The following is a 57671-nucleotide window of genomic DNA, read 5'->3' as shown; positions in this document are numbered from 1 at the left end:
CCCTTACCAGCTATTCGTCAGATCAGGCGACGCCGCAATGCAGCTTCTCCGAAGCGGTCATTGACCGATCTCGCAGCATTTTCGCGGGGCCGACGACTGCAAAGCGGACGAAGCCGCCGGATTAGATCGCATGCCAGGTTTTGCTTTCTCAGATTGGGAGGCCTGCTTTCAGCCATCCATCCCGCCACTGCCCCGAGCATGCGGGAACGCTGAATATGGGGAGTCTCGTTTGCTCCTTGATGTCGAGATCCGGACGAAGTTCCTTCAGTTCAGCTACCGCAGCCCTTGCTGACTCCAGGTCTCCGTTTTGAGCCAAGGATGCGATGAGCATGAGATGCGTAATCACGAATTTCGCCCTAATGGCCAAGGCGTTTCGGTTGGCTTGTACGGCTTCACCATAGCGGCCAAGTTGGAAAAATGAGGAGGCTTGCCCGACATATGCTGCGTGTCGTAATGGATCTTTCGGACTGAGATTGATCGAGTGTGTCGCGTGTTCCAGAGCTTCTTCGGGTCTGTCGAGAAAATTCAGATTGATGCCAGCAAGCATGTGAACGATCGCAGCGTTCGGATTTTCAGCTAGTGCTTGTTTGAAAACTGCGCGCGCGCGCGGCAGGTCTTGTGCAAGCATCGAGATCGAGTGTGCGGCGTAAGCCAACGCAATTCCATCCGCGCGATCACTTAACAATACACATTCCGCTGCGGCGACGGCAGCCTTTGGCCCTTCGTCAATCGGTTTCAGCCCCTGCACCATCCTTTGGATATGCAACCACGCAAGCAATCCAGCTGCCGACGAATAATCAGGATCGCGCTCCAACGCCAAACGTGTAAGGCGAATGGCCTCACGGTTGTCTTCGTCCGTCAACAGGTGAAAATGTGACTGGGCCTGGAGATAAAGTTCATACGCATCGAGGTTTTCTGTCGGTTTTTCCCGAGCGCGGACCGTCTCGGCATGGCGAACGGACGGTTCGATCGCCGCGACAACTTCCTGTGTGACCTGATCTTGAAGGTCAAAAACATCGTCCAGCAACCCATCGAAACGATCGGCCCAAAGATGACTGCCATTCTCGGCATCAATTAACTGTCCTGTTATCCGAAGACGCTGGCCTGCGCGCCTCACCGACCCCTCCAGCACATATCTCACGCCGAGCGCCTGCCCGACTTCGCGAATGTCGGTGCTCTTACCTTTAAACGTAAAAGATGAGTTTCGCGCCACGACCATCAACCAACGAAACCGAGACAACTCTGTTATGATGTCCTCGGTTATTCCGTCAGCGAAAAACTCTTGCTCCGGGTCGCCCGACATATTGTCAAACGGCAGCACAGCAATACCGGGTTTCTCAGAATTGACAGTTGGACTTGTAACCGCCGAACCGATAGGCCAATGCCACACACCAACTGGGCGTGCAATGTTCTTCAACTCAGTCTGCTGGCCGCCAGAGAACGAGGCGGCGGCGTTCCTGTCCAGGCTGTTATGTGCTGTATCAGAAAGCAATATCTGCCCCGGTTCCGCTATTGCCTCGAGACGGGCAGCTATGTTGATACCGTCACCGAATATGTCATCACCTTCCGAAACGACTTCGCCGGTATGTATGCCGATGCGGATTTGGATTTCCTGTGGTCGGTCAGCGATCTGAACAGCAATCGCGCATTCTGTTGCGGCTGATGCAGAGCGAAACTCAACAATCCATCCGTCGCCCATGCTTTTGATCAGTCGCCCATCATGGGCTGCCAAAGCGGGTATTAGATGATCCTCTCGGAAAGCCTTGAGCGCTTTGAGTGTTCCGTCCCTATCCTGATCCATCAACGCCGAGTATCCGGCAACATCAGCCGCTAGCACCGCAGCAAGCCTCTTTTCCATAGTTCTCTCCCCGCTTGTTGGAAGCTAGCCTGCAAAGAGAGCACTGTCAGCCAGATAATCAGAGCAAGGAGGTCCTATCAGGAAAGCGCAACCGCTTTGGGCTCCTTGTCGCCATTTTATCGTTCGCAGCATGTTCGCCCGACAGGTCGCTCATCCCGACACGAATGGCCCTTAGCTGCTGTATTTGGGGCCGATTTTTCTACGACGCGACTTTCCGAAAGCGAACTTCTGAGAAGCGTTGCGGAAAATGTCGGTTAGGGCGACGCAACCGTCACGGAAATTACCAAGATTGGATAGGGACCTTTGAATATCCAGAAGACCAGATCTCCTAGCAAATCGGAGCATTAGCAGACCGATATGCCATATCTCAACACGACACCCGTACAAACTTCACTGGTGTGTCAAACCCAGACAAGCTTGCTTCGTCCCATATCAACTCGCGCTGCCGGACCGAATCCAGCAATTCTGTTTGTGCCAATTCCTGTGACAAAACTACCTCTCCACCTTCCGCTTTCGATTGAAGACGCGCGGCCAGATTTACTGTGCTTCCAAAGAAATCCAGTCCCTGGTCTGAGCGCATGGCGACACAAGTCCCCTCGTGGATGCCAATCTTGAGTTTCAGATCAGGGTGGTTATTCAGTGCATTGAACTCGGAGATCTCGCGCTGGACGTCAATTGCAGCCTGAAGCGCTGCTTCACCGTCAGAGAACGCGGCCATAACTGCATCACCGATAGTTTTCACCACGATGCCACCGTGTTTTCGCACGCACTTTTCCATGACCTCGAAATGCGAAACCACAAGCGCATATGCTGACGCATCGCCAATGGATTCATAAAGCGCAGTAGACTTCTCAAGATCAGAAAACAGGATAGCAACCTGACCAATCCCCGCCGTCTGTTTAGCCCCGAGTAATTGATCGGGACAGAAATCGCGGAAAGCTGGCAAAGTGGCAAGCCTGCCGATCGTCAGCCTGTTCTTGCTGAACTTGGCGTTTTCCACCACGATTGTCCGTAGCTCTGACCCATCATTGCGAACTGAAATTGTGCGACCAGACCGTGTCGGATCACTTTGAACAGTATCGCCCGTTAGCGTCACACCAACCCAGGACGTACCATCGTAATCCGCAACAATTTCACCACCTGCCTCAACCGTCCGAATGCGGTATTGCCCCGCTGGCACAGCCAGTTCTTTTTCAAGGGCCTGGTTCGACGCAACTGCTTCCTGCCACTTGATGTGTGGCACATTGGCAGGGGCCATCATGCAAAAGCTTCCGCGTGGCAATGTCCGGAGCCATGCAGACGGGCTAAACACCAATTCGACATTGTTCACGAAATCCCGGTCAAAATCGACATTGCACGACGAACAGTGCGCCGCGTCCGGAACATCGGCGAGGTTTTCTGCATCGGCTTTTCCATCGCGGCAACGCGGGCAAAGGATGACCCACCGCATGCTGAGGACGCCTGCCTTATGGGCAGCAATGCAAGTTTCGATAATTTGTTGTTCTGGCACGCCCCAGGCACTTGCCAGTTTCAATGGACGAATGCGGCGCAAAGAATGCGGATCAGCTTTCAACAGGAAGTTGCTTAGCGCACCGGTCAATCCGTGACCAAACGGGCCTTGGTCGATCTCCTCCATCGCCTCCGCCAAACGTTGCTTGGCCCGTCCGGATACTTTATGCAACTCGCCCCGCGGGACCGGCAGACGCAGGTTCTCGTACTCGGCCATGGTCTGGCGCATGGCTTTAACCGGCTGCTGCGTCATCCAGTGAAGGACACCGAGGCGAATAAGAGCGGTCCCGAGCAAACTACTCCATCGCGCAAGAAAAATACCTTTGACGGTGGTTTTCCCATCGTTTTCATCGAAATGGACATGGACCGTCAGCTCATTAAAGGGACCAGTTTCAAACAGGCGGGTTTGGCTGAAATACTTTTGGACAGCCCATTCCCCCATTCTCTCTCGCCATCTAAGCTTAATCAGACCAATTTTCTTGTACGCTGCGCGTTCGATTGATCCATCTGCCGTAACCACATCTTCAGCTTCATATGGAGAGAACCCGGCGCTGCTGATGGCGTGCATACGCTGTGAGTCGGACAACAAGGTCCAGACCTCATCAACTGGTCTGTCGAATGTCAGTATGTGCTCGATCTCGAGTGTTTTTTCCATTCCCGCGCCTATGAGCGACATGCCAAAACATTTTGGTCAACGGATCCGCAGATACAAATGGCTTCCCCAGAGAAAGTGCCAACCATGGCGCTTTCAAGCAAGCATGAACTACGCGCCAGTTGAGTTTGCGTTCTAACCGGAGACTACGTTTATGAGGTTAATCGAGAGACGCATGAAGTGCTGAATCTGATCGGAGCAATTGCCGATATTCCGAATTGAGCGCTTTCGCTGCCCGCTAATCCAAAACTAGGTTTATGATCATTCGCGCATCTCGTGGAGTTGGAAGACGATCTTCGCATCCAGTTTGAAATGCTTGTGGCACAAACTCGGGCGAGCTTCTATTCGGGCAGCCCCAACGAGCGAAGCCCATCCAGGATAGCGTCCCAACGTGTTGGGTCCTGAAAATGGAACCTGCGCACGCCGCTAACTCGGAAGTCCGGATCTGACGCAATTAGGGCATCCCGCGCCCTTTCTCCTTGATCAGGTAGACCAGCCTGACCAGCCGCGCTGGCAAGATACAATTGTGCGACCGGTAGTCCCGGCGAATTTTGCAGCGCTCGGTTGGCGTTGGCGATAGCTTTCTCGAAGTCGCCCATAACCAGATAAGTCTGGGCCAACGCTTGTGGGACGCGGTGATAAATCCGGTTCTTGGCCAGAGAAAACGAGCCCTTTTTGATGGACTTCAGCGCCAGCTCTGGTTGGCCCATCAAGTTCTGGATCCAGCCCAGTACCATATGCCCCTGGGCGAACTGCGGACTGATTTCGAACCCGCGTTCAACACACCGCACCGCCGCATCCAAATCGCCGGTGATACCGTAGTGAAAAATCCCCCGGATCAGGTGCACGTAGTCGCTTTGATCATTCAACGACACCGCCTTGCTCAGCCCGGCGTCAGCGGCTTCGATATCCTCCGGGCTTATCGGACGGTAGCCCCAAACCAATTCGCCAATCAACGTGTTCGCCTTCATCCCAACGGCCATGAAATTGCGTGGCTGGACCGTCAGGATCCTGTCCAACAGATGGCCGGCCGCCTCCCATTCTTCGGGCTGCGATCCCATCATGTAATGCCCCGCAAGGTTCAGCATTGCCTCGGGGTCGTTTGTCTCCGTTTCCGCTGCGCGCTCAGCAATTCGCTGCAGAATTCCGTATCGGATCGTTGTTGCGATTTCCCCAGACAACAGATCTTCTGCCGCGAAAGGGTCGGAAAGATCACCGTTCATCCGCTGGGTCAGGTAGGTTGCTGACGTGCTCGTCTCACGCAGCTTAAGTGTTGCGCGGACCTGGTTGCCGGAGGCCTGAAACACCGCCGTGGCGATATGATCCGGGTCCGCGTCGGGGGCGATCAGATCCAATCCCGTCAGATTGGCAAGCGCCGCCTCCACAGTATGATTGCAGGCTTCGGCCAGCATCTTTGCATCGTCATTGCTGCCGAGAGCTTCGAACGCAGCGAGGGCTATCGTTGGTTTTTTGGACGTAACCCCGATGGACGGTGTGGTGGCACTGTTCAGTGCACCACGTTGGTCGGGAGGCCAGACAAAGGCGCGGATCGGGCGCGAGATGTTTTTCAGTGTCAACTCACCGACATCAGCGAACAGCTCGTCCATTACGCCAACAATCTGGTCACGGACAGCAGCAGAGATGCAGATCCCGCCCGTCGGGGCTGCGCCTTCTAACCGAGCCGCAAGATTCACACCATCGCCATAGATATCACCATCATCAACAACCACATCGCCCATGTGAAGGCCCATGCGGTAACTGATCTGCCGATCTTGAGGCACGGACTCTTCCTCTGCGCGAACGGCTTCTTGTGCAGATATCGCGAAGCGAACCGCTTCCACAACGCTTGAAAATTCGGCCAGAAATCCATCGCCTGTCGACTTGATGATCTTACCCCCAGCCTGCTCGATGCCGGGGTCGAACACGGACAGGCGCAGTTCTTTCTGACGCGCCAGCGTGGCTTCCTCGGCAGCTTCCACAAGCCGCGAGAAGCCGACAATGTCGGCAGCCAAGATCGAGGTAAGTTTGCGCTTCACCCTTGGGCTCGCCTGTTCAAGGAAATCCAACCGGTTTTGTCCGGTTCGGGCATAGCGACACCATCCCCTCCGAACGATGTCGGAACCGTCTTCCACTTTGGCAGGCCATCGGCCATGTCGAAAACACGCTCGCCGTAGAAGATGTGAAAGGCCGGCTCGAAGCTCATCCCAGATTCATCCAGCGACATTGCGTAGACCGCGACGATGTCCTTTCCGGGTTTGATATTTACCAACGCCCCCCCGCATTTGCCGCAGGAAACACGATGGCTTTCATCATTCTTGTCCGATTGAACCGTCGGTCCTGACAATGAGACATTGTCTGCCGACCAGAGGCACCAAGCATTGACAGGCGCCGAATGCCATTTTCTGCAAGAGTGGCAATGACAATATGCCATGACCATCGGCTTACCGGCAGCAGAAACACTACATGCGCCACAATAGCAGATTCCTTGGTAGGTTTCAGAATCGCCACTCATCATCTTCTTCCCAAATCGGTCAAGGGCGCTCTTTGTAACACACTAGGGACACCCGGCTTCCTCAATACACTTCTACACATACATCCCAATTGTGCTGCCCCAAAGTAGCTTCTTCGTCTCCGCTGCTGAACTTCGAACAATGTCCTGAAAAAGCCTCTGTCCGGTGTCCATCGCAATCACTCGATTTCGGGGTTTCAGCCAGATTAATATGTCACCATGCCAAAGGTAACGACAACAACGGAAGCTCTTGCAACACAGATCATTGCTGCGTTTGATGGCCTTGAGCCACCTGCTGATGATGAACTTCTTCACCCCGAATGATTGGATGACGTGGATATTCTTGCATTCTATGGCGGGGTCAAATGGCATGAGTTGACCGATCAAATGATCGTACACGGTTACGCTGCCCCCACGGCTTTCAGTACTACTTGCCCGCGTATCTGATTTGGAATCCACAAAACTCAGACAGCCCGGAATATGCCGGTGAAAGCATTCTGCTGGCACTCAACCTAGGCACATCGAATGAAATGCTGCACGAGTTCAGGAAGTCCAAGTTCAACCAGTTAACGCCTGCACAGAACGAGGCCGTGTTGAGGTTTCTGTATCATTTCAGCGACCATCCTGCTCTCGGTGAGCTTGCGGATGCAGCCTTGGTCAATTACTGGATTGACCAAGGCGTGCGGTCATCGGGTCGATGATTTTTATGTATTTGATGTGGCTCTTCGCAGCGCTATTTGTCCTAACCGGGTTACTGCTGTCAGTGGCTGAGAGTGAGTAATGGAAACGGCTATAGGGCGGGTCCAGTGCGCTGGCACTCGACTTTTTTGCAATATCGATGGCAGCAGTTGGTTTGCTTAGAGGCCAGATAAGAGTTCATTTTTCGATTATCCGCCGCTCCAGCCAGCCGCGTTTGTTCTTCAGCGCAATCGCATTGGTATTCGCCGCTGGCATCAGTGTCATCATTGCTGCTATCTGGGAAATTTTCTTTAAGTATTAGAAAGGTTTAACCGGCACGGTGTGCCTCAGAGCAACCGGACTAGTTTTGGCTAAGCTGACACGACCGCTGTGATTTCGTGGTTCGTCAGTTTTCCAAACCTTCGAACCAGTCGAGCGCCATCGTGCCCCAATCTTTTGGGTAGCCGTGTCCGCCGTCGTGCAAAAAGAGTTCAAGACTACCGTGTTCGCATTCCCACCGTTTGCGCCAGAGATTGGCTCTCACTTCGTTTTCCGCCGCGTTGTGTTGGCATTCGTTAGTTTGGCGCCACAACGCAAGACCTTCCCAGATATCGGCCTGGGTAATGGTGACATCGAATTCTTCATTGTGTATTGATCTGCCCTCAAGCGGCACAACTTTGTCAGTGAAACCGTGTGTGTGAAGCATGTGAACTGGCCCGAGGCACTCTTGCGTCATTGGGAGCCAGAAGCCACCGGAAGCAGGGGCATAGCCACGCGCCAGATCTGGTGCGAGGCACGCAACTTCCCACACCATGGAACCACCTCGTGAGAACCCTGTAAGCAACACCTGGTTCGGATTCACTTTTGCGCGGGTCGCGACATCCGCCAGCACGTCACGGAGAAACCTGACATCAGAGCGGGGATAGGTGATCCACCCATCCCGAACCGACCAGTCAGCGGGTTTGCTTTCCTGCCATGGCAGTGCGGTCGGCGCCACAAACGCATAGCCCCGCGCGGTGAATGCTTCGACGAACTGCTTGTTTTTGAGCACCTTTGCTCCGGACCCGCCATAGCCATGCAAATGTATCACGACTGGCCCGCCCCGCCATTCATCTGGAAGGGTGATATGGTACTCACCAGTGTCTATTCTGCAGGGTTTGGTTACTTCGCCGCAATCAAGCGCAATGGCCTGTCCCGAAATCAGAAACATGGACAATGCAGTTGTTACTTTTTCGAGCATATCTGGTCCTCACCTAATGTCTGACCGTACCATATTACGAAAAGGATTCTTTCGAGACGGCGTTGGTGCAGAATTCAAGTTTGCGGAGCAGCCTCACCTGACTGGTTCAAGTTGATTGTTAGTGCTTCAACGGCTTTTGATCCTTCAGGATGATGGTTTGAGTTGCCGGAGGGCGAAACACGAACTCACATTTCGCGGGGACCAAGCGGACGTACGCCGCAATAATGCAAGTGATCCCGAAAGGATTTAGACCAAGCCGCGATAGCCACTTAAGACCGACAAAGTTCGAGACCAATCGAAACTGTGCAGATACTGAAGCGCAGCCGTCTTAGTCAGGGATTTCCACTGTTCCGACAATGTGAGTTCGCCTCAGGGGCAGCGCTTGGTATGCTGAGGCGATGTCTGTTGTCGCGATACCGCTGCCAGTCATTCCTTCGTAGCGCCCTGTCCCGGAGACGATTTCCCAAGTGTTTGCCTCGCCTTTTTCCCCGGCCTTCCATCGCATGATAAAAGTATCATCACCTTCACCGAATACGCATGTACCATTGATCGAGTTGGTGCCGTCTTCGAACCCAAATCCCGAACCCAAACATCTGGCGGGCCCGTCATCCATTGGACCTTCAATTACTTCGAAACCACCCGTGTTGTCCGTCAGGTGAAAAATGTGATCACCAAGATCAAAGTTCTCTTGGTTCAGAGGGTAGACATTGTTGATCTCGATACGTTGCTCGTCAGCACTGGCGGGAACACCGAGTATCGCCAAAAGCTGGATGATCCATAAGATTCTCATTTGGCTCTCTAAAAAATGTCACTCATCTTAAGGGCCTTCAAAGCATTTACAATCAGCAAAAATGCTGATGACCGTCCACTTATAGTGTGTGGGGAAAGCGCTAATACAATCTCGAGATTGGGCCTTCACGGTCGTTAGATCGGACACAGAAAGTTAAGCTGACGGGTAAATCTGCCCGACGAGGTGGCCCAAATCGGCCATTGGCAATGGCTTGATGTATCCGCGGTTCAGCCCGCCGAAGGGGGCGTTCGCTGCGGTTGCGAGTTGCCCGGGAAGATGAGGTCATTCTCACGGCAGACACCCTGTCGCCGCCCTAAGGTTCACAGGAGGCCCAAGACAATGTAGGTTTCTTGTGAAAGCATAACGGCAATAGGCGTAGATCAGAATGGCCCGACAGCTCTCACTCGAAGGTGATAAGACCTTTCTGGTTTACGCCGGCACTGGCACCGACCTGATATTCAATCATGGAGTTGAGTTACCCGGTTTCGCGTCGTTTCCATTGCTGGAAGAACCTAGCACTAGGGCAATACTGGCCGGTCAAATGCAGGCACTTGTCGATCTCGCCCGTGAAATGAATGTCGGATGCATCCTTGATGCGCCCACATGGATGGCGAACGCCGACCGGGCAGCGCCCTTGGGGTACGATGCAGAACGGCTCGCCGAAGTAAACAAAGATGCGGTCAGTCTAATGGAAGAACTGCGCCAAGCTTCCGCACGCAATGATGTACTGGTGTCGGCCTGCATCGGTCCACGTTATGATCCTTACGCCGACATCCCGCCGGTATCCGTCGAAGATGCACGTCAATACCACGCCGCTCAAATGCAAAGCCTGAAAGACACAAGCGTCGATCTGGTCACCGCTTATACATTCAACCGTCTCAGCGAGGCAGCGGGATGCATCCTCGCCGCCCGAGACGCTGATCTGCCAATCATAATGTCTCTGGTTGTTGAGACAGACGGGCGCCTGGCAGACGGAACCAAACTTGTGGACGTAATTGATCAGATCGACGGGGCAACCGACTCCGCGGCGCTGTTTTTCATGGTCAACTGCGCTCATCCGACCCATTTCGGCAGAGCGCTTGGCAACCACCCCCGACTTAGAGGCCTGGTGGCTAACGCTTCGAGTTGCTCGCATGCGGAACTTGACGAAGCGGATGAGCTGGACGAAGGCGATCCAATTGAACTTGGCAAACAGATTGCCTCGATTGCCCGGCAGAATCCGTCGATTCAAGTATTTGGAGGGTGCTGCGGTACGGACATGCGCCACCTGAAATCGATGGTCGGCGAATTGGCTTAGCCAACTTGGTTCAATCTACACGTCGACGTTGAAAGCTCTGGGGATACCGAGATTTCTTTCCGCAACTTGTTAGGAGCGGCCGAATGCAATCATTGATCGCGTTCAATTGCTCATCGGTATTTTTCTCGTTCAAAGCGGACTTTCACGCATGTTGCAGCCCTTCGGGCTCTATAGGGCAGATCCAGCCGTCGCGTAGAAAGCTCTGACCGGTCGATTTAAACGCCTTGGTTCACACTATTGCTTGTGTATCATGTCGGGAAACGGTGCCGCCTTACAGATATACACCTTCCTTGGCCGCACTTCTGCGGAGTGACGTTAATGCCCGCCATCGATGATCTCTCATGGCCTGAAGCATATTTCGAGCTTCTGCCACTGATAACTGACAAGTGGTCAGTAGAGAATGAAGTTTACTTTCACCGTCAGGTAAGCGCCGGTAAGTCCGGTGCCCTTGTCTATATTGTCGACATTACATGCGATGGATTCAGTGGTCAGGCCATTCTCAAATTTGACGCCCTTCCCGATCCGGAATGGAAAGAAAAAGCCGAAAACCAAAGGCATCTGGAGGCGTTCGAGGCGGTTCCTGCGTTTGGATCAAAGCATCTGGCACGCATCGTCCATTCTTTGGAACACGACCGTAAGATCGCGATCCTTTCCACGGTCGTGGCGCAAGGACTTGAGTATTCGCTTCCCTGGAACGATTGTGGCTACGAGCTCGCCTTGAACGTTCTTCAGCGGCTGTCGAGAAGTCTCCTTGACGACTGGAACGTCGATTATGAAATGGCACCCGGATTGCACTCGCCCCGGGATCTTCTTTCCGGATGGCTCGGCTACAGACTGGATCCCGATCTAGGTCGTCTACACCAGTTCCTTTCGGATGTTTGCGGTCATGATCCGAACGAACGTTGCCTAATGTTTGAAGGTCATTGGTACCCGAATCCGTTGGCTTTTGCCTGCGACGAGAAACTGCCAGGCCGATTGAGCCTCAGAGCGGCGCAAGGTCGCGTGCATGGGGATCTCCATGGGTACAATGTACTGGTTCGAGCGCACCAAAGCCGCGATCCTGATTATTTTCTGATCGATTTGGCGCTATACGAAGACAACCAGTTTTTGTTTTACGATCATGCGTATTTTGAGTTGGCATACCTGCTGGCACGACGCGGAAACTGTAGTCCTGCTCAATGGGATGCCATCCTTGATGACCTTGGCCTCTTTCATTCAAAACACCACACATTGGGGCTTTGGCAAGATGACGTCGGCATCGTCGAGTTCGTCAGAACTCTCCGACGAGGGGCTATGAGTTGGGTTGAGCGCCACGAAAGCCATCGGCTCAGCTTTATGGAAAGCCAATACTTGCTGGCCCGTGTAGCAGTGGGCCTGAATTTCGCGCACAAGAACCTCAGCGTCGGTGCACGCAGCCACGCATTCTTGTACGCAGCTCACAATCTCAAAGACTACATGACACTCAACAATGTCGAATGGCCCAGGCACGGACCTGTGTTTCGATTTCCGACAACACTGGAACCTTTGTCAGGCTCTCAACCTGAGGCCGAAACCCTTGCACCAATGACCGAGCCTCCAGCCGAAAAAGACCGTCTGTTAGATCAGATGGTCACTCAGCTTCCAACGCCGCAAAAGCCGGTAATCGCAGTGTTGCCATTCGACTGTATCAGTGGGCAAAGTGACGACAATGGATTTGTGGCGGGCATCAACCATGAACTTGTGACCGAACTTGCAAAGGTGGATTGGCTGTCGGTGGTCTCACCCACTTCCACCAAGCTCCTCAAGGATGCTTCACTAGCCGGCGAGGAAATCGCGCAACGTCTCGGGGCGCATTATTTGGTGGAAGGCAGCGTGCGCTATGACGATCAACGCGTTCGCGTAACGGCCCATCTGGTAGATACATCGAATGGGCATGATCTTTGGGCCGATCGCCTGGACCACAAAACGGATGATGTTTTTTCCCTGCAGGAGGAAATCGCTTCGGCCGTTGTTGGGCATATAGATTGGGAGTTGCGGTTCGACTTGCGTGAACAAGCCCGACTAAAACGTGGTGAGGTCAACGTTTGGGACAAAGTTCAAAAAGCACTGTGGCATCTATTCAAATTCACAGATGAAGATACTCAAAAGGCAAAGGATATATTAGCCAGAACCATCGACATGACGCCGGACTATTCGCTTGCGCATGCAGTGATGGCAAATGCCGAGCTTCGGAAACTGTTCTTTGACCAGGTCGATGATCGGGAAGGGGCGAAGGAACGTGCACTCTATCACGCAGAGCGCGCTGTGGCACTGGATGAACAAAGTAGTTTCGCGCATGCCAGCCTCGCCCGTGCATACACCCAGTTTGACAGACACGACACCGCGATAGCAGAGGCAGAACTCGCAGTCAGCCTCAACCCAAGCGCAGCAAACGCACATTTGGTCCTTGGATATGCGCATCTCGCAAATGGGCAGGCGACGCTTGCGTTACCGCATTTTGAGACCGCAACCCGATTTGGCCCATCCGGTCCATATTTCAAGATCAAGTTGTTGGCTAAAGCATTTTGTCTTTATTTTCTCGACAGATTTGACCAGGCCGAGGCTTGTGCGAGAACAGCATTAGAGGGGAAATCGGTTGATCCATTCGGCCGCTATGTGTTGGCGGCAATATTGATACGGGGAAAAGCCACAGACGAGGCGAGACGAATAATTCGCCAGAGCCAGGAAAAACGCCCCGACATGTCTTGTTCGCGCGTCCGTCTGGCGTTCGAAAACCTTCAACAACGCGATCTTGACAAATTTGTCGGTGACCTCATGAAAGCTGGTTTACCGGATTGAGCTTCGCGCCTTGTTGGCTGGGCAGTGCGGTAAAATATTCCATTCAAATCGCGGCACCCAAAAACGATGCCAGATACCGTTCCACTGGCAGCGCACCTATCAATGAGGCGGATGGTCCGTAGCAGCTGGTCGACTGTGCAATCGGGTTGCGATTAGAACACCACCGATAATCAGCACACCGCCGACGCCTTGATAAATCTGAAAGTCCATACCCTTTAGAGCAACGGCTTCGACCGCAACGAGTATCGGTACGAGATATGCAAATAGGGAAGCAGTTGATGCGCCAACTTCGTTTGTCCCGAAATTGAGCAAATGGAGATAGATAGCACCCATGCCAACTCCAATGAACAAGATCGAGCCCCAGACCTGCCAGGAATAGTCTAACGGTTGAACCGTGCCAGCTTCGTGAATCACGACAAACGGCAGCAGAACGACAATTCCAACAATGAAAATCACGAACAAGCCTTCGTCAGGCCTGGGGTGCATGTTCCATTTTTTGAGAAGAACCAAATATAGCCCGCGGCAAGCATTGGACGTTATCATCAACAGGAAGGCGAGATGCGGGTTGAAATTGAATAGGTTTTCTAGATCACCACGAAACGCAAAAACCAGCGCCCCAATGAGTGCAATTATTACGCCCAAATACTGGACAGAACGCAAGCGTTCGTTAAGCAGGAATGCAGAAAACAAGATCGTCAACAAAGGCACACTGGTGTACCCCGCGCCAAGATCTATTAGGTCATTGGATCGGAGCGCTGAATATACAAACCAAGGCGTCGCCACCACACCAATGCAAGCAAGGATTGTAAAGCGGAGCCAACTTCTTTTGAAGTGTTGGAGCGGTTTGCTCCGCCCTCTCATAACAAGAGGAAAAACAAACATTGCCGCAATCAAGCAGCGCCAAAATGTCAGTACAACCGGGTGCACTTCACTAACTGCCAGATTGCCGAACAAGAAGTTCCCAGCGCTGATCAGCATTGCGAGCAACAATGCCCCATAGGCTAGCGCGGTTCTATTCATTTTCATGATTACATCAGAGCATGACCAGCTTTTGAAACAAAGTATCAAACGATGCAGCGTTTGCGTGAATGTTGTATTAGAAAACTTGTACTGCTTCGACCTTGAAAATCGAAAACCGGCCCGTTCCTGCCGTTAGCGAACGGGTCAAGATGCTGCGGTCGCAGCCCGCGTAGCCGCCATTCGCTGTAGTTGCGAAAGCCAGCCGAGGTGAATTCTCACTCTGCGGTTGAAAGTGGCATCGCGACTTAGACTTGCTTCATTCATCGCTTGATTTCTAGAGTGAGAACAAACTCCAACCAGCTATCGATGCTGGGGTTCAAGAACTGGTGCCAGACACGAAGACAAATCTGAGGACACAGCGAATATGATTCTCTAGAACTTTCTGCAGTCTACTCGCGCCAATCAAACGATGTTCGTAACATCACAACCCAGTCTCGAGTTCACCAATAAAGAATTCTAGAAACGATAAGTCGCGCCTAACACTGGCCCTGACTGATCAAATGTAAAATCGCTACCGTCGATCTCATGGTCAAACGAGATATAGCGATAGCCGCCGCGGATCAGCCATCTGTTGTTGATGGCATATTCGGCGGTCAACAGAACCTGCCATGTTTCACTGCCGCTGCGGAAACCTCCGTAGTCGACGAAACCGGTGCCGGACCATTTGTCCGAGAACCGGACGCGTGCTCTGGCGGCGATGACAGGGTCGGTCCAGCTGTCGTCGGCGGTTGTTGTCCTCCCCGGTGTCGCGCCAGGGAGAAGGGTGAACTCTGTATCAGTGCTGAACCACCGGAACCCTCCGGCGACATCCACCGGATAGTTGGTGCTTCATACACTCGGTAGCCGACATAACCGCTTAGGTATTGCGTGGTAAATGATGTCTCGAGGCCCGAACTGGCGGGGCCGGGAGTGCTGTTGCTGAACGACAAATCTGTGTAGTTGTAATCTGCAAGTATAAGCCATCGTCCGTCGGTGGCCGAGAACGCTCCCATAAAGGCGAAATCTAGGTTTTCCAATGCATCAGAAAAACTGAGTGTACCGTCCAGTGTCCCCATGGGGGTGCTTAAGGATGTTTCTGTTTCCGGCATGAACAGATAAATCGTGGCCTCGTAGGACCAATCGGATTGTTGTGCCGCAGCCGTTGTGGCTGCCGATGCCGATAGCGTTGCCGCGCATAAGCAACTTTTCACCCATAGTGACGAAAACATTCTGTTCCTCCCGACAAACATACAAGTTTCAATAAATTGTCGTTGGTTTGAAATTGTGTGGTCCTGATTTTCATTCCGCAGCTTCTTCCGTCGCCATCGAACTGTTGCCGACGCGATTGATATCTGTGTTCGGGAAAAACTCGGACCAAACGTGCCAGAATACGCCTGCGCGCAGGGTTTCTACACGTTTTAGCTGACCCTGATCCGAGTGACCCCAGAAATCGCATTTGGCCACCGGTTGACCCGAGTCGTTATACCAAACGCCCAGGCTTTCATATTTCGGATCTAGGCTGACCACGACATCCCGTCCTCCGACTTTGGCGGTCACGATCCAGTTGTTCTCGATGATGAAATCGTCGGTCCAGCAAGCGACATCTTGACCAATCGTAATTCCCCAGACGTAGGTTTTGTTCGGCAACCGGTGGTCTGAACGATCCATGTTGTCCATCACAGGAGCGTCTTCCTGATGTTGGCGTCCGATGCCCCAGCCAAAGGTGATCTCGGTCATCATGTCCAGCAGACGCAGCAAAGGGTTCGTGGATGGTTTGTTCAGAAACACCTCACCTTCTGGATAGGCTTTCTGAAACCCGCGGAATGTCATTCGAAAGGTGGGCCAAGGCCTCATTTGCGCTTCGGGCCGGAGAGGGCAAGCAGGACCCTCGGAGTTGGGGTCGCGATCCGCCTCGCGAAAACCGTAGATATGCTGGATCGGATCGCCCGTGTCGTTGTCACGCAGTATCAAGTTGTTGCCATGCTGGGCCAGAACCTCAAGGTTCAGGCGCCGTCCTTCTATTCGCGGTGTGTACCCCTGACCCAGATTGGCCATCGCGCAGTAAGTCATTACCACATCCTCGCCCCCCAGCCCATCTACATCGCCCGCCAAATGAGGGCGCATGATCTGCGCATCCGGGTGCGCGCGCGCGTGACCATTGTGTTCGATGACGATGACTGGCGCTGTTGGACCGACATATTTTCGCGCTTCCTCGATAGAAAAATACTGGGCGTCGTTGAGCTGGTTTCTCAGGCCCAAATGCACCCACACATAGGGAAACCCATAAAGAAGCAAGGTCAGCGCAGCCGTTACGAGCCAAAGCCAGAAAGGGCCGCCCCCCAAAAGGAAATGTGCAAGGGTTGCCACTACAAATCCGCCCAGGCCAATGCCAATCAGGCGGTATTCATGCCGGATAAAGCGCACCATATTCTCGCGCTTTACTTTCAGCAGCATTTGCGAGACATCGCCAAGGTCGCGGAAATAGACAAACCCGATTCCGAGAGACACGATCAATCCCAGTGCGAAAATTATGCTACCAACCATGCTGAGATCCTCGATTTTGGTGATTACAGTCCTTCGCGGTTCATTACGAAAGAACAGGCCTACTTCTGGGGCGACGCGCGCTTGATCATGAAAGCTTCAACGGCTTGCTGTGTCTCGGGACGAATGTTCTCAATCCCCTCATAAGGCATGCCGTAGGCGGGCGGAGTATCGGGGTATTTCTCTTTCCGCGCCTTGTGGCGGCCCAGTATACGTACGAATTCCTGCCCACCCCAAGACCCGACTTCGGTTGAGACCGAGTATTCTTCGCGGGTGTCGCGGTAAAGATCGAAGAATTTTGCTAAAATTGCGCTCTCGCCGGGTCCCGGCAGTTTGAGCTTAAGCTGATCCTTAACGATCGCCTCGGGTTTCGCGACCGAATAGATGATCACGTGATCGCGTCGCGCTTTCGATTCATCCGCGAACAGTAGCGCCGCCGACTGATCGACACCATCGACCAGACGATCCCTTGGGATGAATCCATCCGCCCCGGCAAAGCGCGAGATCGTGGTATAGAGGTCCGAAACATGAATGATGCTGTTTAACAACCCGTCAGCTTCAATCATGCCCGGCCAGCGGATGAAGGCGTCCACGCGCACGCCACCTTCAGTCGTGTCGCCTTTACCGCCCGCGTAAATCAGTGGGGTAAACCCGGATTGCGGCGCGTATTTGGTAAAATGCCCATTGTCGCCCATAACCACAACGATGGTGTTTTCGCTGAGCCCTAGATCATCCATGCGCGCGAACAGATCACCCAGCCACTGATCCAGTAGCTGCATCTTGTCGACATACAAGCCGCCATTCGCGCTTTCCGGCCCGTCACGGCCGGCGCGGGTATTGTCCAGCGGGATCATCGGCCAATATTGCAGGAAGAAGGGCGCGTCCCCAGTTGCAAGGCGTTCCAGTTCCTGAAGTGTTTTATCCTGAAACGCCTGGTTCATTTCGTCGTATTTTTCGGCGTTCCAGCGTTCTCCGGCTTCCATGCGGATTTCGCGAATGGCGCCGCCGGTCTCGCCCTCGATGACGGTCATCATCGCCGAGGCATCCGGTCGGAACCAGCCGTCCAGTGTGTATTTATCCTCATAGTCCCGGATCGCGACCGAGACCTGTTCTTTGATCGCATCATCATTAAAGATTGTCAGCTGGCCCTGCTGGTGGATGGCGTGCTGGGCATAGTCAAAACCCTGATTCATCGCCCAGCTTTCGGCAATATCGCCCATATGCCACTTGCCGACGTGGCTGGTTGCATATCCTGCCTGTTTCAAGACTTCGGCCAGCGTCACTTCATTATCGGGCAATCCAAAGCCAGCGATATCGACGGTCGTATCACCCATTCCCATACGCACGGGCAAGCGGCCGGTCATTTGTGCCACGCGAGTCGGGGTGCAGGACGGTTCAGTATACATCCGAACCATACGCAACGCTTCGTCCGAAAAGTCGTTGATGTTCGGAGTGTCGTACCCACGGACAGCGTTGAGCTCGGGTATACCCATATCGCCAAAGCCCATATCGTCAATCAGAACGCTGACGATATTTGGGGGTTGCCCATTGTTGCCGTCACGAAAAGCGGCCAAAGCCTGATCAACGGCAGCGTCATCCTGCACCCATTGTTCCGCGCGTTGGGCTTGCAGAATATAAAACTCAGCATCGTGTTGAATAGGGTCGTCCTGAGCCTGCAAAGGTGGGGCGGCAATGCCTGCACACAAAACCATAAGCCATTGTAGTTTCATTCCATCTCCCCCAGGGTTCGAAGCCGAGCTTCGGTTTTTGACTTCGATGTGATTACCATCAGTAACATCGTTATATTCGAATAATTACTAAATTTGTGATCTCACTGCCAACTCGTGAATACGTCGCGGGTCAGTTCGGATTCCGGGCGCAGGTTTTCAATGCCTTCATAAGGTGTACCTTTGCCAATCTCTGAATGCGGATACTTGGCGATCATCTTCTGGTGACGCTTGATCATATCTTGAAAAGATGCCCCGGCCCAAAGCGAGTAGCCCACCAAAGGGTGTTCCTCTCGGGGGTCCCTATAAATATTATAAGTCGGAGCAGCCGCGCCGGGTTGACCGGGGGCAGGAAGATGCATCTTGAACTCCTGCTTGACGACCGAGCGCAAGACAGGTCCTTCGTAGATATAGACATAGTCGCGCCGCCCATTTCCCTCGCCGTTCAACAGCAAGGCCGTCTGGTCGATGCCGTCTATTACGCGGTCCCTTGGGATAAAGTCTGTGGCTCCGGCAATTCGCGCCATCGTGGTGAAGATATCTGAGACGTGAAAGATGTCACCGGCTGCGCTGTTGGCTTCGATCACACCGGGCCAGCGAATGAACGCATCGGTTCTTACGCCGCCTTCAAGATGCTGGGTTTTGCCACCGCGATAGATCAGCTGGTTCAGACCGGATGAGCCTTCGTAGTGATACATCAGGCCATTATCCGCCATCAAAACAACAATTGTGTTGTCCGCTTTGCCAGATTCTTCAAGCTTGGCCAAAAGATCTCCGATCCAACCATCAAGCAGTTGCAGCTTGTCGGCATGAAAACCGCCATTTCGTGAAATTGCCTGATCCGGGTAGACGAAGTTCAACGGGTAAAGCGGCCAGTATTGTAAGAAGAATGGCGCATCCTCGGAAGCGACGCGTTCAAGTTGCTCCAACGCCTGCCGTTGATATCGTTCGTTCATCTCTTCATATTTGGTCTGCGTCCACACTTCACCGGCTGACATTTCTACTTCCTGGGCGGGTCCACCGGCTTCGGCCTCGACACCGGTGACAAGGCCGTATGGCTTGAACCGTTCATCCAGCAGGAACTGATTGTTCTGCCCCTCGGGCACATAGCCGAGCATGGTGTTGGACCGCATTGCCTCGGGGGTCATGAGGCTCAGCTGTACTTGCTGGTGGAGTGGAAATGCGGCCCAATCAAACCCCTGATTGTGGGGGTACGATTGTTCGATGTCGCCTTGGTGCCATTTGCCGACATGCGCCGTATTATAGCCGACCTGTTTCAGAATCTCCGGCAGTGTCACTTCACTGGCCGGAAGGCCCTCGCCAACCAAAGCCACCTTGACCTCTTCCACACCTGCGCGAATTGGGTGGCGCCCTGTCAACATGGCTGTGCGGGTCGGAGTGCAGGAGGGTTCGGTATACATGCGCATCAGCGACAAACCTTCGGTGGCCAATTGATTGATGCTGGGTGTCTCGATCCCCATGACGTAATTCATCTTGCGGTCACCCATCTGACCAAAGCTGACGTCATCAATCAGGATGTAGAGGAGGTTAGGGGGCTTATCGCCATTGGCCGCACGAATTTCGGCCAGCTTGGCGTCGACTTCAACGTCTTGTGCATCCCATGCCTCACCAAACTGCGCGCGGAGGAATTCAAACTCGCCGTCATGAACAATTGGGGTTTCCTGAGCAAGCACGGAGCCAGCACCAATCAACAACGTAGGCAAGATATATCTAAGTTTCATGTCAAACCTCCAAATCTTTGTTCCGTACCGATTCCGCACGCGCGCCCTGAGCCCGCAGGTGTCCGTCAATACTGCTGCGCAGGTCCGAGAGGCTTTCTGCCAGATCCGCGAGATAGCGCATCTGTAGAACTGAATGCGACTTTGGCGGCATCGCCATTTCTGCGAAGACCTCTTTGTAGTCGCGACAAATTTGATCGAACTCTTGGTCTTTTTCCCGCAGGTTCCGTAGCAGACGACCCGCTTTGGGAAATTGAGATTCAAAGAATTCATCATCCGTCATTGGCAGCGCTTTTTAGGCATTCTCCCTCTAAGCATGCATCCAAAAGAATATGTATTGCACGTTTCAAGCCGCATGCTACGGTAGCAACGTGACGTCAAACCCTTATTGTGAAAGGATAGTTTTTGAACGTCAGCGTGGGCAATCAGGGCCAGACTGGTACTCAATCGTTCTCGGGCGAGCAGTTGCGTGCCGCGTTGGACAAGGTTCTGAGGTCGGATGAATTCAAAGGATCCGCCCGCATGCGAACATTCCTATCTTACGTGGTGACGGAAACGCTGGAGGGTCGTTCCGACGAAATACGTGCCAAGACCATTGCGATGGATGTTTATGGATACGACGCGGATGAGTTATTGAAACGCGAGGGCGTCGTGCGTGTGGATGCCGGGCGTGTTCGGCGAAAGCTGCAATCTTATTATGACGGTAAAGGGATTGCTGACGAATTGGTTATCTCACTGCCCGTCGGGGGTTACGCACCCGAATTTTTGCCGGGCTCCAGTCGAAGCAGACGAAGCTTACGCGGAAGGCGACGGGCTACCGCAGTCGTTATCTCGCTTTCACTATTAATAGTCAGCATTCTTTTTGGTGTCCTGATTGGCCGCAATTCGCAATCTGTAGCACCCAAAACCGGCAAAACTGCAATCTACGACGTGTCACCTGCCCGTGTCGAGGCAATGAACCTAAGCGACGCAGGCCGGGATCTGATTTTCCCTGTTACGGATCTGGCCCGGCTTCAGCCCGCGTTGTTGATTTTTAAAACAGCGATTGAACGAGACCCGTTATATTACGGGGGATATGCTGGTGCTTCTCAGGTCGAAACAATGCTCGCCATTATGCAATCGGGCAAGCCCGGTTCAGACGAGTTTTTGCACGCAGCGGACAAGAATAGTGCTTACGCTTTGGAAATGGCTCCGAATGCACCTTGGCCGCTTTCAGCGCGAGCCTGGTTTGAATTTGGGGTGGGCAATTATGAAAGCGCGGTTGGATTATCCCAAAGGGCCGTAGACTTGGCACCCGATGATTCACATGTTGCTGAATTCGACGCCCTGATCTCCCTTTACACGTCCGATTTTGATCGGGTTCTGTCGCAATCAGTGAGATATAGAGCACTGGCCCAAAACGGTGGAGGGCTAGTTTTTGACAACGCATTGGGTGCGGCTCAGTTCCACACGGGAGACTATGCTGCCGCAATCCGAACGTTTGATAAAACAATATCTCGCGGTGGGCCGTTCGGACCAATTTCCGCAGCTTACCTTATGGCAGCCCACTGGAGGAACGGAGAACAAGCTGAGGCACAGCGGCTTGCAAGAGTATTTTCGGACACTTGGCCAAGCTTCCCCCTCGAAAAACTAAAGGCTCGGGTGTTTGTAGACCCACAGCCAGTTCAAGAGCTGATCAGTGCAATGATAGCTGCAGGTTGGTCAGGACCCGCCAAGCCCTGACGATTTTCTATAGGGTTTGTAATAATTCGTTCAGAGGCATGCGCTTCCAAGGAGGAGGTGCGTTGGTTGTGAAGTGGACGAACCTCCAGACGAGATCAAAACAAAGTTCATCGATACCGAATGGGTGTGTGATGGACAGACAAAGGTCTGCTCTTGGCTCCCGATGAGATAATCTTTGCACTCGCAGCGAACTTCTGCTTCCCGCCCTTTCTTCCAGTTGTTGCTGATTGCAGTATCGGTCAAAGTGGGCTCGAAATAGACGTTCTCCGCGCGCAGGATCAATGACTGCTATCTGAGGGGTTGAAATGATGGTTCGTTCGGTCCGCAGATAAGGCTCGCACTCAACCAGAGATCGCTTCAGATAACACCCGTTCAGCGACGTTTGCGGTTTGTTATCGAAGTATCAAACATCAATGGTTGCCAAATCTGGCGCTCGTTATGTCGCTCTCCGTCTACCGCGAAGCAGACAAAGCTGACCTTTTCAGCGCTTACTTCGATGCGAGGTTTCGTAAACTGGTTGCGCAACGCAACAACAATGCTCGGATCTTGTACTCTACCAATCCGGGAAACGTGTCGCGAAAAAGCTGGGGAGTCGGACTGTAAACAGCCGCTGCAGCATGGATCTCAAGGAAATGCCCACTGTTATTTTTGCGGGGCTTCCATCCTTTGGAGAATAGCCAATCGCTTGTCGTGTTTCGGTGATGTCCCAGCGCATACCTGGGTTATCTGACATTAGGTTCAGGGCTGCGAAGGAAATATCCTTGGCATCTATTGCGGCGCGCATTCCGCCTAGAAAGTCCCGATCACTCAACCACATTTCCTGACCCCACCGGCCCATCGCCATGTGTGTGCCGGGTTGGTTGCCGTGAGTCCATTGCGTCCAGCCGATGCGCAAGCAGATGACCGACAGTCCGTGATGCTCGGCGAAATAGGCCCCTGTCCGTTCACAGAATAGTTTTGACATGCCATAGGCGTTTACTGGCCCTGGTGATGTCGTGCTGTTGAGCACCTCATGCGTGAACATTTTGTCGCCGTGAACCCAGTTGGAGCTGGCAAGAACCACGCGGCTGACGCCCATGGCTGCCGCATGGTGATAGAGAGAAAGCGTTGCATCCATATTGTGTTTGATCGCGGAGGCCCAAGTGGCGGAGGGCTCTCGGTCTCCGGCAAGATGCACGATAACGTCCACTCCCTTAAGCAAACTGACCCAACTGCTGTCGTCGGACAGGTCTGCGGTGTGAATGTCGGGATGGTCAACGGGGCGAATGTCGATGCCAGAAACGGTGTAGTCGGGGTCGCTTTCTAGCGCGTCAAAAAGTTTGCGGCCGAGATGCCCGCCTGCGCCTGTAATCAAGACATGCATGACAGGAACTCCTTGTTGTTTGTGAGCCCCAATGGCATTTGGGTTGCATCTTCATCCGTCAAGACGCAGAACGTCTGCCGAAAACTCAGCGTTTCATTTGGTGCAAGCTTGCGTGCCGGGGAGTGCCACTCCGCTTCGCAATAGGCGTAATCGGCTGAATTAAAGACCTCAAACGGATAGTCGTGTGCAAATTGATCGCCCTTTTGAGGTTCTGGTACCGAGCACATTAGCAACGGGGCATCAGCGCCGCACCGTATCAATGTACGACCGTTGGGGTTCGGTAGCCCGACCTTGAATTCCTGCTGTCTGTTGCAATCCACGACAATGCTTTTGCCGTGCGTCGCTATCATCCCTTCGGCAGAGCCAAAAACAGGATAAAATGCAGGGTCTTGCAATTCGACACCGACCTTGGTGGGGGTGTTAAGCATCATGACTGACCAAATGCCGGTCAGGCGCGAGGAGGTCCCATGGTTGACCACGATGTGTTCTATTTCCCAGCTTTCCGCCGAGGTTAGCGTGATGCGGCGCGACACTGACAAGTGCGAGGTCGGGCATACTGCGCTGGTCATGTCGATACGAGTGCTGCTTCTTGAAGTGATCTGGTAAGAGCCGCTGTCCAACACGGGAAACGGAGCGCCGTTTACCCAGGATGCATCTGGGGCGATCCACGTCTTCTCTCCGCCCCAGAGCGGAAAACCAAATTGTGGAGAACGTGTGGGCAGATTAGTAAGCCGTGTGTCATCGACATCCAAACCGTCGAGATCTGCGTTCTGAAATAGGAGGGAGCGACCTTGGAAGTTTATATCCCATAGGCGGCCCCCGATGCCGGGTAGGAGTGTCAGCTGCAGATCGTTTTGCTGCAGGTGAAGAACGCTCCATCTGTCCGACATGTACCCCCTCCTATCGGTTTCCCGGCGCGATCGAATGCGCCGGGACAATCCCTTAGGTGTGCTTGAACTGGACGACGTTCTCGGCAGTAATCGGCATAACCCCGGTTTCAACGCGCTCGGGTAGAGGATTGATGCCAGCCGCCTTCCAATCGGGCAAGACCTTCAGCGCATCAGTGTTCTGCCAATGCATCATGTGGAAGGCGAGAAAGATCTCCAGATAGGATTTCTGAGCCACAGCGCCGTGAATTGTGCCGTCTTCGATATAGGGAAGCATATCATCATTTCGGTCCATCGCGACGATCTTGATGTCTTTGCGTCCTGCCTCATTGACGGCAATTGCCGCGCCTTTGCCGCTGTCGCCGTCCGTGCCGCCAATGCCAACAATATCCGGGTTCGCCTGAATTGCCTGAAGGTAGGCTGTCGGCGCATAGGACGGGTCGGCCTTATCGTTGACGACGTCGACGACCTCGATATCTGGGTATTTCTCAGCAAAGATTTGTTTGTACCCCTCGACCCGCTCCAATGTGGAGGGGGCAGGGAAAGTGCCGAGGATAACCTTGCCTTTCCCGCCAATCGCTTGCGCGAGCATTTCACCGCCGACACGTCCTGCCTGAACGCCGTTGATACCAAGGAATGTGGACCGGGGACTGTCGGGAATATCGCCAATACAACATGTGACCGGAATGCCCGCCTCGACCGCACGTTCGACGCCGGGAGCCAGAGTGGCCGGATCACCGGGGAAGATAAGGATGCCTGCGGGACGTCTTGCGATCAGTTCATCCAATTGGCGTGCTTGTGCGGCCGTGTCGAAATCCAACGGGCCGGTGAATGTGGCCTTGATGCCCATTAACTCTTCAAGGTCTTCCATCGCATTGCGATAGTCCACCCAGAACGGCACCTGCGTTACGATGGACAGGAACACATACTCTTTGCCGGCCGCTTGTGCCATGGCTTCTTTGGACAGCATGGGCAGTCCGAACGCTGCGGCCAATCCAGCGGTGGTACCCGCTGTCAGCAGCCTGCGCCGATTCACATTCAATTCAGTCATCGTAGTCTCCCTGTTTTGGATCTTTGGTTGTTGTTGGGTTTTGGAAAGCTTATGGATTAGCCCCGTTTGCTTCGGATCAGCATGTCCAAGGCCACCGCTGTAACGAGCACACCGCCGATGACGATCATCTGCCAGTAGATCGATACGGCCAGCATCGTCATGGTGTTGTTGATCAACGCGACAAAAACGACGCCGAGGAAAGCACCGAGAATAGTACCTTCGCCGCCGCGTAGGGATGCGCCACCGATGACCGCAGCCGCCAGAACCTGAAGTTCGATACCGTTCCCTGCCGTGGGCGTACCGCTCATCAGGCGGGAGGCCAGCAATACACCCGCCAATGCAGCCAGAATACCGGTCAGCGCGTACAGAATGATACGCACGCGTGTGACATGGATGCCTGACAACATCGCGGCCTTTTCATTGGCGCCGATGAAATAGACCTGACGGAAAAAGCGTGTATGGCGGACGGCCAGGTCAAACAGGACGACGAGCAGAATGGTGAACAAGACGATTACCGGAAAGCCGCCTATGTCAGCTTTACCGATCCAGGCAAATGATGCCGGCAGGCTTGAGACAGAGAAACCTTCCGTCAGGACAAGAGCGATGCCTCGCGCAATCGACATCGTGCCGAGGGTTGCGATAAGCGGATTGATCCCGAGGCCGGTCACCAGCAAACCGTTCACTACGCCGACAATTCCACCCAGCACCAATCCGCATACCACAGCGAGCGGAATTGGCATGCCGGTCAAAAGCAGCATGGCTACGACGGTAGAAGACAAGGCCATTACCGACCCGACGGAAAGATCGAACCCGCCAGAGGCAAGCAAGATCGCCATACCGATCACGATGATCGCGGTCGGGGCCATGCCCACGGCCACGGCTCGAAAGTTCGAGAAGCTAAGGAAGTAGGGATTAACGTTGGACATCACGATGATGATGGCGGCGATCAGAACGATCAGCGTCAGTTCACGAATATCGACAAAAGCTTGTAAAACACGGCGCAGCAGCGGACGCTTCATGGGCAAGTTGGCTTGAGCGGTCATGGTCACGTCGCGACTCCTGATTGATTGGATTGGGGCGCATCAACAATTGGGGCGGAATTTCCAGCGGCCATTTGAAGAAGCGTGGTTTCGGTTGCCTCAGCGGCTGCGATGTCTCCCATGAGGCGACCGTCGTGGACGACAAGGATGCGGGTCGAGAGAGAGACCAGTTCGGGAAAATCGGATGACACGACGAGGATGGCCATTCCCTCGGCTGCTCGACGCAAAAGTTCCGTGTGGATTTGGAATTTGGCTCCGACATCGACCCCTTTTGTGGGCTCCTCAATGATCAGAAGAGCTGGCGCGCGTTTGAGCCACTTGGCCAACATTATCTTTTGCTGATTGCCCCCTGAGAGATCACCAACAAGTTCGTTAATCCCGCTGGTTTTGACACTGAATGCGTCAATGGCTGTTTGGCTGGCTTCTTTGATCGAGCCCGAACGCATGAACCCAGCAGACGCATGATCGGAAAGACTGGCCGCGATCAGGTTGTCGCTGAGTGATTGTTCCAGAAAGAGGCCTTCAGTCTTGCGTTCCTCGGGAACAAACCCGACCCCAGCACGCATCGCCTGCCGCAAGGACGCAAAGTTAACAGGCTTGCCGTGCAGTCTGATCTCCCCGGTCGCGCCATGCATCAACCCGACAATCGATCGAACAATCTCGCTGCGGCGAGCGCCCATCAACCCTGCCATCCCTACAATCTCTCCGGCTTTAATGGAGAAAGAAATGTCTTCGAATTCATCTGGATGGGTTAATTCTCGGACATGCAAAACCTCTTCACCGTTAACCTTACCTGACCGCGTGACATCACCGGGGTGAGCGCCGCCGATCATCTCGGCAACGACTTGTTCCTGAGAAGTTTCCGAAACCGGTAAAGTGCTGATGTGGCGCCCATCTCGCAAAACGGTAATGCGATCCGATATCTGGAAAATCTCGGCCATATGGTGGCTGACATAGACGATGCCAATCCCTTTCTTTGTCAGGGACTTTAGGACTTCGAATAGTGTGTCTACTTCGTCGGGTGCCAATGCCGATGTCGGTTCATCCAGCAAAAGGACGCGGGAATTCAACGACAGCGCCTTGGCAATTTCAACAATCTGGCGGGAGCTAATTGGCAAGTTTTCCACGGGTGTTGAGACGTCGATATCCAGACCGAATTCCGCCAGCAACGCCTCCGCACGGCGGCGCAGTTCAGGCCAGTCAACTACGCCAAACCGGGTGGGCACGCGGCCCGCGTAGATGTTTTCCGCAACAGAGAGCGCGCCAGCGAGGCTGAGCTCTTGGAAAACACAGCCGATGCCCAGGGATTGCGCATGCGACGGGCTTTCGACCCGCTGTTCCTTGCCGTCGCACAGGATACGCCCAGCAGAAGGTTGGTGAAGTCCATAAAACAGGCCGAGACAGGTGGATTTTCCGGCGCCGTTTTCCCCGCATAGCGCGTGAACTTCGCCGGGTCTCAATTCAAAGTTGACGCCATCCAAAACAATGTTCGTGCCGAAGCTTTTGCCAACCCGATCCAGTTGGATCAGTGGCTGTAGCCCCAGTGAGTCAGGTTTCATTGCTGGCGTCATATAAGCTTCCTCCCGCTTTTTTGATTGGCATCTGATATCTCAGATGTCAACTGAAAAAGAAAAGACGGTGAGGTGCCCAAAAGAAAGGGGCGGCGCCGTTCTGGCCCGCCCCCGTCACAACGAAGCTACGTTTTTGCTAGGATGCGGTCGCTCCTTCGAGGACGATGGCGGCGCTTTTGTAGGCTTGTCTGGTGCGGTCAATATGCGCAGTGAGAAGAGATTTGATTTTGGCCATGTCGCCTTCGCGAACGGCAATAGCGATTTTCGAATGCTCGTCGAAGGAGAGCTCAGTATGCTGTGGCAGCTTCGCCAAATGGGTTCGCAATGCGGCAATCTTACCGATGTAGCGTGTATAGCTGGCCGTCAGGTAGTCGTTACCTGCATGTTCAAAAATCAACTGATGAAATGTGGTATCCAGTGAAAGGTAGCCCTTTTCATTACCTCGCCTGCGTTCCTTCTCCATGTCCTTCACGACACGCTGCATGTCGCTGGCAAGACCTTCCGGGTTCCGCAACAACGCAAGTTCAAAGGCGGCAGTTTCGATAGCCTGTCTGAAATCGCAGATCTGAGTCACTTCCGGCTCAGACAGCGAAAAAACGCGTGCGCCTTTTTGAGGCTCGATACTGACCAACCCTTCGTCACGTAATTGAGCGAGTGCTTCGCGTACTGGCGATTTTGATACGCCCAGCTCTTCGGAGATTTTTCGCTCCGACAAAACCTGACCCATTTTCAGGGAGCCATCGATAATACTATTCCGCAAATGTTCCAGTGCGAGTTCACGCAAAGACTTGGGTCTCTCAAGCGCCATCTGAGGATATCTCCAAAAAAAGGTGTTGCCAGATGCAAGATATCTGATACACCAGATTAGGCAAGCTGGTATATCAGATATCAGAATGTACTTGGGAGATCAAAAAGTGCGCGCAGAGTTGGTCGTCGATTGTAAGAACCAGCACGGGGAAGGGATTTTCTGGAATCCCGCCGATGGTCTTGTCTGGTGGACCGACATTGAAGGCTGTGCGCTTTGGTCATTTGATCCTGCAACGTCAGAAACTGCCTCTCATGAGATGCCGGAGCGCGTGTGTTGCTTCGCGCCGCGCGCGTCTGGCGGTCTGATCGTTGCCTATGCGGATCGAGTTGTCTTGTTCGATTCGCCCAATAGCGAGCAAACCCTCGTGGCACGATTCGAGCCGAACAACCCAGAAACACGGCTGAACGACGGGCGAACCGATCGCCAGGGGCGATTGATTGTTGGAGGCATGAACGAAGTGTCTGGCAACGCCGATTCATCGGTCCTCTGCGTTGATAAGGATTTGAGTGTACGGACGATTATCGAAGCAGTGTCTTGCGCCAATTCGACTTGCTTTACGTCCGACGGTGAGACGATGTTCTTCGCCGATACCCCGGATCGGGAAATCGTCGCGTTTGACTACGACACCCGCAGTGGAACCGTTTCGAACCGTCGGCAGCACGCTTCCTTCAATGATGAACCTGGCTTGCCTGATGGGTCCTGTGTCGATGCCGAAGGGGGCGTTTGGAACGCCGAATGGGAAGGCCATCGCGTTGTTCGCGTCGCACCTGACGGCACGATAGATCGAGTGATCGAGGTGCCGGTCTGGAAGCCTACCTGTTGCGCTTTCGGTGGGCCTGATCTCGACACGCTGTTCATCACGAGCTCAAGGCTGATGAGTGACGAAGCAGCTTTAACAATAGAACCGGAATCCGGCGGCCTCTTTGCTGTGAAACCCGGCGTTCGTGGCGTGATCGACGCGCCATTCAAAGGATAACCAACGAAATTCTGGAGGAGAAAACTATGTTGAAAACGCTTATGACCACTACGCTTGCCGCGGGGTTCGCCACGCTAGCAACGGTCGCTATGGCGGAAAATTATCCAGCACCGGTTCCACTTGAGGACGGGGCACAAGCGCCAATCGATGCAATAGAACCCAAAAACGATACGTTCCGGATCGCGTATATGCCGCCGGCGACCGAGTTCAACTACTACATCGCCATCGGTGAAGGCATCAAAGCGGTTGCTGCTGAGGCCGGGGTCGAAGTGTTCATGCTTGCGCCCCAGTCCGGTGCGGACATCAACGGCCAAATGGGCATGATCCAGGATGTGCTGACGCAGGATGTGGATGCGATAATTTTTGGAACACACGATGAATTTGCTGCGGCACCACTGCTGAAGCAGGCCGTCGACAAGGGCATGGCAGTTCTGATGATCAACTCGGACATTCCGAACTTCCCGACACCCATTCATGGCGTTGTCGGGTACTCTCAGCGCAACGGCACGCATGCTATCGCTGACTGGGCAATTGAGACTTATGGCGATAAACCGTTGAAGGTCGGCATTATCGAAGGGCAGCCTGGCTATCACTCAACCGAGCGTGTGGGTGGCTTCCTCGACGGTATCGAGGGCAACGAAAACTTTGACGTTGTGGTGTCTATTGACGGAAAATGGAACGTTGAGGGCGGCAACACTGCTGGCATGGATATCCTGCAGTCGAACCCTGATCTGGACATGATCTTTGCGGCGAACGACTACATGATCATTGGAGCGTCCTTCGCGGCTAAGGCACTCGGTCGCAATGACATCGTCCTTTTGGGCAATGATGGCGACACGTCCGGCCTTGAAGAAATCGCGGCTGGCAACATCACGGCAACCGTCAACACCTCGCCATTCTTAATGGGTAAAGCGGCCATGCACGCAACCATTGATGCGCTCAACGGGTCCTATCCCGGCGGCTGGATCGAAACGCCCACATCAATTGAAGACAAAGATGGTGCGATCAGCGTGCTGCAAGAGCCAGAAAAGCTCTTCCCGCAGCCGTCCAAAGAGTACTGAGCTTTCTCCCCGCTTCCCGGTGGCGCGTGCGCGTGCTGCCGGGTCGCAACTCAACCGAGTTTCGCTTTTATCGAGGCAATCGTAATGACACCCGCAACGCCACTTTGGGAGTTTGTCGATATCACCAAGGCCTATCCCGGGGTTTTGGCGAATGACAAGGTTTGCATCCGGCTTATGCCCGGTTCCATTCATGGGCTGCTGGGTGAAAATGGCTGTGGCAAGTCGACCATGATCAAGACTCTGTCCGGCGTACAGCAACCCGATAGCGGTCGAATCCTGCACAATGGCAAGCCGGTCACGATCAGCGACCCGCAGGCGGCACGTGAACTGGGCGTCGCAACAGTTTTTCAGGAATTCTCTATCGTGCCCACCTTGTCGGTTGGCGAAAACATCTTCCTTGGCAATATGCCTCGGTCCCGCTTTGGTGTGATCGACTGGGCCAAGGTCCACGACGAAGCCGCGCGCGTGTTGGCGGAAATGGATGTCGATGTTTCACCCGAAACCATCACCGGCTCGCTATCGGTAGGCGAGCAACAACTGGTCGAGATCGCGAAAGCCGTCGCGATGGATGCCCGCATGATCATCCTGGATGAGCCGACAGCGGCATTGGGTGAAGATGAAATTGAGCGCCTGCACCAGTTACTGCGCAATATGCGTGAACGCGGAACCGCTATTCTCTATGTGTCGCACAGGCTGGATGAGGTTGAACGGATCGTTGATGAAGTGACGATCTTGCGCAACGGCTGTGTTGTGCGAGCGAGTGGCGAGACCAAGATCAACGTCTCTGAGATTGTCAGCGCAATGGTCGGTGAGGACATTGGTGAGCACTATCCTAAGGAGCAGAACGCGACCAAGGATGTTGTGCTGGAAGCGGCAGGTCTGGGCACCAATTCGGGCGTGAAAAATGTATCGTTTTCGTTACACCAGGGTGAAGTTCTTGGCTTGGGTGGCGTATTGGGCAGTGGCCGCACGGAGATCGCTCGTGCCCTGTTCGGAACAGACGAGCTAACAGGCGGACAGATAACACTAAATGGCAAACCGGTTCGCTTTCGTCGGGAAATTGATGCGATCCGTGCGGGTTTGGCTCTTGTCCCAGAGAATCGAAAGTTTGACGGGTTGTTCTTCAATTTCCGCGCAAGTGGGAACGTCACCGCAGCGTCCCTTGGCGGGCTAAGCCGGTTCGGCGTGTTGAATCTTAAGGCGGAAGAACAAGCTACCCATGACCTGATCCGCGATCTGGAAATCTCAACCCAGGCTGAGGAAAAGACGGTCAACTTTTTGTCTGGTGGCAATCAACAGAAGATTGTTATTGCGCGTTGGCTGTTCTCAGCCTCGGACATTCTGATCCTTGATGAGCCGACGCAGGGGATCGATATCGGCGCGAAAATCGCTGTTTACAAGCTGATTAACAGGCTCACGCGGGCGGGAAAATCGATCATTCTGATCAGTTCAGACCATGATGAGTTGCTTGCGATGAGCGATCGAATTGCCGTCGTGCAGCACGGAACGATCGTGCGCACGGTCGATGCATCCGACCTTACTCATGACGACCTTGTGCGCGCGTCCGCCGACACTCCTCAATCCAAGCCTAAGGAGGCTTTCGCATGAAGCGGATCTTTGACACCCAGTTGATCGGACCATTTGCAGCAATGGTGATCGTCGCACTGATCGTGGCACTTACGACGGAACGCTTCCTGAACCCGGGTAACCTTTCAAACCTGTCCCTTCAGGTAAGCATCGTGGCCTTGATCGCAATCGGGTCTACTATCGTGATCTTCGCTGCGGGCATCGATCTGAGCTCCGGGTCTATGGTGGCTTTGCTGACCATGATCCTTGCGCAGATGTTGAAATTTGTCGGCATTCCACTGGTTCTGGCGTTGCCACTCATTCTCTTCATGGGCGGATTGCTTGGTCTGTTCATTGGGCTGATAACAGCCTATGGGCGTATCCCTTCTTTCATCACAACACTGGCGGCGTTGATTGCCTTCAGGGGCCTTGCCCTGACCTTCAACAATGGATCGCCGATCTTTTCGCTGGATCCGGCGCTGGAGCCAATATTTTACGGCAAGCTGTTCGGCGTTCCGATGCCTTTCTTCTACCTCGTGTTCTTCTACGTCCTTGCCGCGTTCACTATGAACTTCACGAAACTCGGCCGTGAGATCTATGCCGTGGGTGGTAACCCAGCCGCTGCCGTTCTGACGGGTATTAACGTACGTAAAGTTCAGACGACGACATTTGTCATCGCGGGTTTTATGACTGCGGTTGGTGCGATCCTGATGTCAGCGCGCCTCAACTCTGGTTCGCCCAACTATGGCCAGACGCTGGAACTGCAGGCCATTGCCGCTGCTGTTGTCGGCGGAGCCAGCCTTGCAGGCGGACGCGGCAACATCCTCGCCACGCTGATGGGGGCGATGACAATCGTTATCGTCCAGAATGGTTTGAACCTAAACGCTGCGCCATCTTCGGTTCAGAATATCGTGCTGGGCCTGATCATTCTGTTGGCCGTCGGCATAGACATGTGGCGCGCGGAAATTTCGGGCTTGATGGGTCGAATGTTCGGCCGCCCTTCATCGCAGCAGTCATCTAACGTCAAGAAGGAGGCCTGAGATGGATCTGGGGCTCAAGAATAAACTGGTCCTGGTGACTGGCTCAGGTTCCGGCATCGGCAAAGCCACTGCCCGGGTCTACCTGGAAGAAGGCGCGCGGGTCATCGTGCATGGCCTGACCGAGGCGGAAGTGTCCGACTGCGTCGACGACCTGTCATCTCTGGGCAAGGTCGAAGGCATTGCGGCCGACTTAACCAAAACCACTGATGCGGAAACTCTGGCAGAGTTTGCTCGTGCGCGCGGTGCGGTGGACGTTCTTGTGAATAATGTTGGCATCTTTTCGGTCAAACCGTTCGAAGATCTCACGGATGACGACTGGATGCATTACTTCAACATCAATGTCCTGTCCGCCGTTCGGATGAGCCGGATTTTCCTGCCTGACATGCTCGGCCGGGATAAGGGATCCATCATCAACATGGCCAGCGAAGCGGCAGTGAAACCACTACCTCAGATGGTGCATTATTCTGTCACTAAAACTGCCATGTTAGGTCTGACACGTGGCATGGCAGAATTGACAAAGGGGACAAAAGTCCGGGTTAACTCGATCCTGCCTGGTCCAACCTGGACCGAAGGTGTCGAGGCCTATTTTGACGGCCTCGCCGATCAAAAGGGTGAGCCGCTCGACACGATCGTCGACAATTACTTCAAATCAGATGAGCCCACATCGCTCATACAACGCTTTGTCCAACCAGACGAAGTCGCCCGCATGATCGTCACGATCTCAGCAAGCACGGCCTCCAATGGTTCTGCGCACCGGATCGAAGGCGGCATCGTTCGCAACATTCTTTAACTTCTAACTGGAGGAGCCCTACATGGCCGCTCTCACTTTCTCTCACATCGGCATCACAGTTCCCGACCTGGAAAAAGCCGTGAAGTTCTATTCCAAGGCATTTGGCCTTTACGTGCTGATGGAGCCAACTGAAATCCTACATGACGAAAGCGCCATCGGTCAGATGTGCGACGATGTGTTTGGGGAAGGTTGGGGAAGCTTCCGTATTGCGCACTTGTCGATGGGTGACGGTGTTGGCATCGAATTGTTTGAGTTCCCGAAGACCGTCGAAGAAGAACGCCCGTTTGAATATTGGCGGCGTGGCTTGTTTCATTTCTGCGTACAGGACGAGGATCTGGAAGGCCGCATCAAGATTATCGAAGGCCTGGGCGGGCGCCAGCGCATGAGCCAAGTGCGCAAATATTACCCAGGTGAAAAGCCCTATCGCATGGTCTATATGGAAGACCCGTTTGGCAATATCTTCGAGCTCTACAGCCACTCGTACGAATTGACCTATTCGGCGGGTGCTTATGACTGATCGCGCCGACTTTTCCCCCAGAACGGACAAACCCAAGGTCGTGATAACCGATTACGACTTTGGTGATGTTGCCGTTGAGACGGAAATCCTGGAAGCCGCAGGAGCCGAGGTGATTGCGCTTCAGGCCAAGCGCCAGGAAGACCTGTTCGATGTCGCGCCGCATTGCGCAGCGATGATGAACCAATATGCCCGGATCGGGAAGGAAACGATTGCGCGGATGCGGAACTGCGAGGTCATCGCGCGTTATGGCGTAGGCGTAGATATCGTGGATGTCGGCACGGCGACGGAAAAGGGCATTCTCGTCACCAATGTGCAAAACTATTGCACCGAGGAAGTCGCCGACCACGCGATTGCCCTTTGGCTGACCCTGGCGCGCAAGTTGCCCGACTATGATCGAGCCACTCATGCAGGGGTCTGGCAGTGGCAAAGCGGGCAGCCGGTCTATCGGTTGCGCGGGCGGACGATGGGTGTCGTCTCGCTGGGAAAAATAGGGCAAGCCATCGTTGCGCGGGCGCAATCTTTCGGAGTTAGAGTCATCGCTTACGACCCGTATTTGCCAAGGGAAGTCGCCGCGAATATTGGGGTCGAGCTGGTGAGCAAGCCTGAATTGCTGGCAAGGTCCGACTATATCCTGATGCAGGCGCCGATGACGCCGAATACGCACCACTTTCTGTCGGATGCCGAATTCTCGGTCATGAAACCCGGTGCGATACTCGTGAACACTGGACGCGGACCAACGGTGGACAACAAGGCCCTGTTCCGGGCGCTGACCGAAGGCCATCTGGCTGCAGCAGGGCTCGACGACCCCGAAGAAGAGCCGGCTAAGCGCGCCAACTGGACGCCTGATGACAACCCGTTGTTCACACTGCCCAACGTCCTCGTAACACCACATGCCGCCTACTATTCCGAGGAATCAATACACGCAGCGCGGGTTACCGCGGCTACGCAAGTGGCCAAGGTCCTGACAGGACAAAAACCCGACTACACAGTCAATGCCGACGCATTGGCCGTATCTACCGCATAACAGGAGACAAGAATGCCAGACGTCAGCACAGACCTTAGGGTTTTCAATGATTTTGAAAGAAACCCGGAACTTCTCAAAAAATTCGACAAGGTGTTGGAGGCGTACTCTGCTGCTGCCATTTTTGCGGATGTGCAGTACCGAACAGGCGTGATGGACAGCGCCATCAAGCCCGCTTTCCGTGCCAAGGTTACAGGCCAGGCCGTGACGGTTCAGCTTTCAAAAGGCGATCTGGTCGACCCGTTGCGAGCGCTTGAAATGGGACAACCCGGGGACGTGATCGTTGTGGACGCGGGTGGAGATCGTCAAACGTCGGTCTGCGGCGGTTTGATGGGTGGTCTGGCCAAGAACCGTGGCATTCGCGGTATGATCGTCGATGGCACCGGGCGCGACACAGATGAGTTGGAGGACATCAACTGGCCAATCTGGACGCGCGCGATCACGCCGCGCGGAACGCACACGATGTTCTCGGAACGTAAAGAAGAACTTTCGATCAATGTGCCAATCGCCTGTGGGGGCGTCGTGGTAAACCCCGGAGATTTCATTGTAGCTGATCTTATGGGCGTCGTTGTGGTTCCACAGGAAATTGCCGAAGAAACCGTGCGCCTTGCTCAAGAGCAAGCTGACCGTGAGGAGGAAACTCGTAAGTGGGTGGCCCAAGGCAAAACCGTTGAGGATCTGCTGAATGAATTCGGTCGCATCTGAACCAGCGCTGATCGGCGTAGATTGGGGTACTTCATCGTTCCGTGCATTTCTAATTGGTGCGGAGGGCGAGGTGATCGATGGGGTCTCGTCGCCTGAAGGTATCATGCAGGTTGCGGGGCAAACCTTTGAGGCGGTTCTTGATCGTCTCATCGGTCCTTGGGTCGCCAAGGCTGACCTGCCGATCCTGGCATCTGGCATGATCACCAGCCGCAATGGCTGGGTAGAAACGCAGTATGCCGAAATGCCCCTAGGTGCTGGCGGTCTTGCGCGAGCGTTGGTCCCGCACGAAGCGGCCAACGGAGCGCGTATTCATTTTGTGACAGGTGCCTCGACAGAACATGCTGGAGGACCGGACGTAATGCGCGGCGAGGAGACCCAGATTATCGGGGCATCTTCACTAGGCTTGAGCGAAGGTATGTTCGTGATGCCGGGAACGCACAGCAAATGGGTTCAGGTTGCGGATGGGAAGATCGTGGATTTCTCGACCTACATGACAGGTGAGATCTTTTCGGCGCTGAAAGAACACACAATCCTTGGCACCTTGATGAAGGAGGACGCCTTCAGCGAAGACGCATTCGTGATGGGCGTCAAGGCAGGCCTCAGTGGTGAGTCGAACTTGCTGCACAGCCTGTTTCATGTTCGGACGCTTCCTCTCATGGGCAAAATCCCGAAGGTTGCTACGGCCGACTACTTGTCGGGCTTGTTGATCGGGACCGAGGTTGCCGCTGCGACCGACGAAGTAAAAGACGTCGGCACGATCACTGTTGTGGGACGCAGCGATTTGTCCGTCCGATACGAAATCGCGCTTCGAACTGCTGGTTTCGACAGCCGTCGCGCGCCAGATGATATCGTTGCGAAAGGGCATTTTCTGATTGCTCGCGCTGCGGGGTTGGTCGGATGATTGACCTCACCGCAGCTCTTGCTGAGAACCCGCTGATTGCGATTTTGCGGGGACTGGCACCAGAATATGCGCGCCCGGTGTCTGATGTACTCTTCGATACCGGGTTTCGGATAATCGAAGTGCCGCTCAACTCACCGAACCCGCTGGAATCGATTACGCAGATCGTTGCGAAACATGGCGCTCAAGCCATAGTCGGCGCTGGCACAGTGTTGACTGTGGATCAGGTCGCGGCGGTTGCTGATGCAGGCGGGCGGATCATCGTGTCGCCCAATATGAACCCGGACGTCGGGCGCGCGGCTGTCGCTCGGGATCTTTATTGGTGTCCAGGAGTCATGACCCCATCTGAGGCCTTTACCGCGTTGGATATCGGTGCATCGGTCCTCAAATTCTTTCCGGCGGAAATGGTGCCGCCAGCTGCCATTGCTGCCATGCGCGCCGTATTGCCTGCAGACGCAGTCGTCGCTGCAGTAGGGGGCATAACGCCGGATACGATAGCGTCGTATCATGCCGCGGGTGCAGATGGATATGGGCTGGGCTCCGCGCTATTCAAACCGAGCTATACATTGGATGATATCGACAGGCGCGCGCGCGCCTTCACCAGTGTATTGGAGGAACTTGGATGAAGCAGGCCCTTGTTACAGGCGGTACGCGAGGGATCGGCGCGGGTGTTGCACGGTCATTGGCTGACGCAGGCTGGTCCGTCATCGCCGCATCCGCCTCCCAATCCGAGTTGGATGCATTCGAACCTCAGGACGGGATAAAGGTGCGGCTCTTGGATGTCACCGACCAGACATCCATCAATGATGTATTCGGCAAACTCACGGGTCTCAATGCCTTGGTGAATTGCGCAGGTATTCTTCTGCGTGGCGAAGAATATGACATCGACGTTTTCGCTAAGGTGCTTGATGTGAACCTGACTGGTACAATGCGGTGCTGTCTCGCCGCGCATCCTTTCTTAGCGGAAACAGATGGGGCTATCGTCAATACAGCCTCTATGCTCAGCACTTTTGGTGGACCTTTGGTGCCGGCCTATTCAGCTTCCAAGGGTGGCGTGGCACAGTTGACGAAGGCGCTGGCAGGTCGCTGGGCCGAAGACGGTATCCGGGTCAATGCCATCGCGCCGGGCTGGATCGAGACAGAGATGACCCACGGCCTTCGGGAAGACCCTGAACGAACGGCTGGGATCATGGCGCGCACGCCGATGAAACGCTGGGGAAAACCCGAAGAGGTCGGCGCGCTTGTACAATGGCTTTTGAGTGAAAACGCCAGCTTTGTGACCGGATCGATCTATCCGGTTGATGGCGGCTATCTCGCTATGTGAGGAAAACCAATGAATGACGATGAAACCGCCCGAATGCCGTATCAGTTGCCATTCCCCAAGGATGCGCAAGACGAGATCGTGATCCCGAATGCCATGAGCGAGGACGATAGACTGTGGGTTCCGCAGGCAGAGAACGTCTGGTTCCGACCGCTCTGCCTGAACCGCTCGCAAGGTTATTGGATGAACCTCCTCAAAGTACGCAAAGCTGGTGTTCTTTCGCGGCACCGCCATCCACAGCCAGTCCACGGTTTTGTCCTGAAAGGGCGCTGGCATTATCTGGAACATGATTGGGTTGCGGAAGAAGGGGGATATGTCTTTGAGCCGCCGGGTGAGACTCATACTTTGGTCGTTCCCGACGATGTCGAAGAGATGGTCACATATTTCCAGGTCAATGGCGTGATGTGCTATGTTGATCCTTGGGGCAAGGTCACTGGCTACGAAGATGTCTTTACCAAGATTGATCTGTGCCGAAAACACTTCGCGGAAGTCGGTCTTGGAGAAGATTACGTTGAACAATTCATCAGGTGATGCGCCCCGTTTCGCGCTCGTGGCTCATGATGCGCGAAAGGACGAAATCGTTGAATGGGTGGGTCTGCAATTGGCCCGCCTGTCCAGAGTACAAATCTTTTCGACAGGGACCACCGGCAGTCGCATTAAGCAATCCTATCCAGAACTGGATGTTACCTGCTTGAAAAGCGGACCACTCGGAGGCGACCAACAGATCGGCGCCATGATCTGCGAAGAGAAACTGGATGCACTGGTTTTCTTTGTCGACCCTCTGTCGCCCATGCCACACGACGTCGACGTTAAGGCTCTGACCCGTCTCGCCACGGTATATGATCTGCCAATGGCATGTTCACGCTCAACTGCGGATCTGATCGTCAAGGGGCTGATTGACGGGGATGACAACACGCCTGTCTGATACGCCGCACGTCGGAATTGCCGATCAGCTGGTTCTCAGAAGGTGCTCTGCCAGACTGCCGAGGTTTTCGCTGCCAAGCTGGCTCATGTTGGCCTCTAAGTCAGCTTTCAGGATGTGAACGAGATGGTCGATCCCTCGTGCTCCGAACGCTGCAACAGCATATTGAAAGGCGCGCCCGACCATGACGAAATCTGCACCTTTCGCCAGGGCACGCATGATGTCCAATCCCCAGGCAACGCCAGAGTCGTAGATCAGTGGCACATCTATTCCGACCGCCTCGCGGATGTTCGGGAGTTGGTCAATCACGGCGGGCCCGGCTTCGAATTGACGCCCGGAGTGGTTTGAGACCCAGATGCAATCCACGCCCTCGGCCACCATTTTTTGTGCGTCCTCCGGCCGCAGAACACCCTTGACGATCAGGTGACCCTCCCATTCCTGCCGTAGTTCGCGCAGGTAGTCCCAATCTGGAATCCCACGGATCAGAGCGCCTGCATGGGTAAAACTTTCTCGTCCGCGGGTCGGGACGTAATCGTCAAAGAACCGCATACGTGGCATGATGCCCTCGCGAAGATGTGCAAGGCACCAGGCGGGTCGTGACGCCATTTCTGTCAGCGTGCGCAGGTCAGCTTTTGGAGGCACCGTCAGATTGGCGCGGCGCTGTCGTTCGCGCCGGCTCTCTTCTGGAACGTCCACCGTGATAATCAGCGTCTGAAATCCCGCTGCCTTAATCCTCGGCAGCATCGCGCGGCGCAGATCGCCGGAGTTCACCGGGTAATGCTGAAACCATCCGTTATTGCCAATATAAGGTGCCACATCTTCCGGTGAAGCAACCGCCACGCTGGACAACGAAAACGGAATGTTGTGAGCAACTGCTGCCTTGGCAAGCATCCGCTCTGCTCCTGCCCACATCAGGCCGGACATGCCGACCGGTGCAATCCCGAATGGCAGATCGTAAGTTTGACCCATCAATGTAGTCTGCAGGTCGGTCTGTGTTCGGCCGCATAGTACACGCGGCATGAATCCGATGGCATCAAGTGCGTCCCGGTTGACCTTCAACCCCAGCTCCCGGCCGGTCGCGCTGTCGAGGTATTCGAAGGCAAACTTCGGAATGCGCTTTTGTGCGGTTTTTCGAAGGTCTTCTATCGACGGGTGGGAAAGATCCAGATCCATCCGGGTCCTCTGTTCGTTGTCTAACGTTTGAAGCTCCTCAGTCGGTCACCAAAGGGATGGCAAGGCCAAGGAAATTGCGGGCACATAGGTGATGAACATCAACAAGATCAGCATGCCGACAAAGAATGGCAGGATCGCCCGGCTCAGGCTTTCGATGGAAACCTTGGAAATGCTGCTGGCCACGAACAGGTTCACACCCAATGGCGGTGTGCAGAACCCAATCGCCAGGTTGACCGTCAAGATGACACCAAAAACGATCGGATCGACACCCAGCGCGGTTGCAACCGGCAGCAGGATCGGTGTCATGATGATGATCGACGAAATCGTCTCCATGAACATTCCGATCACCAACAACAGCAGATTGATCAGCAACAGGATGATGATGGGGTTGTCGGACAGGCTGGTAATCGTTGTTGCGAGCTCTGTCGGGATTCTTGCGAGCGTGATCAACCTGCCAAAGGCGGTCGCCATGATCACCAATATCAGAATGGTCCCGCTGGTCTTTGCACTGCCCGCCAAAACCTCTGGCAGGTCCTTGAGGGTGATGTCGCCATAGACGAATATGCCGATGAAAGCGGCATAGACTACGGCCACGGCACCGGCTTCGGTTGGGGTAAAGATGCCGCTATAGATACCCCCAAGAATAATCACGGGCACGAGAAGCGCCCAGATGGAAGACCGGAAACTCTGCCAGACGCCAGGGCCTGAGAACGTGGTTGTCGATTGCTGAACAACCTCGTCCTTTCGCAGCAGAACACGAGCGACCAACATGAACATGAGGGCAAAAAGGATGCCAGGAACAACACCTGCAAGAAACAGTTTGCCGATCGAAACCTCGGCAGTAACACCATAGATGATGAAGGGAATACTTGGCGGTATCATAACGCCGATCATTCCTGAGGATGCCGTCAATGCGCCGCTGAATTTGCGCGTATAGCCGACCTTTTCCATCTCTGGGATCATGTTCGACCCGATGGCGGCTACGGTCGCAGGAGACGAACCGGATATGGCGGCAAAGAACACGCAGGCGAGTACGTTCACGTAAGCAAGCCCACCCCGGATATGCCCGATCAGTGCATTGGCGAACCCAACCAGTCTACGAGACATTCCGCCGTGCTGCATCAGGTCGCCTGCCAAAATGAACAGAGGGACGGCAATTAGAGGAAACGAGTCCGCGCCTGTTACCACCGACCGTGCCAGAAGAACCATGGGTGGCGTGCCATCCACAAAGACCATCACAATCATGGTGGCTAGGCCTAAACAGATGCCAATTGGCACGCTGAAGAGCAACAGGGCAAAGAGCGTCAAGAAAAGCGTTGTTGCAAGCATGCCGGACTCCTCACGCTTTGGTTCCTGCGATCAGGCGCAGGCTTCGGATCAGATGTTGAGTGACGCGGATCGCGGACAGGCCTGCGCCAATCGGCGCCGAAGCATAAAGGATCGGTATCGGTAGTCCCAAAACGACCGACGTCTGGCTGGCCACAAAAGGCTGTCGGATAAGCTTGATGCATTCAATTGTCAGAATGATCAGAAATCCAAGGACAAGAAGCGCGGTCACAACATCCGCGTAAAGCCTTGCGCGCTCGCTTAGGACATCACGCAGGACCGTGATACGCACATGATCGCCTGTGTGAAACGCATAGCTGACGCCTAGCCAGACAAACCATACAAACAGCCAAAGCGTTAGCTCTTCGCCCCATGAAAGAGAGGCATTCAGAATGTAGCGCATGAACACATTTCCAAAGATCAACAAGACAATCGCGGCCAAAAGTGCACTGGCTAAGACCTTTTCGGCATTCATATCGATCCATTTGATAACCGACACCGTTCACCTCCCCTTGAACGAAAGGGGCACCCGAACTTTCATGGCGCGGGTGCCCGTATTGGCTGAGTAGTCCGAGGGTCAGCTTCCGCTCGCTGCGGAAACCGCTGCTACCCAGTCGTCATAGGCTTCAGCGCCAACCTCGTCGCGATACTGCAGGCGGACGCTTTCAGTTTTGTTGGCAAAGGCCTGTCGCTGCTCTGCAGTCAGTTCCAGAACCTCGACACCAGCAGCACGAATCTGTTCCAGTTGTTCCGCGTCTTCGCTCGCGACCAGTTCAGCCTGATATTCACGTGCGGCGGCCATCGAGTCCCGGACCAGTTGCTGATGCTCTGCGGACAGCGAGTCAAAGAACGGTTTGGAGATGACGGGCATATAGACCGCAAAGACATGGCCCGTGGTCGAAAGGTATTTCTGAACCTCGTAGAAACGCTGTGAGGTAATGATCGCTAGTGGGTTTTCCTGGCCGTCGATCACGCCTTGCTGGAGAGCAGAATAGACCTCACCAAAGTTCATTGGCGTCGGGTTGGCCCCGAGCGTTTCGAATGTCGCCACATGCGCCGGAACCTTCATGGTACGTAGCTTGACACCCTCGAGATCTGCGGGGGTTGCAACCGGGCGGACATTGTTGGTCACATTGCGTACACCCAATTCAAGCCAGCCAAGACCTACCAATCCCTGGTTTTCGACCCGTGCAAGCATGCCATCACCAGCATCACCATCAAGAACATCAAAGGCGATGTCCTTGGAGGAATACATGTAGGGCAGTTCAATTACTGCAAAAGCCGGATCCCAGCCCGCGAAGAAAGAGGAAGGAGGAATGGCCATTTCCAGAACGCCGGTTTGAACACCTTCGATCATTTCGCGATCAGGGCCCATCTGCGACGAAGGGAATATCTGTACGTCGATCTCACCATTCGAGCCAGCTTCGACCAGTTCTTCAAATTTCAGTAGCGCGCGATGCATATGAAACGCTTCTGCTGCGCCATGCCCAACCTTAATGACTGTTTCAGCGGATGCTGCAAAAGCAAGCCCGGCTGACATGACGACGCCAAGCGCCAATGTTGATTTCTTGAACAAGGTATCCTCCCACGGATTTAGTTTTTTCGATCTATTATCTGAGATATCAGATATAATATAGAAATCAAGCTTACATGTGCTATTGTGTTAGAGAGACGAAATAGGACGAAGTGAAAATGACTGAGATTTTGCCGATTAAGCGCCCGGATTCGTTGAGTAAAACTGCTGAAGAGCATATCCGAAAAGGCATAATCAATGGCACGTTTCAATTGGGTGAATCGTTGCCGGAAGTGAAGTTGTCAAATGCCATGGGCATCAGCAAAACTCCGATTCGCGAAGCTCTATCAGCTTTGAATCTTCAGGGCCTCGTTCAGATCTTTCCTCATCGAGGAGCCTTTGTATTCTCTCTTTCTCAAGAGGACGTGGTGCAGCTTTGCCAGTATCGGCTAATCCTGGAATCTGCAGCTTTGGAGCAGGCGCTTGAAAAGAACCCTTCGGTTCTGATCAATGAGCTGTCTACAATTGTTTCGAAGATGTCGGAAGCGCAGGAAGCGGATGAATTCGAACAGTACTTGGAACTTGACGCCGAATTTCACGACGCGTTTTTCAGGTCCTGCGGAAACAGTTACCTGCGGGATGGATATCAAAAAGTCAGTGATATCGTCCAAACTATGCGGACACACCTGTCCAAACGTTCCAATCGAACGAATAAATCTTTCAAGGAACATCAAGCGATCACATCGCTATTGGACGAGGGTAAAGTAAAAGCAGCAACGAACACCCTCAAACGTCAAATCACTCGCGGTGAGCGTTCTTACTCCGATTTGGTTGGTCTAAGGCAAGCATAGGTGCCCACCATTTGGTCACGATGTTCACCAAAAGCGCATCTGGCAGCAAATCTAATGCCGCGTGCGTGGGCAACATAAGTTCAAAGTGGCAGAGTTGGGCTATTCTTAGACAAGGGCCGTGGCCACGATTAGAGGGCGGTTTTTGTGTTGGGTCAGAAATGCTTGACGATTGGGTCAGAAATGAATGACGTGATTGGCCGATTTATTGAGGTTTTGTCTGTCGATTGAGTCAAATATCAGTGACGTTCCACATTTCCTTGTCAGGCGACACATAGTTCTGCCACCAGCGACAGAACCTTGCCATTTTCGCCTCACGTCCTTCATCCAGCACCTAGACCGATTTCAATGATCCTGACTTCCCTATTGGGAAATCAGGGCTGATTTGCAGATCAGACGCCGAAGGCACCTGTTCCTGCTGATCTGCCACGTGGCGAACGCGGATGGGGGCGAGGCAATGCTATTCGACAGTAGTGGTGCGGCCCGCAGGCTCAGCCGAGGACACGGTGTTGTCTAATAGGGTTGCGGTTCTTCAACCAGCACCAGATGTAGTGGTTCGTATTGAACGTCATCGTTAGCATTGGCAGCCTTGCCGACGCGCATCCAAGAGTCGCGAAAGCTCATCAACCTGAAAATCATCGAAATTAGGTTTTGGTATCCGAGCCCATTGTTGTTTTCTGGAAGTCGCAGCAGCGGCACCATATCTTCGCTTTCCGTAGGGGCCACATCAACGACAAATGTTACAGCCGAAGAGTGATTTAACCCGTCGATTGCCTTTAATCTCGTAGAAACCTTTGGTTTCGGGTCTGTTACGCCTGGGTAACTCATTTCTTCAACTTCACTAAATGCAGCTGCGAAGCTTTCGGTTAGCTTTTGATCAAACGCGTCTTGCGCCGCTTCAATGGCTTGAAGCGCGCCTAAATCATTTGCATCAGGTCCTTTCGCCGGATCGAGGTGTTTTGAATAGTAGCTGCGGAGTTGATCCGAAAGCTTGCTACCAGGAGATCCTGCGGGAGCGTCGTCGTCTTCCTCGCCTGCCGCTTCTTCACCGAATCCACGCTGCGCAGGGATATCGTGAATTCGTACTAGCCCTTTCAATGGCTCACCTTCGTAAGGAAGACAGTTTGACGGCAATTCCTGCAAGGCCGCTTGTCCACGTACAGGGTCGGCAGCTTTTGCAGGGTCAAGCGGATAGAGCTGTCGGCTATGAAATACGCGAACCAGCCATTCATACAATCACTTTCAAAGCCTGCTTTGTCCCGCGAGGCTGCCTTATGTACTCGTTCCACTGAAGGGCCACCTCTCAACCAGTGATCGCTTCACATAAAACCGTTTCAAGGATGTTCGCGGTTTGTTGTGGTGGTGCAAAGCAACCCTTGGTTGCGGAAGCTTAGCGTTCTCATCCCTGTTTAAACGGCTGCCTGATGTAGCGGGTTCGGATGTCGAATCATAAACTTACGGAATTCGTCTGGTAAGCACAGTAATTAAACTTGCCTTTCAGGTCCCGTGCCGTTGATTCAGGTGATGGAGATAGGCGGCAACAACAGCGAGCTACATAGCCTCCAGCGTATGTGAAAGACCGTTTCGGATGTGATCTTCTAACAGCTTCTTAGCGGTGCCCGCGTCTCTGGCCAATGCGGCATCGAACATGCCCTTATGCTCCTTGACTGCCTCTTCGCCGCGATAGGTCAGCACGAGCATCTGATACCGCAAGTATTTGTCGTAGATGATGGAGTGCAGAGACAGAAGGTTTTTGGAGTTGCAGGCCGCGATCATCGCTTGGTGAAACTCCCAATCATATCGTTTCCAGGTTTCTTTCTCGGACTCGTCGCCCTTGAGAAGCTGCTGTTCCATCAGGTGCAGTTTGTGGTGCGCGGCAACGAGGTTGCCTTCCCAGTCCGTGTCGCCATTCGCAATGGACAACTCCAACGCGTGGCATTCCAGCAGGACACGCAACTCTGATATCTCGGTCAGGTCTTCGCGAGAGACCGGCGTAACCAGGAAGCCTCTTTGTTCGGGAGCTTCGACAAAACCGTCGCTGGCAAGCCTGTTCAGGGTTTCACGAAGTGTTGAAAGGCTTGCTGAGTAGCGCTCTTTCAATGCGTCCAGCTTCAGTTTGGAGCCGGGTTGCAACTCTCCGAAGATGATATCCCGCTTGATGCGCTGATAGGTGCTTGCACCTATCGTAGACGGCTGTTTCGCCATGCGTTTCACCCGATATTATCAGTTTCCTCGTTCAATTAGCATTTTTCAGAGACATCAGCAATCCAAACTGATGTATGGTAAAAATAAAAATATCATATATTATTGCGGAATCGCGAAAACCCCAATACGGTCGTGGCCAAGTTGGGCAAAAGCTGCCCGACCGCAATCATCGGTTTCGGGATTTTCCAGACCCTCCGGAAGGAAGCAAAGTGTCTAAGAACTTTCGCATTGCCATTGTTGGCATTGGTCTTGTTGGACGCCGCCACGCAGACGCTATCCGAGCGTTACGCCATGTTGATCTCGTCGCGGTGGTCGACCCCAGCGATGAAGGTCGTGCGTACGCCGTTGAGCACGGGGTCGCATGTTACGAGACACTCGAGGAAATGTTTGCGAATCAGACGCCGGACGGAGCTGTTCTTGCGACCCCAACCACGCTTCATGTTGAACAAGGCCTCACGTGTGTGCGACATGGTTGTCCCGTTCTTGTCGAAAAACCGATCGCCGTAGAAGCCACCGCTGCACTTGAGCTTGTTCAAGCAGCGGAGAAGGCCAATGTGCCACTGATGGTCGGACATCATCGTCGGTACAATCCTCTGATCCGGTCGGCTAAGGAAGCCATTGTCGATGGGAAGATTGGAGATGTGCGCGCTGTCCATGCGAACTGCTGGTTCTATAAGCCAGACGAGTATTTTGATGCTGCGCCTTGGAGAAAGAAACCCGGTGCAGGGCCCATCTCAGTCAATCTGGTCCACGACGTCGATCTTCTGCGGTATTTGGCCGGAGAAGTCGTGACCGTACAGGCTCAGTCGGCTGCATCGCAGCGGGGCTACGACAACGAAGATGTTGCCGGTGCTCTGTTGACGTTCGAAAGCGGGGCGATAGGGACCATAAGTGTGTCCGACAGCATCGTTGCTCCATGGAGCTGGGAGATGACGTCTCAGGAATATCCAATCTATCCGTCGACCGCTGAGAGTAGCTACATGATAGGTGGCTCTCATGGTTCGTTGTCCGTTCCTGATCTTCGATTGTGGAGTTACCAGGGTGAGCAAAGGGACTGGTGGACGCCAATCTCATCAACCGCGCTGAAGAAGGGTGCGTCTGACCCCCTGGTCAATCAGCTTAGGCACTTTGTTGAAGTAGCTCGGCACGAAGCAGAACCGATTGTGTCTGGATGGGAAGGTTTCAGAACACTTCAAGTTATTGAAGCTATTCAGAATTCCTGCAGAACAGGTGAAACAGTCAGGATAAGCAACCTTCAGGAAACGCAGCAACAGAGAATACAGGTAATGAATAATATCTGATATTTTGCAAAAAATCTTGCAAAAAGTCCAAAATAGGTCAAAACTCAGAATCGGAAAAATGCATCATGATGTCTCAGGGAGGAGCAAAGTGATTACCAAACTTACCCGCCGGGCTGCTGTGTCAGCCCTGGTCGCAACCGGTGTTCTGTTTAGCGCAACAAGTGGTGTGCTGGCGGAAGACAAAGTGCAACTTCGCCTCGCAACATCAGGATCGGAGACCGATCAGCGCTCGGTCGCTATGGCCGAGGTTTTCGCGCCCATGGTCGCTGATTTCGCAAGCTACGAGCCCAGCTATAATGGAACCATCTTCGCCCAAGGCACCGAGTTGGACGCCATCAGCCGGGGTAACCTGGAAATGTCGATCACCTCGGCGCAGGAACTGGCCCAGTTCTTCCCCGAGTTTTCGATCTTTACCGCAGGCTATGTCCACCAGGACGCTGCGCATCAGGTGGCTGTCTTCAACGATCCCTTGATGGATGCCTTTAAGCAGAAGGCTGAAGAAGAACTAGGCGTCAAACTGCTGTCGGTCATGTATCTGGGCCGTCGTCAGGTGAACCTGCGCCAACCCAAGGATGAGCTGACAGTCACGACGCCAGCAGACTTGGAAGGCGTGAATCTGCGGATGCCGGGCACCGACGCATGGCAGTTCCTTGGCAAAGCGCTGGGTGCCGCGCCGACACCGATGGCCTTCTCCGAAGTCTATACCGCGCTGTCGACCGGTGCCGTTGACGGGCAGGATAATCCGTTGCCGACCGTCGTCGACGCCAAGTTCTATGAAGTGACCAATCAGATCGTCCTGACATCGCATCTGGTCGACTTGAACTATATCGCCATCGGCAAAGAGGTTTGGGACGGGCTTACACCGGAACAGCAAGCCAAGGTTCAGGAAGCTGCGGACGCAGCAGCTGAATCAGGCCGCCAGAAACAGCTTCAGAAAGAAGAGGATCTTGTCAGCTTCCTGAAAGAGCAGGGCATGGAGATTTACGAACCCGATCTCGCTGCGTTCCGCGATCAGGTACAGTCTATGTACCTGGAAAGTGAATTCGCCGGATCATGGCCGGACGGTGTGCTTGAGCAGATCAACGCTCTGGGCAACTAAAGTCGTCTGAAGAAGGGAGGGAGAACCATAATGAAAGCCTTTATGAAGGGGTTCTCCCGACTGACCGAAGCGATTGCCGGCGGGATGCTGGCGGCAATCTTCCTGATCTTCCTATTGCAAATACTCTTGCGCTACTTCTTTACCCCCGCCGGATGGACGCTTGAACTCATCGGCATTCTGTGGGTCTGGGTGATCTTCTTCAGTTGCGCTTTCATAGTGCGAGAACGGGATCACGTGAAGTTCGACATTATCTACCTTTCCGTACCGATGCGCGTGCGGCAGGTCTTTGCGATGCTGGCGGCCGCAGCGATCGTGGTCGGTATGCTCTACAGCTTCCTTCCGACGTGGGACTACATCGATTGGATGAAAATCCGCAAGACATCGACTGTCCGCAATCCGTTTTCTGGCGAGAAGATACCATTGCGCACAGTATTCTCGATTTACGCGGTATTCATGCTGGTCGTCGCAGCGCGGTACGCGTGGCTATTCTTCGACGTCATGCGCAATGGCCCACCAAAGACAGAGTTGGAACTGGTCGTTGGGTACAACGTCGTTGACGACCATCCGCGTGTCGACGTCGAAGAGGGCGAGGAAGTTAAGAAATGAGTTTTGAACTTCTTTCCTGCCTGCTCGCTCTCTTTCTTCTGGCAGGCATCGGGACACCTATCGGCTATTCCATCCTTTTGGCCTCATTGGTGTATCTGGGCACGGCCGTATTGGACGTCGCCCTCGCGGGCGAGAAAATCCTGCAAGGCTTCTACAAAAGCACGATCCTGCTTGCCGTGCCTTTGTTCATCGTCGCCGCGAATATCATGAATGCTGGGTCGATCACGGACCGTCTGCTGAACTTCTGCGTAGCCGCTGTCGGTCGTTTCAAGGGCGGCCTCGGGCACGTCAATGTGGTAGCGTCTCTGATCTTTTCCGGTATGTCCGGCTCGGCTGTCGCGGATGCCGCGGGGATCGGCAAGATAATCATTGAAATGATGACCAAAGATGGCCGCTACAGCCGAGGCTACGCAGCTGCAATCACGGCGGCGTCGGCAACGATCGGCCCTATTATTCCACCCTCGATCCCGATGGTTTTGTACGCGCTCGTTTCCAAGGCCTCTATTGGGTCGCTGTTCCTGGCCGGTATTCTGCCGGGTCTGATCATGGGCGTCGTTCTGATGGCGATGAACTACTATCTGGCAGGAAAGCGGAACTTTGCTTTGGAAGAACCTGTTCCGCTGCGCGAGTTGCCCGCAAAAACCGCCAACGCGTTTCCGGCGCTGCTGATGCCTGCAATCCTGCTGTACGGAATCTACGGCGGCGTCACCACTCCGACCGAGGCTGCAGCAGTGGCTGCTTTCTATGCGCTGCTTCTCGCCGCCCTGTTCTATCGTGCCTTGACTTTCCGTGGCCTGTATCAAGTGTTCGTCGACAGCGCGCGCTCTTCCGCCGCCGTCGGGGTGGTCATTGGGGGCGCGTTCATTCTGAACTTCATCGTCATTCAGGAACAGATTCCACAGTCGATCTCGGTACTGCTGGAGGGTTCAGATGTTAGTCCGATTGTTTTCCTGATCCTGGTTAACCTGCTGATCCTCGCGCTGGGTTGCGTGTTGGACGCGACAACGATCATTCTTGTGATCGTGCCCCTGTTCATTCCAACCTGCGAAGCGCTTGGAATTGATCTGGTGCATTTCGGAGTGCTGGTCGTCGTGAACTCGATGATCGGCCTGATCACGCCTCCCTATGGCATTCTACTCTTTGTAATCAACGCCGTGACGGACATTCCGCTGCGTGAAATCATCTCGGAAATCTGGGCCTTCCTGGCGGTTCTCATCTTCGCCTTGGTGATCATGATGCTGATGCCGGATCTGGTCCTGTGGTTGCCGCGTATGTTTGGATATCAGGGATAATGTGCCTTTCGGTTTCGACAACGTCGATCCCCGGTGATCTGGCTGAAAAGCTGAGTACTATCGCTGACGCGGGATTCGGGGGTGTCGAATTACACGAACCGGACTTGACCGCTTTTGACGGGCCGCCATCGCAAATTCGGAACATTGCATCAGATCTCGGCCTGAAGATTTGCCTGCTGCAACCTTTCCATAACCTTGAAGGTCAGTCTGGCGGCGGACGGGAGCGCGCCTTTGATCGACTGAAGCGCAAACTCGACCTGATGAGCGAGTTGGGTACGGATCTGCTGCTAATTGGGTCCGCATTCGAGGTCGATGCCGCTGCGACCGAAGAACAGGTAATCGCAGATCTTGGCGAGGCGGCCGAAATAGCAAAGGCAATGGGGTTGCGTCTGGCCTATATGGGCTTGCCATGGTCGGATCTTATTCACTCGGATGAACAGGCGTTAGGCGTCGTTGAAGCTATCGACAGCCCTTATTTGGGGTTGGCCTTGAATTCCTTCTTCTCGCTTGCCGACGGGTCCAAACCAGCCCGCCTTCGGGACATTCCCGGAGATCGGCTGTTCCATGTGCAGCTATCCGATGCACCCCGACTTGAGATGGATATTCGCAGGCTCAAACGGCACTTTGGGCTTCTGCCGGGGCTTGGGTCGCTGAACCTTGCGGGCTTTGTGCGGGTGTTGTCCCGCGCTGGGTACAAGGGGCCTTGGTCTATTGCGCGTGTCAATGAAGCAGCTCCTCAACCCGGTGGCCTGACACTGGCCCGAGACAGCTACAGGTCGCTGGTGAACCTCCTGGATGAGGTATCTCGGACCGAACCGGGAACCGATTTCGGTATCCCGGACCTGCCGGAACGCGTCTATGTATCAGGCTTTGAGTTCGTCGAATTTACAGCTGATGAATTAAGCGGCGCGCAGCTTGCAGAGATGCTGTCAGCAATGTGCTTTCGAATGGAGCGAAAACACGTCACCAAGTCCGTCGAGCTGTGGCGGCAGGGTGCCATAAACATCGTTGTGAATACCGAAAAGGAAGGTTTTGCCCATTCGGCGTTCCTGGGTCACGGCCCCTCCGTTTGTGACATGGGGTTGCGTGTCAAAGATGCGGATCAGACGGTTCAGCGGGCGACCGCGTTGGGCGCGCCGAATTTCTCACAGCCGGTGGGAACAGGGGAACTGGATATCCCGGCCATTCGGGGTGTTGGTGGCAACGTCGTTCATTTCATCGATGAGAAATCCGATCTCCATCGGGTTTGGGACATCGAGTTTGAGCCAGTCGCCAAGACCAAAGCGACCCAGCCCGCCGGTCTGCGCCGCATCGACCATCTGGCACAGACGATGCGTCACGATGAGATGCAGAGCTGGCTGCTCTACTACATTTCGACTTTTGAGATGGCAAAGTCTCCTATTGTGAACGTCGCCGATCCGTCCGGCGTCGTGCAAAGCCAGGCTATCGAAAGTCCAGAAGGCGAAGTGCGCCTGAACCTGAACGGGGCCGTTGGGCGCCGAACTCTGGCGGCGTCATTCCTTGAAGATGGCTTTGGCGCCGGTGTTCAGCACATTGCCTTCCAATCGGACGATATTTTTGAAACTTCAGCCCAGTTGCTCAAGTCCGGCTTTCCCAGCCTGTCCATCCCGGAGAACTACTACGCTGATCTGCAAGCGACATTCGGATTGGATGACGATTTGGTCGCCCAATTGCGCAGGGGGAACATTCTCTACGATCGGGCGGCGGGTGCTGAGTATTTTCAGATTTACAGCCGCCCCATCTTTAACGGCTTCTTCTTCGAAATTGTTGAACGCCGTATGGGCTATGCCGGTTATGGCGCGCGCAATGCACCCATTCGCCTTGCTGCGCAAAGCAAAACCCAGCCGGTGAAAGAGGTGCAGACGCAATGACCGCGCAGATGAAAGACGATGAGCGCGCCGTTCGCCAATGGTGGCGTACCTCCATCATCGACATGAAACCCGGACAGATCTCTTTTCGTGGAAACGCCATAGAGGACCTGATCGGAAACGTATCTTTCCCGCAGATGATCTGGCTTATGGTGCGGGGCGATCTACCCAGCGACGCGCAAGCGCGCCTGTTCGAAGCCGCCTTGGTCGCAGGCGTGGATCACGGCCCACAGGCTCCCTCAATCGCGGCTGCGCGTATGGCCGCCACCTGCGGGGTAGGTCTCAATAATGCGATGGCGACTGCGGTGAACATGCTGGGCGACGTGCACGGCGGGGCAGGAGAGCAGTGTGCAGAGCTGTACTATGACATCGCAGCTCGCATGGATTGCGGAGCATCGTTGAATGACGCAGTGAAGGACGGTCTGGACAGCTGGCGCGAGACCTATGGCAAGATCGTATCGGGCTTTGGTCACAGGTTTCACAAGCCTGTCGACCCACGCGCACCACGATTGATGCAACTTGTTCGTGATGCGGCGGCAGTAGGCACAGTATCTGGCCGGTTTGCCGATATCGGAGAAGAGGTTCAAGCCGAACTCGGTCGTCAACGCGGCGGTCGGCCAATTGCCATGAATATCGACGGCGCGACAGCTGTGATCTTCTGCGAACTTGGCTTTCCTGCGCCCTTGTCGCGGGGGCTGTTCTGCCTGTCCCGCTCGGTCGGAATACTTGCCCACGCATGGGAGCAGACGAGCCAGGGCGGTCGGAACAAAGGGCCTATGCCCCCAAATTACTTACCCCTCTACGAAGACAGGAATGATGACAGGTGAGACATCGAAATCCTTCCGGGTCGGCCTTATCGGCTGTGGTCGTATCAGCGATATTTATCTAAAAACACTATCCAAATTCTCAAACGTTGAGGTCGTGGCTTGCGCAAGCCTTGACCCTTCTGAAAGCCGCGCCAAAGCGGATCAATACGGTGTCGCCAAGGCCTGTGCGCCAGATGAGGTGTTTGACGATCCGACGATTGACTGTGTTCTGAATCTGACAATCCCGGCGGCGCATGCGGAAATCAGTTTGCGCGCGTTGGAGGCGGGGAAACACGTCTATTCCGAAAAGCCACTGGTCATGAACCGAACGGATGGTAAGGCGATCCTGCACATGGCCTCTGAAAAGGGGTTACTGGTCGGTTGCGCACCCGACACATTTCTGGGCGGTCGCTGGCAGACCGTTCGGCGCTTGATCGACGAGGGTGCCATTGGCAAACCGACAGGGGCTTTTGCCCATGTCGGGACCCACGGGACGGAGCGCCACCATCCCAACCCGGATTTCTACTATAAGGCGGGTGGTGGGCCATTGCTGGACCTTGGGCCGTACTACCTGACCGCCATGATCTGCTGCCTTGGTCCCGTTGACCGGGTTGCCGGAATGGCTCGGCGCACGTTCGACAATAGGATGATCGAAAACGGCCCTCGCAACGGCGAATGGATAGATGTCGAGGTCGACACGCACTCCCTAAGCCTGCTGCAGTTCTCTTCCGGAGCTATAGGGTCGATGACCATGAGCTTCGACGTCTGGGACAGCGAAACTCCACGGTTCGAGATCTACGGTGAAAACGGCACCATCAGCATCCCAGACCCAGACCCGGTTCATGGTGCCAATATCTTTCAAGGGGATGTCTGGCTGAAAACGCGGGAGACCTCGCGCTGGTCTCATCAGCCTCGTCCAACCGGTCGCGAAGACTGGCAGGTGGTCGAAAACAAACATGGGTTCAATGAAGACAGCCGCGGGCTCGGCCTTTTGGATCTGGCCCTGGCGGCGCAAGAAGGACGCCAACCCCGTGCAAGTGGAGCGCTCGCCTACCATGTATTCGAGGTCATGGACGCGATTGAACGGGCGCCGAAATTTGGTGCCTATCAGACGATAGAAAGCCGTTGCGAGGCTCCGGAACCTTTGCCGGTCGATTTCCTGAACGATGAGAGGAAGGAGTTGGTCCATGCCGATTGAGACACTCGACTTTGCTCAGCCATTCTTTCGCGTCCAGCACATAACTGACGAGCGCAGAATTTCCATAGAGGGTCGCGCCATCGTCCTTAACCTTGGGGGGCGAAATCTCTCTGTCGAGGATCAGACCATTGCACCGCTTTCGTCTGTGATCGTGCAAGACAGCACGCTTAGCGGCGTGGAACGTGCAGTCATTGTCCACGATTTCGACGCCCATGCGGATGACAACGAGTTGTTCGCATGGGTGAAAGATACATGGCCATCTGCTTTTGATGTTCGCCAAGAGGAGCGTTTGCGCGGTGTCAGCCACTACATGTCGCCAAAGGTTCTCGTGGGTAACGTTGGACTGACCATGTACCATTCCGGTTCGGTCCCATTGAATGTCGGATTGCACAAGGATCATCCGTTCTGCCCGGTACCGGGGTTTCGCGAAGTGCATACACAAATCGTAGGCTTTGGCAAAATGCAGCAATGCCGTGAGCGGGATGTTGAAACCCTTTACCTCGAAGAATTCATGGCCCCCGGCACGACGCACAAACCGATGTATGACGCTGAAGGCAACTATCCCTGGCATCAATACGAGACGATTACCCCCAGCATCTTCATGGCGGTGGAAATACTGCCAGAAGGCGTACGGGCCCCGGAAATAGAGGTTCAGAATGGCTGAGAGACTTTTACCCAAAGACCTGAACTTTGACGGACCTTTCCCCCGGTTGTCTCGCCGTTTGCGGCTGGGCGTTGTTGGCGGCGGACGGATCTCTGTCACGCAGGCAACGGCCGCGCGGATGACCGACCGGTGGGAGGTCACCGCAGGCGCGCTCAGTTCTGACGCCGCGCGAAGCAAGGCGCGCGGGGCCGAGTGGTTCCTGCCGGCAGACAGGTGCTATGCGTCGTTCGACGAGATGGCGCAGGCCGAGGCGGCGCGCCCGGATGGCGTAGATGCCGTCATGATCACGACCCCGAACCACGTTCATTTCGAAGCTGCCAAAGCGTTTCTTGAGGCGGGCATTGACGTGCTGTGCGACAAGCCCCTGACCAACGAAGTTGCCGAAGCCGAGGGGCTTGAGGAGATCGCCGCGCGCACGGGAAACATCCTTGCTGTCGGATATACGATGTCATGTTTTCCAGTAATCCGTCAGGCCAAACAAATCGTGGCGGAAGGCGGCATCGGTAAAATCAACCAAATCCATGTTGAGTTCATGCAAGACTGGATGACGCCCGAAGATGTGGCTGATGCGCCTCATGTAAAGTGGCGGCTGGACCCCAAGATTTCTGGTCCGACCAGCTGTGTCGGCGATATCGGTACCCATGCAGCTCATCTCGCCAGTTTTGTCTCGGGCCTGCCCTTGACCGACCTACGGGCCGAGTTTCATGTCTGCGGTGCGCCAAAGCCTTTGGAAGACACGGTTTTCATGTTCACCCGCTATCAAAACGAGGTTCCAGGAACCCTGATGGCGACGCGCCTTGCCCCCGGAAATCGGGGTGGGTTGCGGTTGCGGGTATTCGGCAGCGAAGGAGGCCTCGAGTGGGACCTGGAGAATTCGGAACAGCTGAAGTTCAATCGGTTCGGTGAGCCGGATCGTATCATCAGCCGAGGTCACGGGCATGGCATCGGCCCCGGCGCAGAACGTCTAATCCGGACCGCGCGCGGCTTCCCAGAAGGGATTATCGAAGCCTGGGCCAACCTCTATACGGAATTTGCTATGGCCGTCGCCGCGCGTCGGGATCGCGTTACCGTTCCGGCCGATTGGCTCTCTTATCCCAGTGTCGATCAAGGCGCAGACGGTGTTCGATTCATTGATGCCTCTGTGCGCTCTCACCAGTCCGGAGGCGACTGGGTCACTATCTAAAGCTTTGCCAATACGAAGGTTAAGCACGCCCGGGCTAGGGCCCGGGCATTTTCATTTCCTGCTCGGTATTAAAAGTTGATATTTTAAAAAATATCAGATATTTTTTACTACGTGTGATGAATTTTAGATTCGCAGACACTTGGAGCTGTCGTTCATGGTGAAACCCGAAGAGGCTGGCGCAGGCCCCTCTCTCTATTCCTTGGCGCATCTGACGCTGATTGGCTGTACGCCGCCCGAGCTGGTCTATATCGCCGCGCGGGCCGGTTACGATGCCGTCAGTCCCCGGTTCATTCCGATGCATGTGCCCGGTGAATTCACCCAATCCCCGATCGACAAGGCGCAGGTGCAGGCCACCAAGACGGCTCTTTCGACAACCGGCCTAAAAGTCCTTGATGTTGAGATTGCGCGCATCACCGAAGACGTGGACCCGCGCGGCTTTGAGCGCTCGTTGGAAATCGGCGGGGAACTCGGCGCCAAACGCATGATCATGAGCGCGTGGACCAACACCCGCGATGATCGTGACTTTCTGATCGACGTCTATTCTGAGACCTGCGAACTGGCAGCACCCTACGGGTTAACGGTGGACCTGGAGTTCCCAAGTTTTTCCCGCCTGCGCACACTGGATGAGGCGCTGGATATTGTCCGCGCTTCCGATCAGCCCAACGGCGGTATCCTGGTCGACACGCTCTATCTGCACCTCAGCCGAGTGGATCTTGGAGAGCTGTTGCACGTCCCCTCGGACCTCTTTCACTTCCTGCATATCTCAGATTGCCTGCCCGGAATCGCTGATACGCGCGAAGGCATGATCCAGCTGGCCCGTGATGCAAGGCTGTACCCCGGCGAAGGCTGGATCGATTTCACCGGTATCATCGAACGGATGCCACCCGTCGACTATTCCATCGAACTGCCCAACCAAAGCCGCGTTGCCGAGTTGGGATATGAAGAACACGCGC

General features: G+C 54.3%; 51 protein-coding genes. 27 read left to right on the top strand and 24 right to left on the bottom strand.

The features are described from left to right. Positions 1–148: 148 nt before the first annotated feature. From I9185_RS13110 to I9185_RS13085, 6 genes are all read right to left on the bottom strand, one after another. Positions 149–1858 (bottom strand): adenylate/guanylate cyclase domain-containing protein, encoded by a 1710-nt coding sequence (locus I9185_RS13110; protein ID WP_210093282.1) that lies wholly within the window; start codon positions 1856–1858, stop codon positions 149–151. Positions 1859–2225: 367 nt separating this feature from the next. After that, positions 2226–4022, bottom strand: a complete 1797-nt coding sequence (locus tag I9185_RS13105; protein ID WP_210093281.1) for an adenylate/guanylate cyclase domain-containing protein — start codon at positions 4020–4022, stop codon at positions 2226–2228. A 338-nt stretch (positions 4023–4360) separates the two neighbouring features. After that, a complete protein-coding gene (locus tag I9185_RS13100) occupies positions 4361–6055 on the bottom strand; it encodes an adenylate/guanylate cyclase domain-containing protein (protein WP_210093280.1) in 1695 nt (564 codons plus the stop codon). Continuing rightward, positions 6052–6450: a GFA family protein gene (locus I9185_RS13095; protein WP_245218132.1), complete on the bottom strand. Its 399-nt coding sequence runs from the start codon at positions 6448–6450 to the stop codon at positions 6052–6054. The genes I9185_RS13100 and I9185_RS13095 overlap by 4 nt, the downstream gene beginning before the upstream one ends. A 1162-nt stretch (positions 6451–7612) precedes the next feature. Further along, entirely contained in the window at positions 7613–8416 is an 804-nt protein-coding gene (locus I9185_RS13090) for a dienelactone hydrolase family protein (RefSeq protein WP_245218133.1), read from the bottom strand. A gap of 358 nt (positions 8417–8774) precedes the next feature. After that, complete coding sequence (locus I9185_RS13085; RefSeq protein ID WP_210093279.1) at positions 8775–9236, bottom strand: hypothetical protein; 462 nt, start codon at positions 9234–9236, stop codon at positions 8775–8777. 385 nt (positions 9237–9621) lie between these two features. Here I9185_RS13085 and I9185_RS13080 point away from each other — a divergent pair, with 385 nt between their 5' ends. Both I9185_RS13080 and I9185_RS13075 read left to right on the top strand, forming a co-directional pair. After that, positions 9622–10533 (top strand): homocysteine S-methyltransferase family protein, encoded by a 912-nt coding sequence (locus I9185_RS13080; RefSeq protein WP_216598361.1) that lies wholly within the window; start codon positions 9622–9624, stop codon positions 10531–10533. A 318-nt stretch (positions 10534–10851) separates the two neighbouring features. After that, positions 10852–13350, top strand: coding sequence for a tetratricopeptide repeat protein (locus I9185_RS13075; protein ID WP_210093278.1), 2499 nt, complete (start codon positions 10852–10854; stop codon positions 13348–13350). Between the two features lie 99 nt (positions 13351–13449). Here I9185_RS13075 and I9185_RS13070 read toward each other — a convergent pair whose 3' ends face one another. The 6 genes from I9185_RS13070 to I9185_RS13045 all read right to left on the bottom strand — a co-directional run bounded on the left by I9185_RS13070 (position 13450) and on the right by I9185_RS13045 (position 20639). Then, positions 13450–14376 (bottom strand): DMT family transporter, encoded by a 927-nt coding sequence (locus tag I9185_RS13070; protein ID WP_171638578.1) that lies wholly within the window; start codon positions 14374–14376, stop codon positions 13450–13452. 450 nt (positions 14377–14826) lie between these two features. Then, the gene (locus tag I9185_RS20455; protein WP_245223562.1) at positions 14827–15183 is read right to left on the bottom strand and encodes a hypothetical protein; all 357 of its coding nucleotides are present in this window, start codon (positions 15181–15183) and stop codon (positions 14827–14829) included. Positions 15184–15648: 465 nt separating this feature from the next. Continuing rightward, entirely contained in the window at positions 15649–16893 is a 1245-nt protein-coding gene (locus tag I9185_RS13060; protein WP_171724059.1) for a DUF3179 domain-containing (seleno)protein, read from the bottom strand. A 59-nt stretch (positions 16894–16952) separates the two neighbouring features. Beyond that, a complete protein-coding gene (locus tag I9185_RS13055; protein WP_171724060.1) occupies positions 16953–18620 on the bottom strand; it encodes a sulfatase-like hydrolase/transferase in 1668 nt (555 codons plus the stop codon). Between the two features lie 101 nt (positions 18621–18721). After that, positions 18722–20359 (bottom strand): sulfatase-like hydrolase/transferase, encoded by a 1638-nt coding sequence (locus I9185_RS13050; protein WP_171724061.1) that lies wholly within the window; start codon positions 20357–20359, stop codon positions 18722–18724. 1 nt (position 20360) lies between these two features. Continuing rightward, positions 20361–20639, bottom strand: a complete 279-nt coding sequence (locus I9185_RS13045) for a hypothetical protein (protein ID WP_170347524.1) — start codon at positions 20637–20639, stop codon at positions 20361–20363. Between the two features lie 122 nt (positions 20640–20761). On the opposite strand from I9185_RS13045, the gene I9185_RS13040 reads away from it, so the two are divergent. Beyond that, positions 20762–22078: an adenylate cyclase gene (locus tag I9185_RS13040; RefSeq protein ID WP_245223561.1), complete on the top strand. Its 1317-nt coding sequence runs from the start codon at positions 20762–20764 to the stop codon at positions 22076–22078. A 553-nt stretch (positions 22079–22631) separates the two neighbouring features. Here I9185_RS13040 and I9185_RS13035 read toward each other — a convergent pair. The 6 genes from I9185_RS13035 to I9185_RS13010 form a co-directional block, all read right to left on the bottom strand. Further along, a complete protein-coding gene (locus tag I9185_RS13035) occupies positions 22632–23441 on the bottom strand; it encodes an NAD(P)-dependent oxidoreductase (protein WP_210093277.1) in 810 nt (269 codons plus the stop codon). Further along, positions 23429–24331, bottom strand: coding sequence for a hypothetical protein (locus I9185_RS13030; protein ID WP_210093276.1), 903 nt, complete (start codon positions 24329–24331; stop codon positions 23429–23431). Before I9185_RS13030 ends, I9185_RS13035 begins: the two co-directional genes overlap by 13 nt. 52 nt (positions 24332–24383) lie before the next feature. After that, entirely contained in the window at positions 24384–25379 is a 996-nt protein-coding gene (locus I9185_RS13025) for a substrate-binding domain-containing protein (RefSeq protein ID WP_010437236.1), read from the bottom strand. A gap of 56 nt (positions 25380–25435) precedes the next feature. Then, positions 25436–26422, bottom strand: a complete 987-nt coding sequence (locus I9185_RS13020; protein ID WP_174818509.1) for an ABC transporter permease — start codon at positions 26420–26422, stop codon at positions 25436–25438. A 2-nt stretch (positions 26423–26424) separates the two neighbouring features. After that, a complete protein-coding gene (locus tag I9185_RS13015) occupies positions 26425–27990 on the bottom strand; it encodes a sugar ABC transporter ATP-binding protein (protein WP_210093275.1) in 1566 nt (521 codons plus the stop codon). A gap of 136 nt (positions 27991–28126) precedes the next feature. After that, positions 28127–28798: a GntR family transcriptional regulator gene (locus I9185_RS13010; protein ID WP_170431691.1), complete on the bottom strand. Its 672-nt coding sequence runs from the start codon at positions 28796–28798 to the stop codon at positions 28127–28129. 22 nt (positions 28799–28820) lie between these two features. On the opposite strand from I9185_RS13010, the gene I9185_RS13005 reads away from it, so the two are divergent. The 13 genes from I9185_RS13005 to I9185_RS12945 all read left to right on the top strand — a co-directional run bounded on the left by I9185_RS13005 (position 28821) and on the right by I9185_RS12945 (position 39618). Then, a complete protein-coding gene (locus I9185_RS13005) occupies positions 28821–29774 on the top strand; it encodes an SMP-30/gluconolactonase/LRE family protein (RefSeq protein WP_348539743.1) in 954 nt (317 codons plus the stop codon). 26 nt (positions 29775–29800) lie between these two features. Continuing rightward, a complete protein-coding gene (locus I9185_RS13000) occupies positions 29801–30835 on the top strand; it encodes a sugar ABC transporter substrate-binding protein (RefSeq protein ID WP_210093274.1) in 1035 nt (344 codons plus the stop codon). Positions 30836–30919: 84 nt separating this feature from the next. Next, positions 30920–32443 carry a sugar ABC transporter ATP-binding protein gene (locus tag I9185_RS12995; RefSeq protein ID WP_210093273.1) on the top strand — a complete coding sequence of 508 codons (1524 nt, stop codon included), beginning with the start codon at positions 30920–30922 and terminating at the stop codon, positions 32441–32443. After that, positions 32440–33441, top strand: coding sequence for an ABC transporter permease (locus I9185_RS12990; protein ID WP_170719185.1), 1002 nt, complete (start codon positions 32440–32442; stop codon positions 33439–33441). The genes I9185_RS12995 and I9185_RS12990 overlap by 4 nt, the downstream gene beginning before the upstream one ends. A gap of 1 nt (position 33442) precedes the next feature. Then, positions 33443–34231: an SDR family oxidoreductase gene (locus tag I9185_RS12985; protein WP_050606103.1), complete on the top strand. Its 789-nt coding sequence runs from the start codon at positions 33443–33445 to the stop codon at positions 34229–34231. 22 nt (positions 34232–34253) lie between these two features. Then, entirely contained in the window at positions 34254–34748 is a 495-nt protein-coding gene (locus tag I9185_RS12980; protein ID WP_209834524.1) for a lactoylglutathione lyase family protein, read from the top strand. After that, a complete protein-coding gene (locus tag I9185_RS12975) occupies positions 34741–35772 on the top strand; it encodes a C-terminal binding protein (RefSeq protein WP_209834522.1) in 1032 nt (343 codons plus the stop codon). Before I9185_RS12980 ends, I9185_RS12975 begins: the two co-directional genes overlap by 8 nt. Positions 35773–35784: 12 nt before the next feature. After that, complete coding sequence (locus I9185_RS12970; protein WP_108861947.1) at positions 35785–36474, top strand: RraA family protein; 690 nt, start codon at positions 35785–35787, stop codon at positions 36472–36474. After that, entirely contained in the window at positions 36455–37375 is a 921-nt protein-coding gene (locus I9185_RS12965; RefSeq protein ID WP_210093272.1) for a 2-dehydro-3-deoxygalactonokinase, read from the top strand. The genes I9185_RS12970 and I9185_RS12965 overlap by 20 nt, the downstream gene beginning before the upstream one ends. Continuing rightward, positions 37372–37998: a 2-dehydro-3-deoxy-6-phosphogalactonate aldolase gene (locus I9185_RS12960; RefSeq protein ID WP_210093271.1), complete on the top strand. Its 627-nt coding sequence runs from the start codon at positions 37372–37374 to the stop codon at positions 37996–37998. Before I9185_RS12965 ends, I9185_RS12960 begins: the two co-directional genes overlap by 4 nt. Continuing rightward, entirely contained in the window at positions 37995–38696 is a 702-nt protein-coding gene (locus tag I9185_RS12955) for an SDR family oxidoreductase (RefSeq protein ID WP_210093270.1), read from the top strand. The genes I9185_RS12960 and I9185_RS12955 overlap by 4 nt, the downstream gene beginning before the upstream one ends. Positions 38697–38705: 9 nt before the next feature. Continuing rightward, positions 38706–39224 carry a 2,4'-dihydroxyacetophenone dioxygenase family protein gene (locus I9185_RS12950; protein WP_210093269.1) on the top strand — a complete coding sequence of 173 codons (519 nt, stop codon included), beginning with the start codon at positions 38706–38708 and terminating at the stop codon, positions 39222–39224. Next, complete coding sequence (locus tag I9185_RS12945; protein WP_210093268.1) at positions 39205–39618, top strand: methylglyoxal synthase; 414 nt, start codon at positions 39205–39207, stop codon at positions 39616–39618. The genes I9185_RS12950 and I9185_RS12945 overlap by 20 nt, the downstream gene beginning before the upstream one ends. 24 nt (positions 39619–39642) lie before the next feature. Here I9185_RS12945 and I9185_RS12940 read toward each other — a convergent pair whose 3' ends face one another. The 4 genes from I9185_RS12940 to I9185_RS12925 all read right to left on the bottom strand — a co-directional run bounded on the left by I9185_RS12940 (position 39643) and on the right by I9185_RS12925 (position 43690). After that, entirely contained in the window at positions 39643–40788 is a 1146-nt protein-coding gene (locus tag I9185_RS12940; protein ID WP_210093267.1) for an alpha-hydroxy acid oxidase, read from the bottom strand. 45 nt (positions 40789–40833) lie between these two features. Then, on the bottom strand, positions 40834–42117 hold the full coding sequence (locus I9185_RS12935; RefSeq protein WP_010437263.1) for a TRAP transporter large permease: 1284 nt from the start codon (positions 42115–42117) through the stop codon (positions 40834–40836). A 10-nt stretch (positions 42118–42127) separates the two neighbouring features. Next, positions 42128–42613, bottom strand: a complete 486-nt coding sequence (locus tag I9185_RS12930; RefSeq protein WP_210093266.1) for a TRAP transporter small permease — start codon at positions 42611–42613, stop codon at positions 42128–42130. Between the two features lie 78 nt (positions 42614–42691). Continuing rightward, entirely contained in the window at positions 42692–43690 is a 999-nt protein-coding gene (locus tag I9185_RS12925) for a TRAP transporter substrate-binding protein (RefSeq protein WP_210093265.1), read from the bottom strand. Between the two features lie 116 nt (positions 43691–43806). Between I9185_RS12925 and I9185_RS12920 the strand changes: the two genes are divergently transcribed. Then, positions 43807–44478, top strand: coding sequence for a GntR family transcriptional regulator (locus tag I9185_RS12920; protein ID WP_210093264.1), 672 nt, complete (start codon positions 43807–43809; stop codon positions 44476–44478). A gap of 510 nt (positions 44479–44988) precedes the next feature. On the opposite strand, the gene I9185_RS12915 is transcribed toward I9185_RS12920, so the two are convergent. Next, complete coding sequence (locus I9185_RS12915) at positions 44989–45711, bottom strand: AAA family ATPase (protein WP_210093263.1); 723 nt, start codon at positions 45709–45711, stop codon at positions 44989–44991. Between the two features lie 315 nt (positions 45712–46026). Further along, on the bottom strand, positions 46027–46680 hold the full coding sequence (locus tag I9185_RS12910) for a GntR family transcriptional regulator (protein WP_170417164.1): 654 nt from the start codon (positions 46678–46680) through the stop codon (positions 46027–46029). A gap of 209 nt (positions 46681–46889) precedes the next feature. Here I9185_RS12910 and I9185_RS12905 point away from each other — a divergent pair, with 209 nt between their 5' ends. From I9185_RS12905 to I9185_RS12860, 10 genes are all read left to right on the top strand, one after another. Further along, a complete protein-coding gene (locus tag I9185_RS12905) occupies positions 46890–47981 on the top strand; it encodes a Gfo/Idh/MocA family oxidoreductase (RefSeq protein WP_209834506.1) in 1092 nt (363 codons plus the stop codon). Positions 47982–48069: 88 nt separating this feature from the next. Then, positions 48070–49080 carry a TRAP transporter substrate-binding protein DctP gene (gene dctP, locus I9185_RS12900; RefSeq protein WP_171634656.1) on the top strand — a complete coding sequence of 337 codons (1011 nt, stop codon included), beginning with the start codon at positions 48070–48072 and terminating at the stop codon, positions 49078–49080. A gap of 30 nt (positions 49081–49110) precedes the next feature. After that, a complete protein-coding gene (locus I9185_RS12895; RefSeq protein ID WP_171634653.1) occupies positions 49111–49686 on the top strand; it encodes a TRAP transporter small permease subunit in 576 nt (191 codons plus the stop codon). Beyond that, positions 49683–50978, top strand: a complete 1296-nt coding sequence (locus tag I9185_RS12890) for a TRAP transporter large permease (RefSeq protein ID WP_210093262.1) — start codon at positions 49683–49685, stop codon at positions 50976–50978. The genes I9185_RS12895 and I9185_RS12890 overlap by 4 nt, the downstream gene beginning before the upstream one ends. Continuing rightward, positions 50978–52870, top strand: coding sequence for a sugar phosphate isomerase/epimerase and 4-hydroxyphenylpyruvate domain-containing protein (locus I9185_RS12885; RefSeq protein ID WP_210093261.1), 1893 nt, complete (start codon positions 50978–50980; stop codon positions 52868–52870). The genes I9185_RS12890 and I9185_RS12885 overlap by 1 nt, the downstream gene beginning before the upstream one ends. After that, on the top strand, positions 52867–53694 hold the full coding sequence (locus I9185_RS12880) for a citryl-CoA lyase (protein WP_245223559.1): 828 nt from the start codon (positions 52867–52869) through the stop codon (positions 53692–53694). The genes I9185_RS12885 and I9185_RS12880 overlap by 4 nt, the downstream gene beginning before the upstream one ends. Next, positions 53684–54871, top strand: coding sequence for a Gfo/Idh/MocA family oxidoreductase (locus I9185_RS12875; RefSeq protein WP_245223558.1), 1188 nt, complete (start codon positions 53684–53686; stop codon positions 54869–54871). The genes I9185_RS12880 and I9185_RS12875 overlap by 11 nt, the downstream gene beginning before the upstream one ends. Then, positions 54861–55535, top strand: a complete 675-nt coding sequence (locus I9185_RS12870) for a hypothetical protein (RefSeq protein ID WP_210093259.1) — start codon at positions 54861–54863, stop codon at positions 55533–55535. The genes I9185_RS12875 and I9185_RS12870 overlap by 11 nt, the downstream gene beginning before the upstream one ends. Next, positions 55528–56718, top strand: coding sequence for a Gfo/Idh/MocA family oxidoreductase (locus I9185_RS12865; RefSeq protein ID WP_210093258.1), 1191 nt, complete (start codon positions 55528–55530; stop codon positions 56716–56718). The genes I9185_RS12870 and I9185_RS12865 overlap by 8 nt, the downstream gene beginning before the upstream one ends. 154 nt (positions 56719–56872) lie before the next feature. Further along, the coding region (locus tag I9185_RS12860; protein ID WP_210093257.1) for a sugar phosphate isomerase/epimerase at positions 56873–57671 on the top strand (799 nt) is incomplete at its 3' end.

This window comes from Ruegeria sp. HKCCSP346 (assembly GCF_017872595.1).
In the GTDB taxonomy this organism is placed as follows: domain Bacteria; phylum Pseudomonadota; class Alphaproteobacteria; order Rhodobacterales; family Rhodobacteraceae; genus Ruegeria.
This window is presented reverse-complemented; position numbering and strand designations above follow the sequence as displayed.

Bases quoted from the DNA above. Each gene is read 5' to 3' on its own strand.
- I9185_RS13110 (WP_210093282.1), bottom strand. From the start codon at position 1,858: ATGGAAAAGAGGCTTGCTGCGGTGCTAGCGGCTGATGTTGCCGGATAC.
- I9185_RS13105 (WP_210093281.1), bottom strand. From the start codon at position 4,022: ATGGAAAAAACACTCGAGATCGAGCACATACTGACATTCGACAGACCA.
- I9185_RS13095 (WP_245218132.1), bottom strand. From the start codon at position 6,450: ATGGCATATTGTCATTGCCACTCTTGCAGAAAATGGCATTCGGCGCCT.
- I9185_RS13090 (WP_245218133.1), bottom strand. From the start codon at position 8,416: ATGTTTCTGATTTCGGGACAGGCCATTGCGCTTGATTGCGGCGAAGTA.
- I9185_RS13085 (WP_210093279.1), bottom strand. From the start codon at position 9,236: ATGAGAATCTTATGGATCATCCAGCTTTTGGCGATACTCGGTGTTCCC.
- I9185_RS13080 (WP_216598361.1), top strand. From the start codon at position 9,622: ATGGCCCGACAGCTCTCACTCGAAGGTGATAAGACCTTTCTGGTTTAC.
- I9185_RS13075 (WP_210093278.1), top strand. From the start codon at position 10,852: ATGCCCGCCATCGATGATCTCTCATGGCCTGAAGCATATTTCGAGCTT.
- I9185_RS13070 (WP_171638578.1), bottom strand. From the start codon at position 14,376: ATGAAAATGAATAGAACCGCGCTAGCCTATGGGGCATTGTTGCTCGCA.
- I9185_RS13060 (WP_171724059.1), bottom strand. From the start codon at position 16,893: ATGGTTGGTAGCATAATTTTCGCACTGGGATTGATCGTGTCTCTCGGA.
- I9185_RS13055 (WP_171724060.1), bottom strand. From the start codon at position 18,620: ATGAAACTACAATGGCTTATGGTTTTGTGTGCAGGCATTGCCGCCCCA.
- I9185_RS13050 (WP_171724061.1), bottom strand. From the start codon at position 20,359: ATGAAACTTAGATATATCTTGCCTACGTTGTTGATTGGTGCTGGCTCC.
- I9185_RS13045 (WP_170347524.1), bottom strand. From the start codon at position 20,639: ATGACGGATGATGAATTCTTTGAATCTCAATTTCCCAAAGCGGGTCGT.
- I9185_RS13035 (WP_210093277.1), bottom strand. From the start codon at position 23,441: ATGCATGTCTTGATTACAGGCGCAGGCGGGCATCTCGGCCGCAAACTT.
- I9185_RS13030 (WP_210093276.1), bottom strand. From the start codon at position 24,331: ATGTCGGACAGATGGAGCGTTCTTCACCTGCAGCAAAACGATCTGCAG.
- I9185_RS13025 (WP_010437236.1), bottom strand. From the start codon at position 25,379: ATGACTGAATTGAATGTGAATCGGCGCAGGCTGCTGACAGCGGGTACC.
- I9185_RS13020 (WP_174818509.1), bottom strand. From the start codon at position 26,422: ATGACCGCTCAAGCCAACTTGCCCATGAAGCGTCCGCTGCTGCGCCGT.
- I9185_RS13015 (WP_210093275.1), bottom strand. From the start codon at position 27,990: ATGACGCCAGCAATGAAACCTGACTCACTGGGGCTACAGCCACTGATC.
- I9185_RS13010 (WP_170431691.1), bottom strand. From the start codon at position 28,798: ATGGCGCTTGAGAGACCCAAGTCTTTGCGTGAACTCGCACTGGAACAT.
- I9185_RS13000 (WP_210093274.1), top strand. From the start codon at position 29,801: ATGTTGAAAACGCTTATGACCACTACGCTTGCCGCGGGGTTCGCCACG.
- I9185_RS12995 (WP_210093273.1), top strand. From the start codon at position 30,920: ATGACACCCGCAACGCCACTTTGGGAGTTTGTCGATATCACCAAGGCC.
- I9185_RS12990 (WP_170719185.1), top strand. From the start codon at position 32,440: ATGAAGCGGATCTTTGACACCCAGTTGATCGGACCATTTGCAGCAATG.
- I9185_RS12985 (WP_050606103.1), top strand. From the start codon at position 33,443: ATGGATCTGGGGCTCAAGAATAAACTGGTCCTGGTGACTGGCTCAGGT.
- I9185_RS12980 (WP_209834524.1), top strand. From the start codon at position 34,254: ATGGCCGCTCTCACTTTCTCTCACATCGGCATCACAGTTCCCGACCTG.
- I9185_RS12975 (WP_209834522.1), top strand. From the start codon at position 34,741: ATGACTGATCGCGCCGACTTTTCCCCCAGAACGGACAAACCCAAGGTC.
- I9185_RS12970 (WP_108861947.1), top strand. From the start codon at position 35,785: ATGCCAGACGTCAGCACAGACCTTAGGGTTTTCAATGATTTTGAAAGA.
- I9185_RS12965 (WP_210093272.1), top strand. From the start codon at position 36,455: ATGAATTCGGTCGCATCTGAACCAGCGCTGATCGGCGTAGATTGGGGT.
- I9185_RS12960 (WP_210093271.1), top strand. From the start codon at position 37,372: ATGATTGACCTCACCGCAGCTCTTGCTGAGAACCCGCTGATTGCGATT.
- I9185_RS12955 (WP_210093270.1), top strand. From the start codon at position 37,995: ATGAAGCAGGCCCTTGTTACAGGCGGTACGCGAGGGATCGGCGCGGGT.
- I9185_RS12950 (WP_210093269.1), top strand. From the start codon at position 38,706: ATGAATGACGATGAAACCGCCCGAATGCCGTATCAGTTGCCATTCCCC.
- I9185_RS12940 (WP_210093267.1), bottom strand. From the start codon at position 40,788: ATGGATCTGGATCTTTCCCACCCGTCGATAGAAGACCTTCGAAAAACC.
- I9185_RS12935 (WP_010437263.1), bottom strand. From the start codon at position 42,117: ATGCTTGCAACAACGCTTTTCTTGACGCTCTTTGCCCTGTTGCTCTTC.
- I9185_RS12920 (WP_210093264.1), top strand. From the start codon at position 43,807: ATGACTGAGATTTTGCCGATTAAGCGCCCGGATTCGTTGAGTAAAACT.
- I9185_RS12910 (WP_170417164.1), bottom strand. From the start codon at position 46,680: ATGGCGAAACAGCCGTCTACGATAGGTGCAAGCACCTATCAGCGCATC.
- I9185_RS12895 (WP_171634653.1), top strand. From the start codon at position 49,111: ATGAAAGCCTTTATGAAGGGGTTCTCCCGACTGACCGAAGCGATTGCC.
- I9185_RS12890 (WP_210093262.1), top strand. From the start codon at position 49,683: ATGAGTTTTGAACTTCTTTCCTGCCTGCTCGCTCTCTTTCTTCTGGCA.
- I9185_RS12885 (WP_210093261.1), top strand. From the start codon at position 50,978: ATGTGCCTTTCGGTTTCGACAACGTCGATCCCCGGTGATCTGGCTGAA.
- I9185_RS12880 (WP_245223559.1), top strand. From the start codon at position 52,867: ATGACCGCGCAGATGAAAGACGATGAGCGCGCCGTTCGCCAATGGTGG.
- I9185_RS12875 (WP_245223558.1), top strand. From the start codon at position 53,684: ATGACAGGTGAGACATCGAAATCCTTCCGGGTCGGCCTTATCGGCTGT.
- I9185_RS12870 (WP_210093259.1), top strand. From the start codon at position 54,861: ATGCCGATTGAGACACTCGACTTTGCTCAGCCATTCTTTCGCGTCCAG.
- I9185_RS12865 (WP_210093258.1), top strand. From the start codon at position 55,528: ATGGCTGAGAGACTTTTACCCAAAGACCTGAACTTTGACGGACCTTTC.